This window comes from Streptomyces sp. NPDC048389, assembly GCF_040706335.1.
Classification (GTDB): Bacteria; Actinomycetota; Actinomycetes; order Streptomycetales; family Streptomycetaceae; genus Streptomyces.
Genome location: NZ_JBEZKP010000011.1, coordinates 36,353 through 93,297, shown reverse-complemented (window position 1 = coordinate 93,297; position 56,945 = coordinate 36,353). Strand labels below are relative to the sequence as shown.

The window sequence follows — 56,945 nt, the reverse complement described above, 5'->3', positions numbered from 1 at the left end:
GGGGAACAGGCAGTCGCCGGTGAAGACGTGCGGGTGGCCGTGCGGGTCGTCGTAGACGAGCACGATGGACCCCGGCGTGTGGCCCACGAGGTGACGGGCGGTCAGCTCGACCCGTCCCACCCGGATCGTGTCCCCGTCGTCGACCGGTACGTCGGTCGGGACGGGAATGCCCTCCGCGTCATGACGGCCGGCGTAGGTGCGGGCGCCGGTCGCCCTGACCACGTCCTCCAGGGCCTGCCAGTGGTCGCCGTGCCGGTGGGTCGTGACGACGCCGGCGACGGAGTCGTCGCCGATCAGCTGCAGCAGCGTGTCCGGGTCCGCCGCCGCGTCGATCAGGAGCTGCTCGCCGGTGGCCCGGCAGCGCAGCAGATAGGCGTTGTTGTCCATCGGTCCGACCGCGACCTTGGAGATCATCAGGTCGGCGAGCTCGTGTACGTCCGCCGGACCGCCGACCTTCACAGCTCCGCTGTATGTCATGGGTCTCAGCCTATAGCTGCCGGCCTACAGTGCCGGCAGCACGGGCAGCGGGCCCCCGGTGCACTCCAGGCCCGCGCCGGGGCGGCGGCCCGAGAGCCAGCCCAGCACCTCGGCGGGGGAGCCGGAGACGGTGACCGGAGCGCCGTCAGTGCCGCCGGTCCGCCACTCGCCGCCGCCGGCCAGGATCCGGGTCGGGGGCACGTCCGCGCGGCCGCTCCATCGATCCGCCAGGAAGGCGGTCTCACGCTCGGTGAACTCCTTGGGCAGGTCCTCGAGCTCGTAGCCCATGTCGAGGTCGACATGGTGCAGCTCGACCTCGACGAGACGGCGGAAGGGGAGCCTGGCCGCGCGGTCGGTCACACCGTTGCGCAGTTCCACGGTCCGCTGCCAGTCGCCCGGTGCGGCGCCGGTGTCCTGGAAGCGCGCGGCGGTGGCGCGCAGGTCGTCGAGCTGCTCGGAGAGGGGGCGGGGCGCGTCGCGCTCGATATCGGCGTCGCGGGCCTCACCTGTGACATACATCGGTCGGCCCTCGAGAACATTTACGAGCGCGTCGGCGTTACGGGAGATGTGGGCCAGTACATGGCCGCGGGTCCAGCCGGGGAGCCGTGACGGCCCGGCGACCGCGGCGTTGTCCAGTCCGGCGGCCGCGGCGAGGAGCCGGTCCGTCGCTTCACGTACAGAGTGGAGGTCGCTCACGGGATCGATCATGAGCTCGACCCTAGCTCCGCCCACTCGATCGGGTGAAGGTCTCGGCACACGTCCGTAAATCGAATGCGCGTGCTATAGGCTCGGTGGAGGCATCCTTGAAAGTAAGGCATTCATCTTCTGGCCGCCCCCGAAGACTGGGTCCCAGTCCGGGACGGGGGCTGTGCCTCCGCTTCTATGGAGAAAGGTGCGGACCGGCGTGGCCGACCGTCTCATCGTTCGCGGCGCTCGCGAGCACAATCTGAAGAACGTCTCGCTCGACCTTCCGCGTGACTCCCTCATCGTGTTCACCGGGCTCTCGGGATCGGGCAAGTCCTCCCTCGCGTTCGACACGATCTTCGCCGAGGGGCAGCGCCGGTACGTCGAGTCGCTCTCCTCGTACGCCCGGCAGTTCCTCGGACAGATGGACAAACCGGACGTGGACTTCATCGAGGGCCTCTCCCCGGCCGTCTCGATCGACCAGAAGTCGACCTCGCGCAACCCGCGCTCCACGGTCGGCACGATCACCGAGGTCTACGACTACCTGCGCCTGCTGTTCGCGCGGATCGGCAAGCCGCACTGCCCCGAGTGCCGCCGGCCCATCTCACGGCAGTCGCCGCAGGCCATCGTCGACAAGGTGCTCGAGCTGCCCGAGGGAAGCCGTTTCCAGGTGCTCTCGCCGCTGGTGCGCGAGCGCAAGGGCGAGTTCGTCGACCTCTTCTCCGACCTGCAGACCAAGGGCTACAGCCGGGCGCGGGTCGACGGGAAGACCGTCCAGCTCGCCGAGCCGCCCACGCTGAAGAAGCAGGAGAAGCACACCATCGAGGTGGTCGTCGACCGCCTCACGGTGAAGGACTCCGCCAAGCGCCGGCTCACCGACTCCGTCGAGACCGCGCTCGGGCTCTCCGGCGGCATGGTCGTGCTCGACTTCGTCGACCTCCCGGAGGACGACCCCGAGCGGGAGCGGATGTACTCGGAGCATCTGTACTGCCCGTACGACGACCTGTCGTTCGAGGAGCTCGAGCCCCGCTCTTTCTCGTTCAACTCGCCCTTCGGTGCCTGCCCCGACTGCACCGGCATCGGCACCCGCATGGAGGTCGACCCGGAGCTGATCGTCCCCGACGAGGAGAAGTCCCTCGACGAGGGCGCGATCCACCCCTGGTCCCACGGCCACACCAAGGAGTACTTCGGCCGCTTGATCGACGGGCTCGCGCAGGCACTCGGCTTCTCCACGGACATGCCCTGGGCCGGGCTGCCCGCCCGTGCCAAGAAGGCCCTCCTCCACGGCCACAAGACCCAGCTCGAGGTCCGCTACCGCAACCGCTACGGACGCGAGCGCGCCTGGACCACCCCGGCCTTCGAGGGGGCCGTGCAGTTCGTCAAGCGGCGGCACTCCGAGGCCGAGAGCGACTCCAGCAGGGAGCGCTTCGAGGGCTATATGCGCGAGGTGCCCTGCCCGACCTGTGAGGGCACCCGGCTCAAGCCGATCGTGCTCGCGGTCACCGTGATGGAGAAGTCCATCGCCGAGGTCTCCGCGATGTCGATCAGCGAGTGCGCCGAGTTCCTCGGACGTCTCAAGCTCAACGCCCGCGACAAGAAGATCGCCGAGCGGGTCCTCAAGGAGGTCAACGAGCGGCTGCGCTTCCTGGTCGACGTCGGTCTGGACTATCTGTCGCTCAACCGGGCCGCCGGCACCCTGTCCGGCGGCGAGGCCCAGCGCATCCGGCTCGCCACCCAGATCGGCTCCGGCCTGGTCGGCGTGCTCTACGTCCTCGACGAGCCCTCCATCGGCCTGCACCAGCGCGACAACCACCGGCTGATCGAGACCCTCGTCCGGCTCCGCGACATGGGCAACACCCTCATCGTCGTCGAGCACGACGAGGACACCATCAAGGTCGCCGACTGGGTCGTCGACATCGGCCCCGGCGCGGGCGAGCACGGCGGCAAGGTCGTGCACTCCGGTCCGTTGAGGCAACTGCTCGCCAACAAGGAGTCGATGACCGGGCAGTACCTGTCCGGCAAGCGGTCCATCGCGACACCGGAGCTGCGCCGCCCGGTCGACCCGGCGCGCCGGCTGACCGTGCACGGCGCCCGGGAGAACAACCTCCAGGACATCGACGTCGCGTTCCCGCTCGGGGTCCTGACAGCGGTCACCGGCGTCTCCGGCTCCGGAAAGTCGACCCTGGTCAACGACATCCTGTACACCCACCTCGCCCGCGAGCTGAACGGAGCGAAGTCGGTGCCGGGCCGTCACACCCGGGTCGACGGCGACGACCTCGTCGACAAGGTGGTCCATGTCGACCAGTCGCCCATCGGCCGCACCCCGCGGTCGAACCCGGCGACGTACACGGGCGTCTTCGACCACGTCCGCAAGCTCTTCGCCGAGACGATGGAGGCCAAGGTCCGCGGCTATCTGCCCGGCCGGTTCTCCTTCAACGTCAAGGGCGGCCGCTGCGAGAACTGCTCCGGCGACGGCACAATCAAGATCGAGATGAACTTCCTGCCGGACGTGTACGTTCCGTGCGAGGTCTGCCACGGAGCGCGGTACAACCGCGAGACGCTGGACGTCCACTACAAGGGCAAGTCCATCGCGGAGGTGCTGGACATGCCGATCGAGGAGGCGCTGGACTTCTTCGAGGCCGTCCCGACGATCTCCCGCCACCTGCGCACTCTCAACGAGGTCGGCCTCGGGTACGTCCGACTCGGCCAGCCCGCGCCGACGCTGTCCGGTGGTGAGGCACAGCGCGTGAAGCTGGCGTCCGAGCTCCAGAAGCGCTCGACGGGCCGGACGGTCTACGTCCTGGACGAGCCGACCACCGGTCTGCACTTCGAGGACATCAGCAAGCTGATCACCGTGTTGTCCGGACTGGTCGACAAGGGCAACTCGGTGATCGTCATCGAGCACAACCTCGATGTCATCAAGACGGCGGACTGGGTCATCGACATGGGTCCGGAGGGCGGCAGCGGTGGTGGTCTGGTGATCGCCGAGGGCACGCCGGAGCAGGTCGCGGGGGTGCCGGCCAGCCATACCGGCAAGTTCCTGCGGGACATCCTGGACGCGGAGCGGATCAGCGACGCGGCGGCCGGGGTGGCGGTGCCGGCGGCGGTGCGGTCGGCACGGGCCCGGAAGGTCTGACGCCCGGCGGGGCGGGGGCGCGCGTCTGCGGGTGTGGGGGCCACGCCTGCAGCAGGCGTGGCCCCCTCCCCGTAGTCGCAGTGCCGCCCGCCACACGAAGGCGCCGCCCCCTTGGACCCCGCCGCCGTCGGGGCGGTCTCCGCCGGTATCGTCGGGTCCGGCGGTACACGATCCGCCTCCCACCATGACGACCCGAACCGTGGAGTTCCGATGGCCCCGACCGCCCGCCGTACCGTCCTGAAGGGCGCTGCCCTCGCCGGGGCCGCCGGGCTGGGCGTCGCCGGGTGCTCCACCGAGTCCAAGCTCGGCCACGCGGAGAACCCCACCCCCACGGCACCGGTCGACCTGGGCGCCGCGGACGCCGTGCCCGTCGGCGGGGCCAGGCTGTACCGCGAGCAGCGCCTGATCGTGCACTGCCCGGCGGAGGGGGAGTACAAGGCGTTCAGCGCCCAGTGCACCCACGCGGGCTGTGTCCTCGACAAGGTGGAGGGCACCGAGGGCAACTGCCCCTGCCACGGCAGTCGCTTCGATGTGACGACCGGCAAGGCGCTGCGGGGGCCTGCCACGGTCCCGCTGCCGGAGGTGCCGGTCAGGGCGGACGGCGGCAGGCTCGTGGCGGGCCCGGACGCATAGAGGCTGCCCCGCCCGCACCGTCACTCCGGTCTTGCACCGTCACTCCGGTCCGGGACCGTCACTCAGGGTCCCGCACCGCCAATACCGGTCCCGGACGTCATGCCCAGTCCCAGCCGATTCCCAGTGTCCCCCGCCGCACTCCCTGCTCGACGAGGTGCACCGTGCGGTGCCGTCCGCTGAGTGTCAGCTCCGTGCGGGGACCGCGCGGCACTCCGGTGATGCTCCGGGAGAGGCGACGACAGCGCACGGGCAGCGGCGCCCCCTCGTCGAAGCGCACCTGCAGCATGTACTGCCCGCCCGCGGAGTCGAAGCCGCGCGCGTACTCCGTACTTGGGCCGCCTGTCCCGTCCTCGAAGCCGTAGCCGAAGACATACGTGTCGCCGACCCGCAGCCGGGTGTCGAAGAGCAGCTCGACGGCCACGATGCCGCTCGCCCGGTCCCGCCGCACCCGCCCTGTGCGGCAGTTCTCGCGGGCGGTGACCTCCACGGCCGAGGGGTCGCAGCCCGGATCGCCGTGATGGACGGCGAGGTAGCGGTCGACCCCGTCGCGGTGGACGCGTACGACATGCTGCGAGTCCCGTCCGAGCAGCTGTCCCCGCGCCCCGATCCGGACTCGTTCGTGGTGGCCGACGGTGTGCAGCCCGCCGTCCGCGGGTACCGCCGGGCCGAGGCCGGCGACGAGCCGTTCCACCGCTCTTGACCGGTCCGCGTGTCCGCAGGAGCGTTCGCGCTCGTCGCGGCCGTCCTCCCGGTCGTCCGTGCCCAGCAGCCGGACCAGCGAGTTCCCTGGCAGGCAGAGGACCTCTTCCAGGGCGCGGACCGCTCGCAGCGACTCGGGACGCTGCGGGCGGCGGGCACCCTGCTGCCAGTAGCTGAGGCTGGTGACGCCCACCTTGATCCCGCGGTGGGCGAGATGGTGCTGGACGCGCTGAAGCGGCAGACCGCGCACGGCAAGGGCGGCGCGCAGCGCCAGGTGGAACGGGCCGGTGTGCAGCGCCTGGGCCAGATCGGCCTCGGCGTGGCGCATGGATTCCTCCGGAAGGCGACGGAACGAGGGGCGAACGAAACGAGGGAGCGAGGGATGCGAGGGAACGACGGGGCGAAGGAACGGGGGCACGAAGATCGATGGAACAGAGGGCAAGCAACGAGGGGACGCCGGGCCGGCCGGTCGGAAAGGGGTGTATCCGGTGGGCTGTGCGCAGCGGCGTGTCTCCCGCGTCGAAGCGGGTCGGGGTCCCCCGCATTGAATCGGGTTGGTCTTGCGCCGACAAGGCTCGGCACGCATCCGTGTCCCTCGCCAGCCGTGAACGACCAGTGGTGGTCATGTACCTGGCGGTCTGTCTCCGTACTGTCACTGCCCGCCAGTAGGGTGGACGGCATGGCCGACCCCTCCAGCTACCGCCCCAAGCCGGGACAGATCCCCGACTCGCCGGGGGTCTACCGGTTCCGTGACGAGCATCGCCGGGTGATCTACGTCGGCAAGGCGAAGAGCCTGCGCTCCCGCCTCGCCAGCTACTTCCAGGATCTGGCGAATCTCCACCCGCGCACCCGGACCATGGTCACCACCGCGGCCTCCGTCGAGTGGACGGTCGTCTCGACCGAGGTGGAGGCGCTCCAGCTGGAGTACTCCTGGATCAAGGAGTACGACCCCCGGTTCAACGTCAAGTACCGCGACGACAAGAGTTATCCCTATCTCGCGGTAACGCTGAACGAGGAGTTCCCGAGGGTCCAGGTGATGCGCGGCGCCAAGAAGAAGGGCGTGCGCTACTTCGGTCCGTACGGTCACGCCTGGGCGATCCGCGAGACCGTCGATCTGATGCTGCGCGTCTTCCCCGTGCGCACCTGCTCCGCGGGCGTGTTCCGCAACCACGTGCAGAAGGGCCGCCCCTGTCTGCTCGGTTACATCGGCAAGTGCTCCGCGCCCTGCGTGGGCCGGGTCACCCCCGAGGAGCACCGCGAACTGGCCGAGGAGTTCTGCGACTTCATGGCCGGCCGCACCGGGACCTACATCCGCCGTCTCGAGAAGCAGATGCTGGCCGCGGCCGAGGAGATGGAGTACGAGAAGGCGGCCCGCCTCCGTGACGACATAGAGGCGCTGGAGCGGGCCCTCGAGAAGAACGCGGTGGTGCTGGCCGACGCCACCGACGCCGACCTGATCGCCCTCGCGGAGGACGAACTGGAGGCGGCCGTGCAGATCTTCCACGTCCGCGGCGGCCGTGTCCGCGGCCAGCGCGGCTGGGTCACCGACAAGGTGGAGAACGTGGACACCGCCGGCCTGGTCGAGCACGCGCTCCAGCAGCTGTACGGCGAGGAGAGCGGCGACGCGGTCCCCAAGGAGGTCCTCGTCCCGGCTCTGCCGGAGGACACCGGCGCGGTCACCCAGTGGCTGAGCGGGCGCCGTGGGGCGGGCGTCTCCCTGCGTGTCCCGCAGCGCGGCGACAAGAAGGCCCTGATGGAGACCGTCGAGCGCAACGCGCTGCAGGCTCTCGGGCTGCACAAGACCAAGCGCGCCAGCGATCTGACCACCCGCTCCCGTGCTCTGGAGGAGATCGCGGAGGCCCTGGGGCTCGACTCCGCGCCGCTGCGCATCGAGTGCTTCGACATCTCGCACCTCCAGGGTGAGGACGTGGTCGCGTCCATGGTCGTCTTCGAGGACGGGCTCGCCCGCAAGAGCGAGTACCGCCGCTTCCAGATCCGCGGCTTCGAGGGGCAGGACGACGTCCGGTCCATGCACGAGGTGATCAGCCGCCGCTTCAAGCGGTATCTCGCGGAGAAGGACCGGACGGGGGAATGGATCGGTGACGACGAGCCCGGCCACGAGGCCGCGGACGAGGAGGGCAGGCCGAAGAGGTTCGCCTACCCGCCGCAGCTCGTCGTCGTCGACGGCGGACAGCCGCAGGTCGCCGCGGCCAAGCGCGCCCTGGACGAGCTGGGCATCGACGACGTCGCGGTCTGTGGCCTGGCCAAGCGCCTGGAGGAGGTCTGGCTGCCGCACGAGGACGACCCCGTGGTGCTGCCGCGGTCGAGCGAGGGCCTGTACCTGCTCCAGCGGGTCCGTGACACGGCACACGACTTCGCGATCCGCTATCAGCGTTCCAAGCGTTCCAAGCGCATCAGGACCAGCCCGCTGGACGCGGTCCCGGGGCTCGGTGACACCAGGAAACAGGCTCTGATCAAGCATTTCGGCTCGGTGAAGCGGCTGCGGCAGGCGACAATCGAGCAGATCTGCGAGGTTCCCGGGATGGGCCGCAAGACGGCCGAGTCCGTGGTCGTGGCCCTGGCGGGGACGGCGCCGTCCCCGCCCGCCGTGAACACCGCCACAGGAGAGATCATTGAAGAGAACGACGGGGGCAGCACCGCATGACTGAGCACAACGGAGACGGAGCAGCAGACGTGACTACGGGCAACGGCACAGAGCCCGGCGGCGAGGCCACGGGTGACGCGGCCATCCCCGAGCTGGTGATCATTTCGGGTATGTCCGGCGCCGGTCGCAGTACGGCGGCCAAGTGTCTGGAGGACCTCGGGTGGTTCGTCGTCGACAACCTGCCGCCCGCGCTGATCCCCACGATGGTGGAGCTCGGCGCCCGCTCGCAGGGCAACGTCGCGCGCATCGCGGTCGTCGTCGATGTGCGCGGCCGGCGTTTCTTCGACAATCTGCGCGAGTCGCTGGCCGACCTGGACACCAAGCAGGTCACCCGCCGGATCGTCTTCCTCGAGTCGTCGGACGACGCGCTGGTGCGGCGCTTCGAGTCGGTCCGCCGCCCGCATCCGCTGCAGGGCGACGGCCGGATCGTCGACGGCATCGCCGCCGAGCGTGACCTGCTGCGTGAACTGCGTGGTGACGCCGACCTGGTGATCGACACCTCCGGTCTCAACGTCCACGAGCTGCGCGCCAAGATGGACGCCCGGTTCGCCGGCGACGAGGAGCCGGAGCTGCGGGCGACGGTGATGTCGTTCGGCTTCAAGTACGGCCTGCCGGTCGACGCGGACCTCGTGGTCGACATGCGCTTCCTGCCGAACCCGCACTGGGTGCCGGAGCTGCGCCCCTTCACCGGTCTCAACGACGAGGTGTCGAACTACGTCTTCAACCAGCCCGGCGCCAAGGAGTTCCTCGACCGCTACACGGAACTGCTTCAGCTGATCGCCGCCGGTTATCGCCGTGAGGGCAAGAGGTACGTGACCGTCGCGGTGGGCTGCACCGGCGGCAAGCACCGCTCCGTCGCCACCTCGGAAAGGCTGGCCGCCCGCCTGTCCTCCGCCGGTGTCGAGACTGTCGTCGTGCACCGGGACCTGGGGCGCGAGTGACCGGACGCAACATCCGTCTGCGGCGGCTGCGCAGGTCCACGCGCTCGCTGTCGTCACGGAAGCGCGGCGCACAGCCCAAGGTCGTCGCCCTGGGCGGCGGTATGGGTTTGTCGGCGTCGCTCGCGGCCCTGCGCCGTATCACCGGCGACCTCACCGCGGTCGTCACGGTCGCCGACGACGGCGGCTCCAGCGGGCGCCTCCGCGACGAGCTCGGCGTGCTGCCGCCCGGTGACCTGCGCAAAGCCCTGGCAGCACTGTGCGGCGACGACGACTGGGGGCAGACCTGGGCCCGGGTCATCCAGCACCGTTTCCAGTCCCGGGGCGAGCTGCACGAGCACGCGGTCGGCAATCTGCTGATCGTGGCCCTGTGGGAACAGTTCGGCGACCACGTCCAGGCCCTGGACCTGGTCGGCAAGCTGCTCGGCGCGCACGGCCGCGTGCTGCCCATGTCGGCCGTCCCGCTCCAGCTCCAGGCATTCGTACGGGGGCACGACCCGTCGCGTCCGGACGAGGTGGACACCGTGCGCGGTCAGGCGACCGTGGCGCTCACCCCCGGTGAGGTCCAGTCCGTGCACCTCGTACCGAACGACCCGCCGGCCGTCCCGGAGGCCGTGGCGGCCGTGCTGGACGCGGACTGGGTGGTCCTCGGCCCCGGCTCGTGGTTCTCCTCCGTCATCCCGCACCTGCTGGTGCCCGAGCTGCTGGAAGCCCTGGTCGAGACGAAGGCGCGCCGGGTGCTCTCGCTCAATCTCGCGCCGCAGCCCGGTGAAACAGATGGCTTTTCCCCGCAGCGTCATTTGGAGGTTTTGGGACGACACGCGCCTAAACTCACCCTGGACGTGGTGCTGGCCGACGAGGCCGCAGTGCCCGACCGCGAGTCCCTCGCCGATGCCGCCAAGCGGCTGGGCGCCGCGGTCGAGCTGGCTCCGGTGGCCTCTCCCGACAGCGTTTCGAAGCATGATCCGGAACTGTTGGCGGCCGCGTACGACCGTATTTTTCGGATGCATGGAAGGATCGGCCCATGGCGATGACGGCAGCGGTGAAGGACGAGATCTCCCGGCTCCCCGTCACCCGGACCTGCTGCAGAAAAGCGGAGGTCTCGGCCATCCTGCGGTTCGCGGGCGGTCTGCACCTGGTGAGCGGCCGCATCGTGATCGAGGCGGAGCTGGACACCGGTATCGCGGCACGCCGGCTGAAGCGCGACATTCTGGAGATCTTCGGTCACAGCTCGGAGCTGATGGTCATGGCTCCCGGTGGTCTGCGCCGCGGTTCGCGCTTCGTGGTGCGGGTGGTGGCGGGCGGTGACCAGCTGGCGCGGCAGACGGGGCTGGTCGACGGCCGGGGCCGCCCGATCCGCGGGCTGCCGCCCCAGGTCGTCTCGGGTGCGACGTGCGACGCGGAGGCCGCCTGGCGGGGGGCCTTCCTCGCGCACGGTTCGCTGACCGAGCCCGGCCGGTCCTCCTCCTTGGAGGTCACCTGCCCGGGGCCGGAGGCGGCCCTCGCGCTCGTCGGTGCGGCCCGCCGGCTCTCCATCGCGGCGAAGGCGCGCGAGGTGCGCGGCGTCGACCGGGTGGTCGTCCGGGACGGTGACGCGATCGGCGCCCTGCTGACCCGCCTCGGCGCGCACGAGTCGGTGCTGGCCTGGGAGGAGCGGCGGATGCGGCGCGAGGTGCGCGCCACCGCCAACCGCCTGGCCAACTTCGACGACGCGAACCTGCGCCGCTCCGCCCGTGCCGCGGTGGCGGCCGGCGCCCGGGTGCAGCGGGCCCTGGAGATCCTCGGCGAGGAAGTGCCGGAGCACCTCGCCGCCGCAGGCCGGCTGCGGATGGAGCACAAGCAGGCGTCGCTGGAGGAGCTGGGCGCCCTCGCCGACCCGCCGCTGACGAAGGACGCGGTCGCCGGCCGTATCCGCCGGCTGCTGGCGATGGCGGACAAGCGGGCGCAGGACCTGGGCATCCCGGGTACCGAGTCGAATCTGACGGAGGAGATGGCCGACGGTCTGGTCGGCTGACCGTCCCCGGCATGTAGCTCCAGAGCTTTACTGCCGACGCCCTTTCGGGGCGTCGGCAGTGTCGTTTCCGAACCGGTCCGGCCGATGGCCCTATTGACATGACCATGGAGAATCATGAGCCTGTCGCATGCCCGTCAACACGGCGGACACGAGCACTTTCCTGGCAGACAACAGCAAGGGGGGCTTATGAGACGCAGAGCGGGATCGATCCTCGCGGCGGCCTCACTCCTGATCGCGGGAGTGTCGGCGGCTCCGATCGCGCAGGCCGACTCCGGGGGCGGGAACGGCGAGGAACTCGCCGTATGGCACGCGGAAGTGAGCAAGGAACAGGTGCCGCTGGTCCTCGCGGCGGGCACCGACGGCCATGAGTTCGGCGAGCGGATCCCGGACGAGGGCACCGCCACCGTCGAGCTCCACCTCACCCGGCGGCAGGCCGGCGAACTGCGCGAGCAGGGCGTCGAGATCAGCAAGCACACCATCTCCGACCGGACGGAGCGGCGCCTCGCCGCCGCCGGAGACGGGGTCTTCCGCCCGTACAGCGGTGAAGGCGGCCTCAAGAGCGAGATCCTCGACACCGCGAAGGCCCACCCGGACCTCACCAAGGTGGTGAGCATCGGGAAGTCCGTGAAGGGGCAGGACATCCTCGCCCTCAAGGTCTCCAGGGGCGCCGACCGGCACCGCGACGGCTCCAGGCCGGCCACCCTGTACATGTCGAGCCAGCACGCCCGTGAGTGGATCACCCCGGAGATGACACGGCGGCTGATGCACCATTACCTCGACAACTACGGCAAGGACCCCCGGATCACCGAGGTCGTGGACACCACCGAGCTGTGGTTCGTGCTCTCCGCCAACCCGGACGGCTACGACTACACCTTCAACGGCCCTGAAGAGCGCCAGTGGCGCAAGAACCTCCGCGACAACAACGGCGACGGGAAGATCACCGCGGGCGACGGCGTCGACCTCAACCGCAACTTCCCCTACAAGTGGGGCTACGACGACGAGGGCTCCTCGCCCGACCCGTTCGACGAGACGTACCGCGGACCCGGTCCCGCCTCCGAACCGGAGACCCGGGCCATCGACCGCTTCCAGAAGCGCATCGGCTTCGAATACGGCATCAACTACCACTCCGCCGCCCAGCTGCTGCTGTACGGAGTGGGCTGGCAGGTCGCCACCCCGACCCCCGACGACGTGCTCTACGAGGCGCTGGCGGGCACGCCGGGCAACTCCGCGATCCCCGGCTACCGGCCGCAGGTCTCCTCGGAGCTCTACACCACCAACGGCGAGACCGACGGCCACGCGGCCAACGTCAACGGGACGATGATGTTCACCCCCGAGATGTCGACCTGCGCCGCGGCCTCCCGCGTCGACCCCGACGACGAGTGGCACCCCGCGGACTGCGCCTCCATCTTCACCTTCCCCGACGACGAGGAGCTGATCCGGCAGGAGTTCGCCAAGAACATCCCCTTCGCGCTCTCCGTCGCCGAGACCGCCGCCCACCCCGACCGCCCGTCGTCGGCGCTGGGGCTCGAGGCCGCGGACTTCACCCCGGACACCTTCACCACCTCCTACGCCCGCGGCGGCGACCAGGAGGTCTCCGTCACCGCCCGCAGATCGGTGCGCCACAAGGAACTCAACTACCGGATCAACGGCGGCCGTACGCACGACGAGAAGCTGCGACCCTGGAAGGGCGGCGAGCGCTACGGCGGCGAGGACAACCTCTACTTCGACGAGTACCGCGCAGAGGTCGAGGACGCCCGCCCCGGCGACCGGGTCGAGGTGTGGTTCACCGGCCGCACCAAGGACGGCGGGCGCACCGCCAGCGAGCACTTCACCTACACGGTCGCCGAGCGCCCGCGCGGCGACACACTGGTCGTCGCGGAGGAGGGCGGCACGGCCGCGGCACAGCACACCGCCGCCTACACCCGGGCTCTCGCGGACAACGGCAGGCGCAGCGCCGTCTGGGACGTCGCCACGCAGGGCACGCCGCACCCGCTCGGTGTGCTGAGCCACTTCAGGACCGTCCTGTGGTACTCGGGCGCCGCGGAACCTTCCTGGGCCACCACGCAGGCCGTGCGCTCCTACGTCAACGAAGGCGGGAAACTCATCACCGCGGGTGAACATGCCGGCGGTGACGCCGACCTCGGCGGGGCGCTCAGCGACGACTTCTCGCAGTACTACCTCGGCGCCTTCGGCCGCGCCTCACTCGTGGGAGTGAACGGCTTCCTCGGCACCGGGCGCCTCTCGGGCGCCTCCGGCGCGCTCGGCGACGCCGCAGGCAATCCCCTGGACGCGGCCGGCGCGTACACGATCACCTCCGACACGCTGCCGTCCGCCGAGTTCCCGCAGTTCCGCAGTGCGGCCGCGGGCGACTACCCGGGCGCGAGAATGCCGTTCTCGCCGTACGAGGGCGAGTGGTACGCGGCGGCCACCCACCACAACTCCTCCTGGACACGGCTGTCCCGCACCGTCGACCTGACCGGCACGGCCGCCGGCGAGCGGCCCAGGCTCGACATGCGGCTCAGCTTCAACACCGAGCCCGGCTACGACAACGCCGTCGTGGAGGTCCACACCGTAGGCCGGGACGACTGGACGACGCTCCCGGACACCAACGGCGGCACGTCCACCACCGTGCCCACCCAGTGCGACGCCGGTTTCTACGTCGACCGGCATCCGTTCCTGCGGCACTACCTCACGCTCGAGCAGGACGCGTGCACGGCCAGTGGCACCACCGGCAGCTGGAACTCCTTCACCGGAGCCTCCGACGGCTGGCGGGCCGCGTCGTTCGACCTGAGCGCCTACGCCGGCCGGCAGATCGAGGTCTCCGTCTCCTACATCACCGACCCGAGCGCCGGCGGCCGCGGGGTCTTCGTCGACCGGGCCGGTCTGGTCACCGACGGCGGGGCGCAGCCCCCGGAGGGCTTCGAGACATCCCTCGGCGCCTGGCAGGCCGGCGAGCCACCGGCGGGCAGCCCGGCCCCGCGGGGAAGCTGGGAGCGCAGCCGGGATCTCTATCCGTCGGGCTCCGCGGTGACCACGCGGGACACCGTGCTGCTCGGTTTCGGCCTGGAGCACCTGCGCAGCGCGGCGGACCGTGGGCGAATCACCGGTGCGGCACTGAGGGCCCTGCGCCGCTGACGGCGCAGATGACCGGGCGCGGGGCGGTGACACGTACGCCCCGCGCCCCGGTGTGCGAAACGGCGCCCCGTTCTTCCTACTGACGGGTACGGGCCACCGTCTCGCGAACCGGACATCTGGATGTCACTGCGGAGGCTTCAGAGGGGTAGGGTCGTAGGCGGTCGGGGACATCCCAAAAACAAATTCTCGCCGGCGTCGAAACCCGGCGTTCCTAACGAGGAGATCGGTTTCGTGACGATCCGCGTAGGCATCAACGGCTTTGGCCGCATCGGTCGTAACTACTTCCGCGCGCTGCTGGAGCAGGGTGCAGACATCGAGATCGTGGCTGTCAACGACCTGGGTGACACTGCGACCACGGCCCACCTGCTGAAGTACGACACCATCCTCGGCCGGCTCAAGGCCGAGGTGAGCAACACCGCCGACACGATCACGGTCGACGGCCACACCATCAAGGTGCTCTCCGAGCGCAACCCCGCGGACATCCCGTGGGGCGAGCTGGGTGTCGACATCGTCATCGAGTCGACCGGCATCTTCACCAAGAAGGCCGACGCCGAGAAGCACATCGCGGGCGGCGCCAAGAAGGTCCTCATCTCGGCTCCGGCCAAGGACGAGGACATCACCATCGTGATGGGCGTCAACCAGGACAAGTACGACGCCGCGAACCACCACGTCATCTCCAACGCCTCCTGCACCACCAACTGTGTGGCGCCGATGGCCAAGGTTCTGGACGAGAACTTCGGCATCGTCAAGGGCCTGATGACGACGGTCCACGCGTACACCAACGACCAGCGGATCCTGGACTTCCCGCACTCCGACCTGCGCCGCGCCCGCGCCGCCGCGGAGAACATCATCCCGACGACGACCGGTGCCGCCAAGGCCACCGCCCTGGTCCTGCCGCAGCTGAAGGGCAAGCTGGACGGCATCGCCATGCGCGTCCCGGTCCCGACCGGTTCGGCCACCGACCTGGTCGTCGAGGTGCAGCGCGAGGTCACCAAGGACGAGGTCAACGCCGCGTTCAAGAAGGCCGCCGACGACGGCGACCTGAAGGGCATCCTCTTCTACACGGAGGACCCGATCGTGTCCTCGGACATCGTCAGCGACCCGGCGTCCTGCACCTTCGACTCCTCCCTGACCATGGTCCAGGAGGGCAAGTCGGTGAAGATCCTCGGCTGGTACGACAATGAGTGGGGCTACTCCAACCGTCTCGTCGACCTCACGGTCTTCGTCGGCAGCCAGCTCTGACCCGCACCGCCTGATTCACCACGAGAGCACCACGATGTGAGCGGCAGGGCTCGGGCAGCGCAATGCGGCGCTGTCCGGGCCCTGCCGTGCGTCCAGTCCTCCGAGGAGCCGCAAGATATGAAGACCATCGACCAGCTGCTGGCCGACGGGGTCACCGGCAAGCGGGTATTCGTCCGCGCCGACCTCAATGTGCCGCTCGACGGCACCACCATCACCGACGACGGTCGGATCCGGGCCGTCGTGCCGACCGTCGCCAAGCTCGCGGAGGCCGGGGCGCGTGTCGTCGTCGCCTCGCACCTGGGCCGCCCCAAGGGCGCCCCGGACCCGGCGTTCTCGCTGGCCCCCGCCGCCAAGCGGCTGGGTGAACTGCTCGGCTCGCACGTGGAGTTCGCGACCGACACGGTCGGCGAGTCCGCCACGGTCGCCGTCGCGAACCTCGAGGACGGCCAGGTCGCCGTCCTGGAGAACCTCCGCTTCAACGCCGGGGAGACCTCCAAGGACGACGCCGAGCGCGGCACCTTCGCCGACCAGCTCGCCGCCCTCGCCGACGTGTACGTCGGTGACGGCTTCGGCGCCGTGCACCGGCGGCACGCCTCGGTGTACGACCTCCCGGCCCGGCTGCCGCACGCGGCCGGCTTCCTGATCGCCACCGAGGTCGGCGTGCTCAAGAAGCTCACCGAGGAGGCCCGGCGGCCCTACGCCGTCGTGCTCGGCGGTGCCAAGGTCTCCGACAAGCTCGGCGTCATCGGCCACCTGCTGGAGAAGGCCGACCGCATCCTCATCGGCGGCGGCATGGCGTACACCTTCCTCAAGGCCCAGGGCCACGAGGTCGGCACCTCCCTGCTCCAGGAGGACCAGGTCCCGGTGGTGCTCGAGTACCTGGAGCGCGCCAAGGCCAAGGGCGTGGAGTTCGTGCTCCCCGTCGACGTACTGGTCTCCACGGAATTCCCGGACCTCAAGACCAAGGCGCCGGCCAACCCGACCGTGGTCGCCGCGGACGCGATCCCGGCCGACCAGGAGGGTCTGGACATCGGTCCCGAGACCCGCAAGCTGTACGCCTCGAAGCTCGCCGACGCGGCCACCGTCTTCTGGAACGGCCCGATGGGCGTCTTCGAGCACCCCGACTACGCCGAGGGCACCAAGGCCGTTGCCCAGGCGCTCGTCGACTCCCCGGCCTTCACCGTGGTCGGCGGCGGGGACTCCGCCGCGGCCGTGCGGACCCTGGGCTTCGACGAGAAGGCATTCGGCCACATCTCGACCGGCGGTGGCGCGAGCCTCGAGTATCTCGAGGGCAAGACGCTCCCCGGCCTTGCCGCACTGGAGGACTGAACACCTTGACCACGCGTACCCCGCTGATGGCGGGCAACTGGAAGATGAACCTCAACCACCTCGAGGCCATCGCCCACGTCCAGAAGCTCGCCTTCGCACTGGCCGACAAGGACTACGACGCCGTGGAGGTCGCCGTCCTGGCGCCCTTCACCGACCTGCGGTCCGTCCAGACCCTGGTCGACGGCGACAAGCTGAAGATCAAGTACGGCGCCCAGGACATCTCGGCCCATGACTCCGGCGCCTACACCGGCGAGATCTCGGGTCCGATGCTGGCCAAGCTGAAGTGCACCTACGTGGCCGTGGGCCACTCCGAGCGCCGCCAGTACCACGCGGAGACCGACGAGGTCTGCAACGCCAAGGTGAAGGCCGCCTACAAGCACGGCCTGACCCCGATCCTCTGCGTCGGCGAGGGCCTGGAGATCCGCAAGGCCGGCAGCCAGGTCCAGTACACCCTGGACCAGCTCGACGGCGGCCTGAAGGACGTCCCGGCCGAGCAGGCCGAGTCCGTCGTGATCGCCTACGAGCCGGTGTGGGCCATCGGCACCGGCGAGGTCGCCACCCCCGAAGACGCACAGGAGGTCTGCGGTGCGATCCGCGGCCGTCTCGCGGAGCTGTACTCGCAGGAGCTGGCCGACAAGGTCCGGATCCAGTACGGCGGCTCGGTGAAGTCCGGCAACGTCGCCGCGATCATGGCGCAGTCCGATGTCGACGGTGCCCTGGTGGGCGGCGCGGCACTGGACGCCGACGAGTTCGTCAAGATCGTCCGCTTCCGTGACCAGTGAGTAACCGGTGAGTATGCGGTAGCGCCGATCCGGCGTACCCTTGCGGGGGCCTGGGGCTCGCACGTCGAGCCCGGGCCCCCGTCGTCCGTATTGAGTCCGAGAGAATTGCCAGGAAGTAGGGTCCAGCCGTGGTTATGGGATTCTCGATCGCCCTGATCATTTTCAGCGGGCTGCTGATGTTGCTCGTGCTGATGCACAAGGGGAAGGGCGGCGGTCTTTCCGACATGTTCGGCGGCGGTATGCAGTCGTCCGTCGGTGGCTCTTCGGTGGCCGAGCGCAACCTCGACCGCATCACCGTCGTGGTCGGTCTGCTGTGGTTCGCGTGCATTGTCGTGCTCGGTCTGCTGATGAAGCTGGAGAGCTGATTCTGCGACCCCGCCTCCGGAGCCGGTGTGTAACTCCAATCACTGGACGAGCGTTGGGCCTTACGTAGACTGGGGCACTCGCGGCGCAGCCGCTGTGAATCGCTGTGCAGCACCATCACGCAGGGAGTTACGACCGTGGCAAGTGGCAACGCGATCCGGGGAAGCCGGGTCGGAGCGGGGCCGATGGGCGAGGCAGAGCGAGGCGAGTCCGCGCCGCGCCTCCGCATCTCCTTCTGGTGCTCGAACGGGCACGAGACGCAGCCGAGCTTCGCCAGTGACGCACAGGTCCCCGATACCTGGGACTGCCCGCGGTGCGGGTTTCCGGCCGGTCAGGACCGGGACAATCCACCGGACCCGCCGCGCACCGAGCCGTACAAGACGCACCTCGCGTATGTACGGGAGCGGCGCAGCGACGCGGACGGCGAGGCGATCCTCGCGGAGGCACTCGCCAAACTGCGCGGCGAGATCTAGTTTTCCGGTCCGGCCGGCGCCCCTGATGAGGGCGCCGGCCGGACTTTCTCGTCACCGGGCCGCTTTCCGTGCGTCGCCCCACCGAGGCATTGCCGGCCGGCCTGATCAATTAGGTTGGGAACCGCAGCGGGGCATGCAGGCAGGTACGAGAAGAAGTGGGCTGATGTCCGAGATGAACGCAAGGCAGACCAGGCTCAACCAGATGCCCGAATGGACCGCTCTCGGCAAGCACCGCGAGCAGCTGGGCGACACGCATCTGCGGGAGCTGTTCGCGGCGGACGCCGAGCGCGGCAGCAGGTACACCCTCCAGGTCGGCGATCTGTACTTCGACTACTCCAAGCACCTGGTCACCGACGAGACGCTGGCGCTGCTGCGCGATCTGGCCGCCGCCACCGACGTCGCCGGGCTGCGGGATGCCATGTTCCGCGGCGAGAAGATCAACACCACCGAGGACCGCGCCGTTCTGCACACGGCCCTGCGTGCCCCGCGCGACGCCGTGATCGAGGTCGACGGCGAGAACGTGGTGCCCGCCGTCCACGCGGTACTCGACAGGATGGCCGCGTTCTCCGAGAGGATCCGCTCGGGCGAGTGGACCGGCCACACCGGCAAGCGCATCAGGAACATCGTCAACATCGGTATCGGTGGCTCCGACCTCGGGCCCGCGATGGCGTACGAAGTGCTTCGCTCCTGCACCCGGCGGGACCTGACGCTCCGTTTCGTCTCCAACGTGGACGGGGCCGACCTGCACGAGGCCGTACGGGACCTCGATCCGGCGGAGACCCTCTTCATCATCGCCTCGAAGACCTTCACCACCATCGAGACGATCACCAACGCCACCTCCGCCCGCGACTGGCTGCTCACCAACCTCCGGGTCGGCCCCGACGCCGTCGCCAAGCACTTCGTCGCCCTGTCGACCAACGCGGAGAAGGTCTCCGACTTCGGGATCGACACGGCCAACATGTTCGAGTTCTGGGACTGGGTCGGCGGCCGGTACTCGTACGACTCCGCGATCGGCCTCTCCCTGATGATCGCGATCGGCCCGGACCGGTTCCGGGAGATGCTCGACGGCTTCCACCTCGTCGACGAGCACTTCCGCACCGCGCCCGCCGAGGCCAACGCACCGTTGCTGCTCGGCCTGCTGGGCGTCTGGTACGGGGCGTTCTTCGACGCCCAGTCGCACGCCGTGCTGCCGTACTCGCACTACCTGTCCAAGTTCACCGCCTACCTCCAGCAGCTCGACATGGAGTCCAACGGCAAGTCCGTGGACCGTGACGGCAATCCGGTCGACTGGCAGACCGGCCCCGTCGTGTGGGGCACCCCCGGCACCAACGGACAGCATGCGTACTACCAGCTGATCCACCAGGGCACCAAGGTCATCCCGGCGGACTTCATCGGCTTCGCCAAGCCCGTCCCGTCCCTGCTCGCCGGCCTCGTCCCGCAGCACGACCTGCTGATGGCCAACTTCTTCGCACAGACGCAGGCCCTCGCCTTCGGCAAGACGCCGGAGGAGGTCAGGGCGGAAGGCGTCGCGGAGGAACTGGTGCCGCACAAGACGTTCAAGGGCAACCACCCCACGACGACCGTCCTCGCGGAGGACCTCACGCCCTCCGTGCTGGGCCAGTTGATCGCGCTCTACGAGCACAAGGTGTTCGTCCAGGGCGCCGTCTGGAACATCGACTCCTTCGACCAGTGGGGAGTCGAACTGGGCAAGGTGCTCGCGAAGAAGATCGAGCCGGTCCTGACCGAAGGCAAGGGCGGCGAGCGACTCGACAGCTCGACCGCGACCCTGGCCGGCAAGTACCGCACGCTGCGCGGTCGGTGAGCCGATGGCGGGGGAGAGCGCGGTGCGGCTGCGGCCGCCGAACAACCGGCTGAACGAGCGCGCCGTGAACTGGTGGCGCACCCAGTGCCTGCTGACGGCCGCCGTCCCGGCCGCCGTCCTGGCCGTGATGGGAGCCTTCATCGAACCGGCCAGGACCTGGCTGATGGTCCCGGCCGCCGTCATCGCCGGCGCCGGTCTCGCCGGCACCGCGTTCTTCCCCGCCTGGTGGTACCGGGTGCACCGCTGGGAGGTCACCGACGAGGCGGTGTACGTCCGCACCGGGGCACTGTGGCAGGAATGGCGGATCGCGCCCATGTCCCGCATCCAGACCGTCGACACGGTCAGGGGCCCGCTGGAGCAGGCGTTCCGGCTCGCCACCGTCACGGTGACCACCGCCTCCGCCAAGGGCGCCGTCAGAATCGAGGGCCTCGACCACGAGGTCGCGGCCGAACTCGCGCAGCGCCTGACCCGTATCACCCGGGCGACGCCCGGCGACGCGACATGAGCGCCCCGGAACCGGACTGGCGGCGGCTCGACGGGCGCACCGTCCTCGTCACGGCCCTGGTCATGACCGGCTTCACGGCCGGTGCCGGACTGCCCACGCTCGTCGGTCTCGCCGGCGGCATGCCCCTGTGGCAGGCCGCCTCCTGGGTGCTCGCCGGAGCCGGGCTGCTGATCGGAGCCGTCACCGGCGCCGACCTGGTGCGCTGGCAGCGCACCCGCTACCGCGTCGGGGCCGAGCGGGCCGAACTCCACACCGGACTCCTCCTGGTCAAGCGGCGCTCCCTGGCCCGCGAGCGGATCCGTACCGTCGACCTCACCGCCAATGTGCTGCTGCGCGTCCTCGGACTCGTCAAGGTCCGCATCGGTACGGGCGAGCACGCCGCCGGCGGCGAATCCACCCTGGAACTCGACGCGGTCACCCGAGCGGAGGGGGAGAGGCTGCGCCTCGAACTGCTGGCCAGGGCCGCCCCGCGCGAGCCCACCGACCACCCCGACGGGCCGCTGGCCCTCCTCGACCCGGCCTGGATCCGCTACGCCCCGGTCTCCTTCGTCGCCCCGCTGCTCGGCGGCGCCGCGGTGGGCGCGGTGATGCAGGTCAGTGAATGGTTCGGGGCACAAGGCGAGGTCATCGACTGGGTCCGGGACCGCTTCGAGGACACCTCGATCGCCACCATGATCGTGGTGCTCGCCGCTGCCGCGCTGCTCACCGGGGTCGTCGGTGCGCTCGGCCTGTGGATCGAGATGTGGTGGAACTACCGCCTCGAACGCGAACCCGGCGGCACACTGCGGGTCAGACGGGGCCTGTTCACGTCACGCTCGATATCGATCGAGGAGCGTCGCCTGCGCGGGGTCGACCTGGTCGAGCCGCTGGGCGTCAGACTCTTCGGCGCGGCCCGGCTGGACGCCGTCGCCACCGGCCTGGTCAACGACGAGAAGGACAGGAAGGCCGACGCCAACGTACTGCTGCCGGTGGTGCCGAGGGCGCGGGCCGACGAGGTCGCGGCGCACGTACTGCGGGAGGCCGTGTCGCCGACGACGGCGTCCCGGCTGACGGCCCACCCGCCGGCCGCCCGCGGCAGGCGGCTGCGCTGGGCGCTCGCCGGGGTACTGCTGCCGGTCGGTGTCCTCGTACTCCTCGGCGTGCTGCTCACGCCGGTGCTGCTGTGGACTGCGGCGGGGTGCGCGGCGGTCGGCGTCCCGGTGGCGGTACTCCTCGCGCTCGACGCGTACCGCTCCCTGGGGCACGGCATCACCGGGGACTATCTCCTCACCCGCTCCGGCGCGGTCCGCCGCAGCACGGTCGCCCTCCAGCGCACCGGCGTGATCGGCTGGACGGCCCGCCAGTCCCTCTTCCAGCGCCGCGCGGGCCTCATCACCCTGACGGCGACGACGGCGGCGGGCGGGGGAGCGTACGGCGTCTACGACGCGGAGGAGACCGAGGGCCTGATGTTCGCCTCGGACGCGGTGCCGGGCCTGCTGGAGCCGTTCCTGGAGCGGGACCAGCCGGCGCGGTGAGCCTGTCGCCCGCCCCGCGCACAGCGCGCGAGGCCCGGACCGCCGCAGGGGCGGGCCGGGCCTCGGGGGAGCGCCGCAGGCGTTACGCGGAGGCGGGCGGGTACAACGAGCGCGGCAGTTTCGACGCCGCCGCCACGTCCAGCAGCCACAGCGTCCGGGACCGCCCGTACGCACCGGCCGCCGGCGCCTGGATCTCGCCGGCGCCCGACAGGGCGATCTCCGCCGCTTGCGCCTTGTCCTCGCCGGCAGCGAGCAGCCACACCTCGCGGGCCGCACGGATGGCGGGCAGCGTGAGCGAGATGCGGGTCGGCGGCGGCTTGGGCGCGCCGTGGACGCCGACCACGGTCCGTTCCGTCTCCCGTACCGCCGGCAGCTCGGGGAACAGCGACGCCACATGCGTGTCGGGCCCGACGCCCAGCATCAGCACGTCGAACGTCGGCACGGGGCCGTGGTCCTCCGGTTTCGCCGCCGCGGCGAGTTCCGTCGCGTAGGCCGCGGCGGCCGCCTCGACGTCGGAGCCGTACGCGCCGTCCGACGCGGGCATGGCGTGCACCCGCGACGTGTCCAGCGGCACGGCGTCGAGCAGTGCGGCGCGAGCCTGGGTGACGTTGCGCTCCGGATCGCCCTCGGGCAGGAACCGCTCGTCGCCCCACCACAGGTCGAGCCGCGACCAGTCGATCGCGTCCCGGGCCGGGGACGAACCGAGCGCGGCGAGCAGGCCGTTGCCGTTGCGGCCGCCGGTGAGGACGACCGAGGCGGAGCCGCGGGCGGCCTGTGCGTCCACGATCTTCGTGATCAGCCGGGCCGCGGCCGCCTGTGCCATCAGCTCCTTGTCGCGGTGCACGACCAGCTGCGGTGCCGCGGTCACTTGGCCGCCGCCTTCTTCGCGGGGGCGGCCTTCTTCGCCGCGGGCGCCGCCTTCCCGGCAGCCGTCGCAGGTGCCTTCCCGGCAGCCGCCGCCGCAGGCTGCGCCTCACCGGCCGGCACGTCCGTGCCGAGACGCTCCACGCCGAACCGCAGCGCCGACGAGTACGTGTCGTCCGGGTCCAGCCGGCGCAGCTCCTCCGCGATCAGTTCGGCCGTCTCACGCCGCTTCAGCGCGACCGCCCGGTCCGGCTGGCCCTCGATGGAAAGCGTCGCGAGGGACCCGTCGGGCCGGTCGAGCACGATGGGGCCGCAGTTCGACTCCAGCCGCACCGAGGTGAGGCCGGGGCCGGCCGACGACATCCGTTTCACCGGTACGCCCAGCCGGTCGGCGAGCCACATCGCGAGCAGCTCGCAGCTCGGGTTGAACTCCTCACCCTCCACTTCGACGGAAGTGACCTCGCACGTGACCTGGTCCAGCGCCGCCGCGAGCATGGACCGCCACGGAGTGATCCGGGTCCAGGACAGGTCGGTGTCGCCGGGGGTGTACGCCTCCGCGCGGGCCGCGAGTTCGCGCACCGGCAGCTCGGCCGAGTAGGTGTCGGTCACCCGGCGCTGGGCCAGCGAGCCGAGCGGGTCGTTGGCCGGGTCGGTCGGCGCGTTGACCGGCCACCAGACGACGACGGGGGCGTCGGGCAGCAGGAGCGGGAGCACCACGGACTGGGCGTGGTCCACGACCTCGCCGTACAGCCGCAGGACGACCGTCTCGCCGGTGCCGGCGTCCGCGCCGACGCGGACTTCGGCGTCGAGCCGGGCCTTCGCCCGGTCGCGCGGGGAGCGCGAGACGCGCTTGATGACCACGAGGGTGCGCGAGGGGTGCTCGCGGGACGCCTCGTTGGCGGCCTTCAGCGCGTCGTAGGCGTTCTCCTCATCGGTCACGATGACCAGGGTGAGGACCATGCCGACGGCCGGGGTGCCGATCGCGCGGCGGCCCTTCACCAGCGCCTTGTTGATCTTGCTGGCCGTGGTGTCCGTAAGGTCGATCTTCATGGCCGGCGCCAGCTCCGTCCGTCTCGTGCGAGCATTTCGTCCGCCGCGTCCGGACCCCAGGTGCCGGCCGTGTACTGCGCCGGCTTCCCGTTCGCGTCCCAGAACTGCTCGATCGGGTCGAGGATCTTCCAGGACAGCTCGACCTCCTCCACCCGGGGGAAGAGGTTGGAGTCGCCGAGCAGCACGTCGAGGAGGAGGCGTTCGTACGCCTCGGGGCTGGACTCCGTGAACGACTCGCCGTAGGCGAAGTCCATCGACACGTCCCGGACCTCCATCGAGGTTCCGGGCACCTTGGAGCCGAACCGCATGGTCACACCCTCGTCCGGCTGGACGCGGATGACCAGGGCGTTCTGGCCCAGCTCCTCCGTGGCGGTGGAGTCGAACGGCGAGTGCGGGGCGCGCTGGAAGACGACGGCGATCTCGGTGACGCGGCGGCCGAGCCGCTTGCCGGTGCGCAGGTAGAACGGGACGCCCGCCCAGCGGCGGTTGTCGATCTCCAGCTTGATCGCGGCGTAGGTGTCGGTCTTCGACTTGGGGTCGATGCCGTCTTCCTGCAGATAGCCGACGGCCTTCTCGCCGCCCTGCCAGCCGGCCGTGTACTGCGCGCGGACCGTGCTCTGCGCCAGGTCCTTGGGGAGTTTCACCGCGCCGAGGACCTTGGTCTTCTCCGCCGCGAGGGCGTCCGCGTCGAAGGAGGCGGGCTCCTCCATCGCGGTCAGCGCGAGCAGTTGGAGGAGGTGGTTCTGGATCACGTCGCGGGCGGCGCCGATGCCGTCGTAGTAGCCGGCGCGGCCGCCGATGCCGATGTCCTCGGCCATCGTGATCTGCACGTGGTCGACGTACGACCGGTTCCATATGGGCTCGAAGAGCGTGTTGGCGAACCGCAGCGCCAGAATGTTCTGGACGGTCTCCTTGCCCAGGTAGTGGTCGATCCGGAAGACCTCGTTCGGCGGAAAGACCTCGTGCACCACCTGGTTGAGCTCCTTCGCGGAGACCAGGTCGTGGCCGAACGGCTTCTCGATGACCGCGCGCCGCCAGGAACCTTCCTTCTGATCCGCCAGCCCGTGCTTCTTCAGCTGCTGGACGACCTTGGGGAAGAACTTCGGCGGAACGGAGAGGTAGAACGCGAAGTTCCCGCCGGTGCCCTGCACCTTGTCGAGATCCTCGATGGTGGACTTCAGCTGCTCGAACGCGTCGTCGTCGTCGAAGGTGCCCTGGACGAAACGCATCCCCTGGATGAGCTGCTGCCAGACCTCCTCGCGGAACGGCGTACGCGCGTGCTGCTTGACCGCGTCGTGGACCTCCTGGGCGAAGTCCTCGTCGGCCCATTCGCGCCGGGCGAAGCCGATGAGCGAGAAGCCCGGCGGCAGCAGCCCCCGGTTCGCGAGGTCGTAGACGGCGGGCATCAGCTTCTTGCGCGACAGGTCGCCCGTGACGCCGAAGATGACCAGGCCCGACGGCCCCGCGATACGCGGGAGCCGTCGGTCGGCAGCATCACGGAGCGGGTTTGCTCCGCCAATACCGGACAAGTCGCTCAGCCCTCCGAGGGTGCGAGGCGCTTGAGCTCGGCCTCGGTCGACTTGAGCAGGTCGTTCCAGGACGCCTCGAACTTCTCGACGCCCTCGACCTCGAGCAGCTGGACGACCTCGTCGTAGGAGACGCCGAGCTTCGCGACGGCCTCGAGGTCGGCGCGGGCCTGATCGTAGGTGCCGCGCACGGTGTCACCGGTGATCTGCCCGTGGTCGCCGGTGGCCTCGAGGGTGGCCTCCGGCATGGTGTTCACCGTGCCGGGGGCGACCAGCTCGTCGACGTACAGGGTGTCCTTGTACGCCTTGTCCTTGACGCCGGTCGAGGCCCACAGCGGACGCTGCTTGTTGGCCTGAGCCTTGTCGAGCTCGGCCCAGCGGCCGGAGGACGGCGTCGATTCGTCGGCGGAGCCGAACACCTCCTCGAACGCCTCGTAGGCGAGGCGCGCGTTGGCCAGGGCGGCCTTGCCGCGGGCCTCCTTGGCCTCGGGGGTGCCCAGGGCGTCGAGGCGCTTGTCGATCTCGGTGTCCACGCGGGACACGAAGAACGAGGCCACCGAGCGGATCTTGGACAGGTCCAGGCCCGCGGCCTTCGCCTTCTCCAGACCGGCCAGGTAGGCGTCCATGACCTCGCGGTAGCGCTCCAGCGAGAAGATCAGCGTCACATTGACGCTGATACCGAGGCCGATGACCTCGGTGATCGCCGGCAGACCCGCCTTGGTGGCCGGGATCTTGATGAAGGTGTTCGGCCGGTCCACCAGCCAGGCCAGCTGCTTGGCCTCTGCGACGGTCGCCTTCGTGCTGTGCGCGAGACGCGGGTCGACCTCGATGGACACCCGGCCGTCCTGGCCGCCCGTCGCGTCGAAGACCGGACGGAGCACGTCCGCGGCGTCCCGCACGTCCGCGGTGGTGATCATGCGGATGGCTTCCTCGACGGTCACCTTGCGGGCCGCGAGGTCCTCCAGCTGCTGGTCGTAGCCGTGGCCCTCCGAGATCGCCTTCTGGAAGATCGACGGATTGGTCGTGACACCCACGACGTGCTGCTGGTCGATCAGCTCGGCGAGGTTGCCGGAGGTGATCCGCGTGCGCGAAAGGTCGTCCAGCCAGATCGCGACGCCTTCGTCGGAGAGGCGCTTGAGTGCGTCTGTCATGAGAAATGCATCTCCTACTAGTCGTATACCGGCGTCAGCGCGCGGCGGCTTCGATCGATTCCCGCGCTGCGGCGGCCACCGCCTCGGCCGTGAAACCGAACTCGCGGAAGAGAACCTTGCCGTCCGCCGAAGCGCCGAAGTGCTCCAGCGAGACGATGCGTCCCGCGTCGCCCACGTAGCGGTGCCAGGTCAGACCGATGCCGGCCTCGACCGCGACGCGTGCCTTGAGCGAGGGGGGAAGCACCGAGTCCCGGTACCCCTGGTCCTGCTCCTCGAACCACTCGACGGACGGCATCGACACGACTCGGGTCGGCACCCCCGCCGCCTGGAGCTGCTCGCGGGCCGCGACGGCCAGCTGGACCTCGGAGCCCGTGCCGATCAGCACGACCCGGGCGTCGCCGCCCTCCTCCTCGAAGAGGACGTAACCGCCCTTGGCCGCGTCCTCGTTGCACTCGTACGTCGGCACGCCCTGGCGGGTCAGCGCGAGGCCGTGCGGGGCACCCTTGCCGAACTCCTTGGTGTACCGCTTGAGGATCTCGCGCCAGGCGACCGCGGTCTCGTTGGCGTCGGCCGGGCGCACGATGTTCAGGCCCGGAATGGCGCGCAGCGAGGCCAGGTGCTCGACCGGCTGGTGGGTCGGGCCGTCCTCGCCGAGACCGATCGAGTCGTGCGTCCACACGTAGGTGACCGGCAGGTGCATCAGCGCGGACAGGCGCACGGCGTTGCGCATGTAGTCGGAGAACACCAGGAAGGTGCCGCCGTACACGCGGGTGTTGCCGTGCAGCGCGATGCCGTTCATCACCGCGGCCATCGCGTGCTCGCGGATGCCGAAGTGGATCGTGCGGCCGTACGGGTCGGCCTCCGGCAGCGGGTTGCCCGCGGGGAGGAACGACGACGTCTTCTCGATGGTCGTGTTGTTCGAGCCGGCCAGGTCGGCGGAGCCGCCCCACAGCTCGGGCACGACCGCGCCCAGCGCCTGCAGCACCTTGCCGGAGGCGGCACGGGTGGCGACGCCCTTGCCGGTCTCGAACTCCGGCAGTGCGTCCTCCCAGCCCTCGGGCAGCTCGCCGGAGCGGATCCGGTCGAACTCGGCGGCGCGCTGCGGGTTGGCCGTACGCCACGCGGCGAACGTCTTCTCCCACTCGCCACGGGCCTCACGGCCCCGGTCGAGGGCACCGCGGGTGTGCCCGAGGACCTCGTCGGAGACCTCGAAGTGCTTCTGAGGGTCGAAGCCCATGACCCGCTTGGTGGCCGCGACCTCCTCGTCGCCCAGCGCCGAGCCGTGCGCGGCCTCGGTGTTCTGCGCGTGCGGGGCGGGCCAGGCGATGATCGAGCGGGCCGCGATGAAGGAGGGGCGCTCGGTCTCGGCCTGCGCCGCCTTCAGCGCGTCGTACAGGCCGACCGGGTCGAGGTCGCCGTTCTCCAGCTGCGCGACGCGCTGGACGTGCCAGCCGTACGCCTCGTAGCGCTGGAGGGTGTCCTCGGAGACGGCCGTCTCGGTGTCGCCCTCGATCGAGATGTGGTTGTCGTCCCACAGCAGGACCAGGTTGCCGAGCTTCTGGTGGCCGGCCAGCGAGGACGCCTCGGCCGAGATGCCCTCCTGGAGGCAGCCGTCACCGGCGATGCACCAGACGGTGTGGTCGAACGGCGACGTGCCGGGTTCGGCGTCCGGGTCGAACAGGCCGCGCTCGTAGCGCGCGGCCATCGCCATGCCCACGGCGTTGGCGACACCCTGGCCGAGCGGGCCGGTCGTCGTCTCGACGCCCGTGGTGTGGCCGTACTCCGGGTGCCCCGGGGTCTTCGAACCCCAGGTGCGGAATGCCTTCAGATCGTCGAGCTCCAGGCCGTAACCGGCCAGGTAGAGCTGGATGTAAAGCGTGAGCGACGAGTGACCGGCGGACAGGACGAACCTGTCGCGGCCCGTCCAGTCGGCGTCAGCGGGGTCGTGCCGCATCAGCTTCTGGAAGAGCACGTAGGCGGCGGGGGCCAGGCTCATGGCCGTACCCGGATGGCCGTTGCCGACCTTCTGTACGGAATCCATGGCCAGGACGCGGACGGTGTCGACTGCCCGCTGGTCCAACGCGGTCCACTCGAGGTCTGTGGTGGTCGGCTTGGTGCTCACCCTGAGTCAGGGCTCCTCTCCACATGTCGAATCCCGGTGACGAGGGGTGTACCGGGCGCTGTCGAGCCTACCCTCGCAGCAACCCGCCTCTTTCGGCTGCGCGTCTTTCCCTTTGGACAATGTCAGGGTGCGGGGGCCGGGTGTTCCCCGCCCGTCGGGGAGGTATACGGCCGGTGTCCCGCGGCCGCTCAACACGAGCCGACCCCCGCGAAGATCGGCGTACAGGCAACGTCTAGAGTGGCGTGGTACGCGCGAGTCTGCCCGCTCTTGACTCCCCCACAGCCCTTCCGGCATGGGCGGGGCCCGGGCGGCTTGCTGGGATTTCTCTGTCAGGGGTGTGCGTGACGGCCGTCGAGTCCCGACCCGCAGGGGTCGTCTTGGCCACCGGCCCGGGGGGCCATCGGCCGTTCGGGGCCCGCGTCAAGGCGTTCGTGGCGCTGACCAAGCCGCGGATCATCGAACTGCTGCTGATCACCACGGTGCCGGTGATGTTCCTCGCCGAGCAGGGCGTTCCGGACCTGTGGCTGGTGCTGGCGACCTGCCTGGGCGGGTACCTCTCCGCGGGCGGCGCGAACGCGCTCAACATGTACATCGACCGCGACATCGACGCCCTGATGGACCGCACCTCGCAGCGTCCGCTCGTCACCGGTATGGTCTCGCCGCGCGAGGGCCTGGTCTTCGGCCTGACGCTGGCCGTCGTCTCCACCCTCTGGTTCGGCCTGCTCGTCAACTGGCTCTCCGCCGCGCTGTCGCTCGGCGCGCTGCTGTTCTACGTCGTCGTCTACACGATGCTTCTCAAGCGCCGCACCGCGCAGAACATCGTGTGGGGCGGCATCGCCGGCTGCATGCCGGTCCTGATCGGCTGGTCCTCGGTCACGAACTCGGTGTCGTGGGCCGCCGTCATCCTCTTCCTCGTCATCTTCTTCTGGACGCCGCCGCACTACTGGCCGCTGTCGATGAAGGTGAAGGACGACTACGAGCGCGTCGGTGTGCCGATGCTCCCGGTCGTCGCCGGCAACAGGGTCGTCGCCCGGCAGATCGTCGTCTACAGCTGGGTCATGGTCGCCGTCTCGCTGCTGCTGACCGTGCTCGGCTACACCGGCTGGTTCTACACGGCGGTCGCCCTGACCGCAGGCGGCTGGTGGCTGTGGGAGGCGCACGGGCTGCAGAGCAGGGCCAAGGCGGGGGAAACCGGCGGCAAGCTCAAGGAGATGCGGCTGTTCCACTGGTCCATCACCTATGTGTCGCTGCTGTTCGTGGCCGTCGCGGTGGACCCCTTCCTGCGCTGAGCGCGGAGCGGGTCGCGGCGTGGCCGAGGCCACGTCTCCCGGCCGTCGCCGAACGATCTACCCACGAGTAGCATGCGGTTCATGGCTGAAACCACGGTTGAAGAGACGACGCCCGGCGCCCGCGCGGAGCGCAGGGCGGCGAAGCTCGCCAAGCAGATCCAGGCGTTCTCCAAGGCGCACGGCGGCGCCGAGGGCCAGCTCGCCCACCTCGGCCGGACGGGCACCCGTATCGTGCTCGTCGGCGAGGACGGCGACTGGGGCGACCTGGTCGCCCCGAGTCACGCCGTAGCCGTCAGCGCCGCCGAGAAGTCGGGGATCACGCTGCACGAGTCCTTCGACGGCGACTTCGCCGCGAAGGTGCGCACCGGCCCGTACGAGTGGACCCGGATGGCGGGTATCCAGATCGGCGGCCCGTCCAACGGCTGAGCGGACCTCCGCGCAACACCTTGCACGGGGGTCGCCCGTTAGTCCTGTGGAAGCACGGTCCACAGGCAGGAGCTCCCGATGATCGACGCCGTGTCCTCTGTGCGTCTGGTCGACCAGTACTGCCACGGCGTGCTCCGCACGGAACTGGGCCTCGGCACCTTCGAGACGTACCTCGGTCCGGCCGCCGGAGCCCCGCCGGCCGCGGGCACCACCTTCTTCGACACCCAGACGGGTTTCGCGGTACGGCGCTGGTGCCCGCCGCTCCTCGGACTCGAACCGCACTGCCCGCCCGCCCGCTACCTGGCCCGCCGCCGCGAGCTCGGAGTGGTCGAGGCGGGCAGACGGCTGCTGCGGGGCACCGGGATCGCCACCTACCTCGTGGACACCGGCCCGCCCGGCGATCTGGCCGGACCCGCGGAGATCGCCGCCGCGGGCCAGGCGCAGGCGCGCGAGATCGTACGGCTCGAACTGCTCGCGGAGCAGGTGGCGGATACCTCGGGCACCGTCGAGTCGTTCCTCGGGAACCTCGAGGAAGCGGTGCACGCGGCAGCCGGCTCCGCCGCCGCCTTCACCACCGTCGCCGCCGGGTGGCAGCCGGAGCGGCCCGAGCCGCCGGGGCCGGGCGAGGTGCGCGGCGCGGCCGGACGCTGGCTGGCCGGCCGCCGCGTGGGCGGGCCGCTCAACGACCCCGTACTCCTGCGGCACCTGATGTGGGTCGCCGTCGCCACGGGGCTGCCGCTGCAACTCCACGTCGGCGCGGTCGACCCGATGCCGCTCGCGGACTTCGCCGCGGCGACGGCCGGGCTCGGTACGGACCTGGTCCTGCTGCACGGCTACCCGCACCATCGCAGCGCCGCGCACCTCTCGAGCGCGTTCCCGCACGTCTACGTCGACCTCGGCCCCGCCCTCGCCCGGACGGGCGCCCGGGCGGCGGCGGTGCTCGCGGAGATCCTCGAACTCGCGCCCTTCGGCAAGCTGCTGTTCTCGTCGGGAGCGCGCGGCCTGCCGGAACTCCACGTGGTGGCCGCGCGGACGTTCCGCGACGCGATGGGCCGGGTGCTGGGCGGGTGGGTCGCGGACGGCGCGTGGTCGCGGGCCGACGCGGAGCGGGTGGCCGGGCTGCTGGCGTGGGGCAACGCGGGACGGGTGTACGGCTTGCCGCGGGCCGCGTGACGGCTCCGGGCGCGTGCCGCCTGCGGCGGGCGTGTTCCCCTGCCCGCTCCTTCCCGGAACCGGGGCAGGCCCCGGACCCCGTACGGCCTTCGGCCGTGCACAAGCGCCGGGCGGGCCGACCGTGCCGGCCTCGCCGGCGTTGAGGCGCGAGGTCCCGGTGCGGAGCGCCCGGAACACCACGCGGGCGAGGTGCCGGGTCCGGGCGGAGCCCGGCCCGGGAGGGGCGGGGTGCGGTGGGGGACGGGCCCCGCGCGGCGGCCCCGTCCCGTCAGGCCCGTGTGAGGGCCTGGTCGCTCGCCGTCGGTGCCGCCGACGGCGACACCGACGCCCGCTCCCGCAGGCTCAGCGCCAGCCGCAGCACCGCGACCCACATCAGCGACGAACCGAGCATGTGCACCGCCACCAGCAGCTCCGGCACGCCGGTGAAGTACTGCACGTACCCGAGCGCCCCCTGCAGCAGCACCACCAGCAGCAGGTCACGGGCGCGCTCCCGGGTGTCCTCAGGGGCGTCGACCACCCGCAGGACGAGCCACATCGCGACGGCCAGCGCGCACACCACCCACGCGGCGATCGCGTGGACGTGCGCCGCCGCGACCCAGTCCCACGGCATGCGCGGGACATCGCTGCTGTCGCCCGCGTGCTTGCCGGAGCCGGTCACCGTCGTACCGAGGGTGATCAGCACCGCGGAGACCGCGACGATCGCCCACGACAGCCTGCGGACCGGCCGCGGGACCCGCGGCCGGGGTGCCGCGTCGCCCTCACCGGTGCGTACCCATGTCACCGTGGCGACCGTGAGCAGCGCGTTGGCGAGCAGGAAGTGACCGGCCACCGTCCACGGGTTGAGCCCCGCCCACACCGTGACGCCGCCGATCACGGCGTTGCCCATGACGATCCAGAACTGCGCCCAGGCGAGCCGGCCCAGGCCGCGCCGCCGCGGCTTCACGGCGCGCACCGCGACGATCGCCCAGCCGACGGCTGCCGACAGGACGTACGTCAGCATCCGGTTGCCGAACTCGATCGCGCCGTGGACGCCCTGCTCGGGTGTGGCGAAGAGGCTGTCGTCCGTGCACTTGGGCCAGGTGTCGCAGCCGAGGCCGGAGCCGGTCAGCCGCACGGCGCCGCCGGTGACGATGATGACGACGGTCATCAGGACGGCGGAGAACGCGGCGCGCCGCAGGATGTCGGGCGACGGAGTCCAGCGCTGGGCGATATGGGCGAGGGGGGTCTGCACGGCCACCATCGTAAGCGGGGGCTTGTGCACGGTTTCACGAGGGGTCGGCGGCCGGTTCACGAGGGGTCGGCGGCCGGCTCCTCGAACGCCTCCGACGTCATACGGACGCGGGAACCGTCCAGGTGTTCCTCCTCGTCCCACCACAGCGCGAAACGCCAGGGCGCCGGCGGCACGTCCGGCGACGTGCGGAAGGCGTCGATCAGGTCGGCGGCCGCCTCCTCCGCCGTGCAGTCGGTGACCGCGTCCATGCCGCGCCACGGGTGTGCCAGCGGCGCCCACGAACCATCGGCCGTCCGCATGTCGAACCGCCACACCGCCCGCCAGGACCGGGCGCGCAGCATCCGCCCCACCTCGGTCCGGCCGAGGCCGAGCCCTTCGGCGATCGCCCGCGGGTCCACGCCCTCGATCCGTGCCGCCAGGACCGCGAGCGGTACCAGGCGGTCCGGCAGCAGCCCGCGCTTGTGCAGCCGGGTGAGGCCGCCTTCGAACGGGCAGCGCCGCAGCCTGCGCTCCAGCTGGTCGCGGAGGTGGTCGAGGACGGCGGCATGGGCGCGATCGCCGGGGTCGGGCACCTGCCGGACGGCCTGGAAGCCGCGTTCCGCCCGTACGGCCCACTCCGCCGCGTCGACCGGCCTGCCGAGTTCCTCCAGCCGATCGCCGAGGAAGACGTACGCCTGGGCGAGGCCCTCGCCGTTGCGCGGGTCCGACCGGTCCAGTCGCTCCCAGACGGCGATCGCCCGGTGCGTGGCCTCCACGGCGGCCAGTCCCGCGAGGCGGTCCTCCGCGCACGGCTGCTCGCCGTTCGGAGGGAACGGGTAGCGGGGCAGGCCCAGCTCGTCGCTGAGCGGTTCGGCGAGGTACACGGCCTGGCTGAGCAGGGCTCGCGCGTACCAGCGGGCGTGCTCGGCGCCGTGCTCCGCGGGTCCGGCGCCGAGGCGCACGGCCTGGTCGACGGCGAGGAGCGCGTCGGTGCGCCTGCCGGTGTCGAAATGGTGCCGGGCGAGGTCCCCGTAGCGCAGGCTCAGCCGGGCGGCGAGGGAGGGGTCCCTCGCGGCGTGCGGGGCGAGGGCGGAGATCAGGTCGGTCAGCATCCGCTCACGTTGCGCGGGGGAGGCCGATGGCCGGCCGGCTCTGACCTTCCCCCACTCCGCGTCCAGTCGCAGTGCGGCAACGCGTTTCATCAGGGCCTCCCACCGTGCGGGTCTCGGCAGGGTCATCCTGGCGCGCGTGTCACTCCCAGCGGAAGGTCCGGGCGGCCGCGCCCAGTCCGAGCACCGCCCAGAGGGCGAGGATGCCCAGATTGCCCCACGGCATGCCGGCGCCGTGCTGGAGCACGTCCCGCAGCCCGTCGGAGAGCGCCGAGATGGGCAGCAGAGCGAGCACGGAGGCGACCGTGTCGGGGAACTTGTCCAGCGGCACGATCACCCCGCCGCCGACGAGGAGCAGCAGGAAGACGAGGTTGGCGGCGGCCAGTGTCGCCTCGGCCTTGAGCGTGCCCGCCATCAGCAGGCCGAGCCCGGAGAAGGCGGCGGTGCCGAGGACGAGCAGCAGTACGACGGACAGCGGGTTGCCGTGCGGCGACCAGCCGAGCGCGAAAGCGATCGCGGTCAGCAGGACGACCTGAAGGATCTCGGTCACGAGCACGGAGAGCGTCTTGGCGGCCATCAGGGCCCAGCGCGGTATCGGTGAGGCCCCGAGCCGTTTGAGGACGCCGTAGCGCCGCTCGAAGCCGGTCGCGATGGCCTGGCCGGTGAAGGCGGTTGACATGACGGCGAGCGCGAGGACGCCGGGGGTGAGGAAGTCGACCGCCTCGCCCTCTCCCGTGTCGACGACGTCGACGGTGGAGAACAGCACGAGCAGCAGCGACGGGATGATCACCGTGAGCAGCAGCTGCTCGCCGTTGCGCAGCAGCATCTTCGTCTCGAAGACGGCCTGTGCGGCGATCATGCGGGTCAGCGGCGCGGCGCCGGGCTTCGGCGTGTACGTACCGGCGCTCATGCGCGCAGCTCCTTGCCGGTCAGTTCCAGGAAGACGTCTTCGAGCGTGTGCCGCTCCACCGTGATGCCGTGCGGCAGGACGCCGTGCTGGGCGCACCAGGAGGTGACGGTCGCCAGCAGCTGCGGATCGACCGCGCCCGTGATCCGGTACGCGCCCGGCGTCAGCTCGGCGGCCGCCGACCCGTCGGGGAGGGCCTTCAGCAGCGAGCCGAGGTCGAGGCCGGGGCGTCCGGTGAAGCGCAGGGTGTTCTCCGCGCCGCCGCGGCACAGTTCCTCGGTGCTGCCGCGGGCGATGACCCGGCCGGCGTCGACGATGGCGACGTCGTCGGAGAGTTCCTCGGCCTCGTCCATGAAGTGCGTGCTCAGCACGGTCGTGACGCCGTCGGCGCGCAGTTCCCGTACGAGGTCCCAGGTGGCCCTGCGGGCCTGCGGGTCGAGGCCGGCCGTCGGCTCGTCGAGGAAGACCAGCTCGGGGCGGCCGACGACGGCCATCGCCAGGGCGAGCCGCTGCTGCTGGCCGCCGGAGAGGCGGCGGTACGGCGTACGCCCGCAGCTGCCCAGGCCGAGGCGCTCGATCAGGGCGTCCACGTCCAGGGGGTCGGCGTGCAGCCTGGCCATGTGGCGGAGCATCTCGTCGGCCCTGGCGCCGGAGTAGACGCCACCCGACTGGAGCATCACGCCGATCCGGGGGCGCAGGCGGTCGGCGTCGGCCACCGGGTCGAGGCCGAGGACCCGCACGCTGCCGGCGTCGGCGCGGCGGTAGCCCTCGCAGGTCTCGATCGTGGTGGTCTTGCCGGCGCCGTTGGGCCCCAGGACGGCGGTCACGGAACCGGTGGCGACATCGAGGTCGAGGCCGTCCACGGCGGCCTTGGGTCCGTATCGCTTGACCAGGCCCCGGATCCGGACGGCAGGCTCGCTCAGCATGCCGGGAAGTCTAGGCGGGCGCCCGGGGAGCACGGTCCGCGGGCTCCCCCGGCAGCTCCTGCGGGGGAGCGCGCGCCGGTCCGCCCGCCCGGGCCCGTCGAGCTCCGAGTGATCATTTCCGCAGGTCAGCTTAGGTTTGCCTAAGTGATGCACGGCACCACGCGGTGATCCGGACGCCGCTTGTCGTTCTCCGAGGAATTACGCAACAATGGCGTTGTGAAAAACGTTGGCGAGGCTCCCCAGGAGGAACTCGCGGCGGGTCTGCGGTCGGATCACTCCACCCGCAACCGCGTCGCGCGGTCCATCCTGGACCACGGTCCCTCCACCGTCGCCGACCTCGCGGGCCGGCTGGGACTCACCCAGGCGGCGGTCCGCCGCCACCTCGACACCCTGGTCTCCGAGAACGTCGTGGAACCGCGCGAGCAGCGCGTCTACGGCGCCCGCACCCGCGGCAGGCCCGCCAAGGTGTTCGCCCTGACCGACTGCGGCCGGGACGCCTTCGACCAGTCGTACGACACGCTGGCCGTCGAAGCCCTGCGCTGGATCGAGCGGCACGCCGGGGGAGAGGCGGGGGTCGCCGCGTTCGCCCGGGACCGGATCGAGGCCCAGGCGCAGGCGTACCGCGCGGCTGTCGAGTCCGCCGCGCCGGAAGCCCGCACGGAAGCGCTGGCCAAAGCGCTCAGCGCCGACGGGTACGCTGCAACGGCTCGCAGCGCCCCGGTCGGCGAGCAGCTCTGCCAGCACCACTGCCCGGTCGCCCACGCGGCCGAGAAGTACCCGCAGCTGTGCGAGGCCGAGACCGAGTTCTTCTCGAAGCTCCTCGGGACGCACGTCCAGCGGCTCGCCACCATCGCCCACGGCGACGGCGTCTGCACGACGTTCATCCCGCGCGGCGCGCCCCAGGACGGCACCTCGGCGCCGGGCGCCGTGCCCCGGGACGGCAGCACACAGACCACCAGCACCACACCATCAGCTTCTGCAAGCACGGCCGGGAGGAACCCCGCATGACTCTCCCCACGGAGACTGCCCACCCCGAACTCGAGGGCCTGGGTAAGTACGAATTCGGCTGGGCCGACTCCGACGCGGCCGGCGCAGCCGCGAAGCGCGGTCTGAACGAGGACGTCGTCCGCGACATCTCCGCGAAGAAGAACGAGCCGGAGTGGATGCTGAAGCTGCGGCTGAAGGGTCTGCGTCTCTTCGGCAAGAAGCCCATGCCGAGCTGGGGCTCCGACCTCTCCGGCATCGACTTCGACAACATCAAGTACTTCGTGCGCTCCACCGAGGCACAGGCTGCCTCGTGGGAGGACCTGCCCGAGGACATCAAGAACACCTACGACAAGCTCGGCATCCCGGAGGCGGAGAAGCAGCGCCTGGTCGCCGGTGTCGCCGCGCAGTACGAGTCGGAGGTCGTCTACCACCAGATCCGCGAGGACCTGGAGGAGCAGGGCGTCATCTTCCTCGACACCGACACCGCGCTGAAGGAGCACCCGGAGCTCTTCCAGGAGTACTTCGGCACCGTCATCCCGGTCGGTGACAACAAGTTCGCGTCGCTGAACACCGCCGTGTGGTCCGGCGGGTCGTTCATCTACGTCCCCAAGGGCGTCCACGTGGACATCCCGCTCCAGGCGTACTTCCGTATCAACACGGAGAACATGGGCCAGTTCGAGCGGACGCTGATCATCGTCGACGAGGACGCCTACGTCCACTACGTCGAGGGCTGCACCGCCCCGATCTACTCCTCGGACTCGCTGCACAGCGCCGTGGTGGAGATCATCGTCAAGAAGGGCGGCCGCTGCCGCTACACGACCATCCAGAACTGGTCGAACAACGTCTACAACCTGGTCACCAAGCGCGCCGTGGCGTACGAGGGCGCGACCATGGAGTGGGTCGACGGCAACATCGGCTCCAAGGTGACCATGAAGTACCCGGCCGTCTACCTGATGGGCGAGCACGCCAAGGGCGAGACCCTGTCCATCGCCTTCGCGGGCGAGGGCCAGCACCAGGACGCCGGCGCCAAGATGGTCCACATGGCTCCGAACACCTCGTCCAACATCGTCTCCAAGTCGGTGGCCCGAGGCGGCGGCCGCACGTCCTACCGTGGTCTGATCGAGATCGGCGAGGGCGCGCCGGGTGCGAAGTCCAACGTGCTCTGCGACGCTCTTCTGGTCGACACGATCTCCCGGTCGGACACCTACCCGTACGTCGACGTCCGCGAGGACGACGTCTCCATGGGCCACGAGGCAACCGTCTCCAAGGTCTCGGAGGACCAGCTCTTCTACCTGATGAGCCGCGGTATGACCGAGTTCGAGGCGATGGCCATGATCGTGCGCGGCTTCGTCGAGCCGATCGCCAAGGAGCTTCCCATGGAGTACGCGCTGGAGCTCAACCGGCTGATCGAGCTGCAGATGGAGGGCTCGGTGGGCTGACGCCCTCCGGGACCGCAAGCAGCGACTGACTTCTGACGTAGGAAGAGAGCAAGACGACAGCCATGGCTGAGGCTCAGAACTCCCCCAAGGACCTCCGTGAAACTCCGGTCCAGGGGGGACTCCCACCGGTGGGCTCCACCACTGCCGGTTCCATCGCGGTGGCCGCCGAGTCGACCGTCGCCACCCGCATGAGTGCGCCCCCGTCGTACGACGTGGCGGACTTCCCGGTACCGCACGGCCGCGAGGAGGAGTGGCGCTTCACTCCGCTCGAGCGCCTCGCCGGACTCCACGACGGCACCGCCGTCGCCACCGGCAACGCGCTCAAGGTCGCGATCGACGCCCCCGACGGAGTCACGGTCGAGACGGTCGGCCGTGACGACGCCCGCGTCGGCAGTGCCGGCACCCCGGTGGACCGGGTCGCCGCCCAGGCGTACTCCTCCTTCGAGCAGGCCACCGTGGTGAGCGTGCCGAAGGAGACCGTGCTCACCGAACCGATCCGCATCGCGGTGCACGGCGAGGGCGGCACCGCCTTCGGCCACCAGGTGGTCGAGCTCGGCGCGTTCGCGGAGGCGCTCGTGGTCATCGACCACACCGGCGACGCCGTGCTCGCCGTCAACGTGGACTACGTCCTCGGCGACGGGGCCAAGCTGACCGTCGTCTCCGTGCAGGACTGGGACGACAAGGCCGTGCACGTCGCCCAGCACAACGCGCTGGTCGGCCGGGACGCCTCCTTCAAGTCGGTCGTGGTCACCTTCGGCGGTGACGTCGTACGGCTCCATCCGCGGGTCGCCTACGCCGGCCCCGGCGGTGAGGCCGAGCTGCTGGGCCTGTACTTCACCGACAGGGGCCAGCACCAGGAGCACCGCCTCCTCGTCGACCACAACAAGCCGCACTGCAAGTCCAACGCCGTGTACAAGGGCGCCCTGCAGGGCGACGGCGCGCACGCGGTGTGGATCGGCGACGTGCTCATCCGGGCCGTGGCAGAGGGCACCGACACCTACGAGATGAACCGCAACCTGGTCCTCACGGACGGCGCGCGCGTCGACTCGGTGCCGAACCTCGAGATCGAGACCGGTGAGATCGCCGGCGCCGGTCACGCGTCGGCCACCGGCCGCTTCGACGACGAGCAGCTGTTCTACCTGATGGCCCGCGGCATCCCGGAGTCCGAGGCCCGGCGCCTGGTCGTCCGCGGCTTCTTCGCCGAGCTGGTCCAGCAGATCGGTCTGCCGGACGTCGAGGAGCGCCTGCTCGCCAAGATCGACGCCGAGCTGGAGGCGTCGGTTCTGGAGGCGTCCGCCTGATGGCCTTCGTCAAAGCCTGTGCGCTGAGCGAGCTGGAGGAGGACACCCCGAAGCGGGTGGAACTCGACGGCACGCCGGTGTCCGTGGTGCGGACCGAGGGCGAGGTGTTCGCCATCCACGACATCTGCTCGCACGCGAACGTCTCGCTGTCAGAGGGCGAGGTCGAGGACTGCCAGATCGAGTGCTGGCTCCACGGCAGCGCCTTCGACCTCCGCACCGGCAAGCCGTCCGGCCTTCCCGCGACGCGTCCCGTCCCCGTATACCCCGTCAAGATCGAAGGGGACGATGTGCTCGTCTCCGTCACCCAGGAGTCCTGAGTCACCCATGGCAACGCTTGAAATCCGCGACCTGCACGTTTCCGTCGAGGCCGACAACGCCACGAAGGAGATCCTCAAGGGCGTCGACCTGACCGTGAAGCAGGGTGAGACCCACGCCATCATGGGCCCCAACGGCTCCGGCAAGTCGACCCTCGCCTACTCGCTGGCCGGCCACCCCAAGTACACGATCACGAGCGGCACCGTCACCCTGGACGGCGAGGACGTCCTGCAGATGAGCGTCGACGAGCGCGCTCGCGCCGGCGTCTTCCTCGCCATGCAGTACCCGGTCGAGATCCCCGGTGTCTCGGTCTCCAACTTCCTGCGCACCTCCGCGACCGCCATCCGCGGCGAGGCCCCCAAGCTGCGTACCTGGGTGAAGGAGGTCAAGGAGGCCATGGAGCGCCTCAACATGGACCCCTCCTTCGCCGAGCGCAACGTCAACGAGGGCTTCTCCGGCGGTGAGAAGAAGCGCCACGAGATCCTCCAGCTCGAGCTGCTCAGGCCGAAGATCGCGGTCCTCGACGAGACCGACTCCGGCCTGGACGTCGACGCGCTGCGGATCGTCTCCGAGGGCGTCAACCGCGTCCGCGAGAGCGGCGACGTCGGCACGCTGCTGATCACGCACTACACGCGCATCCTGCGCTACATCAAGCCGGACCACGTGCACGTCTTCGCGAACGGCCGGATCGTCGAGTCGGGCGGCCCCGAGCTCGCCGACAAGCTGGAGAACGAGGGCTACGAGGCATACACCTCCAAGGGCGGCGTCTCCCTGTGAGCGACGCGCGCGAGGCCACCGGCCCGCGGACGACCTGCGAGTCGCAGGTGCGCCTCGCGGGCGGAGAAGCGAACGAAAGGGCAGGGGCGTGATCACACTGCCGGGCCTCCTGGACACAGAGGCGATCCGTAAGGACTTCCCGATCCTCGACCGGGTGCTCCACGACGGCAAGAAGCTCGTCTACCTGGACAACGCGGCGACCTCCCAGACGCCGCGCCAGGTGATCGACGTACTCAGCGAGTACTACGAGCAGCACAACGCCAACGTCCACCGCGGTGTGCATGTGCTCGCCGAGGAGGCCACGGCGCTGTACGAGGGTGCCCGGGACAAGGTCGCCGCGTTCATCAACGCGCCGAGCCGCAATGAGGTGATCTTCACCAAGAACGCCTCCGAGTCGCTCAACCTGGTCGCCAACATGCTCGGCTGGGCCGACGAGCCCTACCGGGTGGACAGCGACACCGAGGTCGTCATCACGGAGATGGAGCACCACTCCAACATCGTTCCGTGGCAGCTGCTGTCGCAGCGCACCGGCGCGAAGCTGAAGTGGTTCGGCCTCACCGACGACGGCAGGCTCGACCTGTCGAACATCGAAGAGGTCATCAACGAGAAGACGAAGATCGTCTCCTTCACACTGGTCTCCAACATCATGGGCACGGTCAACCCGGTCGAGGCGATCGTCCGCCGCGCCCAGGACGTCGGCGCGCTGGTGCTGATCGACGCCTCGCAGGCCGCGCCGCACATGGTGCTGGACGTGCAGGCGCTGCAGGCCGACTTCGTGGCCTTCACCGGCCACAAGATGTGCGGCCCGACCGGTATCGGCGTGCTGTGGGGCCGGCAGGAGCTCCTCGAGGACCTGCCGCCGTTCCTCGGCGGCGGCGAGATGATCGAGACCGTGTCGATGCACTCGTCGACGTACGCTCCCGCGCCGCACAAGTTCGAGGCCGGTACGCCCCCGATCGCGCAGGCCGTCGGCCTCGGCGCGGCCGTGGACTACCTCTCCTCGATCGGCATGGACAAGATCGCCCAGCACGAGCACGCGCTCACCGAGTACGCGGTGAAGCGGCTGCTGGAGGTACCGGACCTGCGGATCATCGGCCCGACCACGGCCGAGGACCGCGGCGCGGCGATCTCCTTCACGCTCGGCGACATCCACCCCCACGACGTGGGCCAGGTCCTCGACGAGCAGGGCATCGCGGTCCGCGTGGGTCACCACTGCGCACGCCCGGTCTGCCTGCGGTACGGAATTCCCGCGACCACGCGAGCGTCGTTCTATCTGTACTCCACGCCGGCAGAGGTCGATGCTCTGGTCGACGGCCTGGAGCACGTCCGGAACTTCTTCGGCTAGGGGACGATGTGAAGCTGGATTCGATGTACCAGGACGTCATCCTGGATCACTACAAGCACCCGCACGGTCGGGGCTTGCGGGACGGCGACGCCGAAGTGCACCACGTCAATCCGACGTGCGGCGACGAGATCACGCTCCGGGTGAAGTACGACGGATCGCGCGTCGAGGACGTGTCCTACGAGGGCCAGGGCTGCTCCATCAGCCAGGCCAGCGCGTCCGTGCTGAACGAACTGCTGGTCGGCAAGGAGCTCGCAGAGGCGCAGAAGATCCAGAGCACCTTCCTGGAACTGATGCAGTCCAAGGGCCAGATCGAGCCGGACGACGCGATGGAGGAGGTGCTGGAGGACGCGGTCGCGTTCGCCGGCGTCTCCAAGTACCCCGCCCGTGTGAAGTGCGCGCTGCTGAGCTGGATGGCGTGGAAGGACGCGACGGCCCAGGCGATGGGCGACGTCACGGAGAGGAAGACCGCATGAGCGAGAACGAGATGGTTGCCGTGAAGCCGGCGTCCGAGGAGGAGGTCCGCGAGGCGCTGTACGACGTCGTGGACCCCGAGCTGGGCATCGACGTCGTCAACCTCGGCCTCATCTACGGCATCCACATCGACGACTCCAACGTCGCGACGTTGGACATGACGCTGACGTCCGCGGCCTGTCCGCTGACCGACGTGATCGAGGACCAGGCGAAGTCCGCGACCGACGGCATCGTCAACGAGTTGAAGATCAACTGGGTCTGGATGCCGCCGTGGGGCCCGGACAAGATCACGGACGACGGCCGCGAGCAGCTGCGCGCGCTGGGCTTCAACGTCTGAGCGCCGGCTCGACGCCGGAGAAGCACATGAGACGGCCATGCCTCGCCAGGCATGGCCGTTTCTCTGTACCAGATCGTGATCGACTGCCACGACGCCCCGAAGCTCGCCCGGTTCCGGGCAGAGGTCCTCGACTGGCAGACCGTCTACGCGGACCACGAAGAGATCGTCATCGGAGCCGGTCCGGGCGCGCTGCCGGGCATCGTGTTCCTCATCGTGCCCGGGGACAAGACCGTCAAGAAGCGGCTGCACCTCGGCCTCAGCCCCGACGACCAGGACGCCGAGGTGGCGAGGATCGTCGGGCTGGGTAGGGGGTGGTCAGATCGGGAATCGCCATGTGTCGTCCGGAGACAGCAGGTGACTGCCCTCGGGCGAGAGTTCCGCGCGCATCGTGTGGAGAGAGAACCGGTTGTTCTCTTCCCACTTGCGGCGGACACGTTCCAGGTCATCCCAGAGCCGGCGGGGGCCGCCCTGGTGGATCAGGGGCGCCGTTCCGTCCTCGGCGCGTGCCCATGACCCGTCCGCGGCGAGCAGCCACACCACACGCCGACCGTCGTCCGGGTACCCAGCCGCTCGGGTCTCGACCCCAGGAGTATCCAGCTCGTACAGCCACCGGAGCGGCCATTCCTGCCACAGGTCGGGAACCGGACCGTCCGGGGGCCGCACGTCCTCGCCCTCCCGCACACGGGCGGACACGAACACGCTGTTCAGCTTGGTCGGGTAGTCCGCTTCCTGCCGGGTCTCCATGAACGTCGCCGGATCGGGCTGGACCGTCCCGCGTGCGATGCCGTCCGCTCCCATGTCCGCCGTGATCAGTAGGGCGGTGTGGGCAATCGTCGTGACCAGCCGTCCACCGGGACGGAGCGCGCGCAGCCACGACGGAGGGACGGGCCGTACGGAAACGGTCGCCATGATGCGGTCGTACTCCGTATCGGGGAGTTCCCCGGTGGCGTCGATGGCATCCACGCGCGGTGTGCGTCCGAACTCGGCAAGACGGGTCCGGGCTGCCTCCACCAGGTACGGGTCCACGTCCACGCTCGTCACGTTCTCGTCCCCGAAGCGACGGGCGAACAGAGCGGCGGAGTATCCGGAGCCCGTACCCACGTCCAACACCGTGTGGCCGGGCTTCACGTCGAGTCGGTGAGCCATGGACACGATGAGCCCCGGCAGGGTGCTGGACGACGTGGGGTCACCCTTCCCGTGTTCACCGGGGGTGGCGTGGTCGGCGTGCGTGGGACCGACGCGAGTCACTAGCGTCTCGTCCGAGTACGCGGCGTGCAGCCGCTCGGCGGAGTCCTCGGGGAGGTCCACCAACGCCCATTCCCGCGTCGGGCTGTCCGGGATGCGCTGCCACCAGCGCGGGACGAGCCGGTGACGGAGGGTGTTGCTTACGGCGTCATGCCACGCGGGGGCGTCGGCGGTCACCTTGTCGGCAAGGGCTTTGGCGGCTTCGGTCCACGGGCGCGCTTCGGTCATACGGTTTCTCCTTGCAGAGCATCGGCCATGACTTCAACGAGCGGCACACCAGCCCTGACAGCGAGCCAGTGCCATTGCCCGTTGGGGTTCACCTCGAAGAACACCCAACGTCCGTCCGGCGTGACGGCAAAGTCCAGCGCGCCGAAGAACAAGCCGAGTTCGTCCATGAGTTGGCGAACCCCCTTTTCAACCTCCGGGGGCACGTCCACTACTTCGTATCGGTGGGACTGGTAGTCCGTCCGCCAGTCGAGCCGTGCGGCTTCGCTGCCGGTATGGATGGCAACGGGGAACATGCGCTCCCCGATCACGGTCAAGCGCACTTCGTACGCCTTGTCCACGCGCTCTTGGAACAGGTGGGCGGTGCCGCTCACTCCGTCGTCCACCTCGTCCGCGGAGACGAGCGCCACGGGAAGGAACTGCCGCTTCCCCTCGGGGCCGAGCACGCCCCCGCCGAGCCCCTTGTAGACAACCGCGTCGTCCCCCATGAACGCACGGGCGTGCTCGGGGTCCGACGTGATCACGTGCCACGGGTTCCCCTCGGCGGAGACGTTGAGCTGAAGTCCCTCGCTGTAGGTGATGACCGGTTCTTCGCTGTTCGTCGGAGCCGGTGAGACCAGGTGCCGGACCCCGAGCGGTACGGGCGTAGCCGTTGCGGTGCTCATGCTGCGTTCCTCCTGTGTAGTCAGTTCATGCGGTGAGGGTGGTGCGCGTCGTGCTCCTACAGAACCGGTCGACTGTCAGACCGTCACGCAGACAGCCGACCGGGCTTGAGCCCCGCCCCCTGCCACAGAGAGAGTCGCGGACCCGTGCTGTCCTGGTCCGGGTCCTATGTGGCGAGGGCGGGAGTAATCAGGGCGCTACGTCCACGGTTTTGCAGCGAGGACGTACCGGGGGTGTGACAGTCCGCCGATGCGATGGGGTATCGGCTCGGGTGTCGGCTGGTCGGGCTCGTCGGCGGGAAGCCGGACCGGCCAGACGGACAGGGTGTACGTGCAGTCCGCATCCGGGACCGTGACGAACAGCGGGTGCCCGCCCTTGATGTGGTCGCGTGCGTCGCGTTGCTCGTCCGGGTCCGAAGCCCACACGCGGAGTTCCGCGGGGCAGTCCGGGACAGGCACGGTTGCCGCGCGCATGGTCGGCTGTACCCATGTCGAACGTCGCGGGTCGGGGTCGAGTCGGTCCGCGATACGCAGTGCCTCGCCGCGGAGCCACCGGAGTACCAGCACGGGGGAAATGCTCTGCGTGGTGCCTAAGACGTACTGCACGGTCTCGCCCGTGCCGTACACCGGCCCTTCCGCGCGGACCTCTGCCCAGTAGCCCGCCGGGTCCGGTCTGTCGCTCATGACGGACCGTCCATCCGCGTGGACCACGGGCGGGTGATCACCTCGGAGAACCGGGAGTGGCCGCGGTCCCCTTTCCAGTGGTCCCATGCCCACCGTTTCGCGGTGTCGGGGTCGGTGCTCGGTCCGGACTCTGCTCCGCATTCCTTGTCGTCGTCGTCCAGCGTCACGCATCGGAGCGTGTACGTGGGGTCCGGCGCGTCCGGCTCGTCATCGATGGGGACTGACGACCAGTTGATGAACCGTAAGCGGCGACGGGTCACAGCCGCTCACCCCGGCTTCGGGCGTTCGCGCGGGCGGTCTCTGCGCGCAGACGCTCTCTCGGGTCCGCAGGGCGCACTTGCTCGGGCTCGGCGTCCCACTCGGTTCCTCCACCAAGGGGGCGCAGTGACCAATACGGGCCGGCGACTCCGCGGAACTCCCCGACACGGCTACAGCTCGTGTCCATCATCAGCACTCCCACGGAGGGCGGTACCGGTTCTGCACTCACTCGCCCATCCCCTTCCGCTGCGTTCTCGGCTGCTCGCTCTAGGCAACCGTCTGATCACGCCCGGCGGTACTGTTGGGAAGTGCACAAGGATTAAGAGCGTTAAGCGATTAGCACAGTCGTGCAGGGGGAGTTGAACGACCGTGGGCACCAGCGGGCCGAACACAGCGTTAGAGCGTCTCTTCCGCGAGACCGGGTGGACGCTGCGGCAATGCGCGCAAGCGATCAACCGGATTGGAACCGAGCGCGGTACCCCGAAGCAGTACCGTGCACCTTCCGTTCACCAGTGGTTGAGCGGGGGTGTTCCGCGCGAGGATGCCCGGTCGCTGATCTTGGAAGCGTTCGCCCGACGACTTGGGTGACCTGTCACGTACGCGGAGGTTGACTTCCCGGCCCCCGACAGCGGGACGGAGGCGACACCATCCAGCACGGTAGACGGGATCATCGATCTTGGAAGGCTGGACATGGACCCTTCCCGTCGTAGCGTCCTGAGCGTCGCTCTCTTCTCCGTCGCACTGACCGTCCCCGAGTGGCCGGACGTGGTGGGGCGGATGGAGGCTGCACAGAAAGGCACACGAACCCGTATCGGCATGTCCGACGTGCACACGGTCTCTGCCATGACGGAACAGCTCTCTTCCATGGATGACCAGTTCGGGGGCCGCACCGCTCGTCCACTCGCCGCAACCTTTCTCGTCAACACGGTCGCCCCGTTCCTGCGGACGGACGGTCCTGAGGACGTGCGGAAAGCCATGATGTCCGCGGCGTCTGATCTCTGCTATCTCACCGGGTACATGGCTGTTGACGAGGGTTTGCACGGTCTCGCACAGCACTACTACCTCAAAGCGCTAGAGCTTGCGGGAGCGTCGGAAGACCACCTGACGTACTGCACCACGCTCCGTGGCATGAGCGTGCAAGCCGTAGACCTAGGCCAAGGGCCGATGGCTAAGCGACTCGCCGATGCTGCCGCTGCATCCTCGCCGCAGGCTGGTCCGCGGATGCGCGCCTTTCTCGCCGGTCAGCAAGCACACGCCGCCGCGCAGATCGGGGACCGGCGGTCCGCGCTCATGTACTTGCAGGAAGCCGAAGTGGCCATGGAAAAGGCAGAGTCTCGCGGGAAGGTGTTCGGCTCGTACGACCCCGCGTCTCTCAACTACCACACCAGCCAAGTGCGCTTCGAAATGGGAGACGTGCACGGAGCCGTTGCTGCCATGCAGGAATCAGACCGGCTTCGGTACAGCATCTATCGACGGACGCGCGTCAAAGAACGGGCGATCCTCGCCGAGCGGCAACTATCCGTAGGGCACCTCGAAGCCGCGTGCCAGACGTGGGGGCTCGCGCTGGACGATTACCCCCTAGTCAACTCGGGCCGTATCGACAAGCGTATGACGGACATGTTCAACCTGATCCGGCCGCACGTCCGCAACCATGACGCGCAAACTTTGTATGAGCGGGCCCGTACGGTTGTCCGTCCCGAGCTAGTCCCGGCATAGCGAAAGCCCCGCCACACCCCCGTTCGGGAAGCATGACGGGGCTATGGCTGCATGGTCCGCGATCGTAAGGAGGGTGCCGCAGATACGCTCTAATGAGCAATGCGAGTTTTTTCCTCCCTGCCGTTCTTTTGCGGCTCGGGGAGGGGGTCACCCCCTGGTCGGGGGCTCGGGCAAGCGAGGTCGGACGCGCTCGGCAGCCCAACCGCCCGGCTGGTGCTTCGCGGTCTCGCGGTTGTGACAGCAAAGGCAAGCATCATCATCATGAGTTCGGACGTGGGGTCCATGGGGTTGCGGAAGTCGAACGTAAGACGACCCCCGCCGATACCCTCGGCAAAGACGAGTATCTTCCGGTGAGCCTTAGCCCACTTGGCAAGGTCGTGCATGTCGCCCATGGACCGGATGGCACGGTCAAAGCGCCACCACACCAACACGTCAAACTCGTCCGGACGGGCGAGCCACGACCCGAGCGCGGGACGGTCGAACGGGGAAACCTTGCTCGCGGACACGTCAAGGTCCACGGCTTCTCGGAGCGCGTCACCCTCGCCAAAGTCGATGCCGAGTGCTGCTGCGGCTATGTCGTCTGCCTCGCGCTGCGCTCCGGACTGGTGGTCTCGTCAGTGAGCACAGAGAGCCGGACACATCGCACACCCCGAAGGGTCTCGGTGTAGACCGTGCCCCCGAGCGGGTTTCGTGGGGTGCTGGTCGCGGCACCGGTGCCCCTCCCGGCAAGCTGTGCCCTGTCGCTCAGACATCGCCGGTTGCGGCACCAGTACCTGACGACCGGTGCGTGATCGTCAGACAGCGGCAGGCGGTGCGGAGGCTGCATGCGCGAGGGCCGGGGCCAGGTTCTCCTTGCGGATGCGCTGGTCCACGTAGAGAAGGCTCACCACGAGTTGCGGGAACACGGCCGTGAGGGCTTGGCCGGTCAGCATCGCGAGCAGCGGGATCACCGCCGAGACGATCACGACGGCCAGAGCGACGCCGCTCGTGGCGGCGTCCCCTCCGAAGGCCGGTGCGAGGAGGCTGAGGAACAGGAACGGCAGCTGGATCACGTATCCCGCCGCCGCTGCCATGGCGTAAGCCAGCAGCGCGATACCGAAGACGCGCCACCAGTCGCCGCGCACCAGCCGCGCGGAGCGGGAGAGTGCCGCGATCGGGCCCTGCCCTTCGAAGACCGCCGCGGCCGGCGCGAACGCGAACTTCACCCAGAGCCAGATGGCCAGCGGGCCGGTGGCCAGCGCCCCGAGGAGACCGCCCAGGACCAGCCAGCCGAACTCCCCGGCGTTCGACGACATCGTGATCAGGGTGATGAAGAGCGTGCCGACCGCGGCCCCGATCAGCAGCACCGGGACCATCGCGATGAGCGCGGTCAGCACCACGGTGCCGAGCACCGACCAGACCCGGCGCAGGGCACGGCGCCATATCCGGCGGAAAGTGGTGGGGTGGCCCAGCACCGCGTCTTGGAGAACGGCGGGGCAGCTTGCGGAGATCATTGCGTTGGCGACGAGGATGACGAAGAACATCAGGAGATAGACAGCGCCGAAGGTGAGGACGAGCGGCAGTGCGTCGTCCACGCGGGGGGCTGAGTCCGAGTCGAAGACCCGGTCGAGGCGGTCGGAGTGCACCGCGAAGGCGATGCCGACCGCAGCGCCGATGACCGCCAGGGCCAGTCCGTACGTGGTGAGCACGATACCGGCGAGTTGTTTCCAGTGACGGCCGATCACCGCGAGAGCACCGCCCAGGACGTCACCGAGGCGCAGCGGCGCAAGCGGTACCACCCCCGGCTTGGGCGGTGGCGGCATCCAGCCGCCCCAGCCGGGCGCCGGGCCGGATACGGACCGGCCGGGCCTGCGTGCGGCGGTATGTGTCCGTGGGTCATCGTTCGTCCCCCGAGTGTGTTTCTGCTGTTCGAACGGCACACCGTAGCGCCCGGCACCTGAGACCGGTTGGCCCGGGTACCGCATCGCCGGTTAGGTTTCCTGTCATGACCGACACGTCTTCCGCACCCCGTACCACCGGCGCCGTCGCCGCCGGGCTCGCCACCGTCACCGACGACGGCGTTGTTCTCGACACCTGGTTCCCCGCGCCGGAGCTTGCCGCCGAACCCGGCCCGGCCGGCACCGAGCGGCTGACCGCGGAGCGGGCCGCAGAGCTTCTCGGCGCTGCCGCCGCGAAGGCCGTCGGACCCGACGCGCGCCGCGGTGTCGAGATCGTCGCCGTGCGCACCGTGATCGCCTCGCTCGACGACAAGCCGCTGGACGCCCACGACGCCTATCTGCGTCTGCACCTGCTCTCCCACCGGCTCGTGAAGCCGCACGGGCAGAGCCTGGACGGCCTCTTCGGTCTCCTCGCCAACGTCGCCTGGACCAGCCTCGGCCCCGTCGCCGTCGACCAGGTCGAGACCGTGCGGCTGAACGCCCGCGCCGAGGGCCTGCACCTCCAGGTGACCTCGATCGACAAGTTCCCGCGGATGACCGACTACGTCGCTCCCAAGGGCGTGCGTATCGCCGACGCCGACCGCGTCCGGCTCGGTGCGCACCTCGCCGAGGGCACCACCGTCATGCACGAGGGCTTCGTCAACTTCAACGCAGGCACGCTGGGCACGTCGATGGTCGAGGGCCGCATCTCCGCCGGCGTCGTCGTCGGCGACGGTTCCGACATCGGCGGCGGCGCCTCCACCATGGGCACCCTGTCCGGTGGCGGCAACGTGATCATCGCCATCGGCGAGCGCTGCCTGATCGGTGCCGAGGCGGGCGTCGGTATCGCGCTCGGCGACGAGTGCGTCGTCGAGGCCGGCCTGTACGTCACGGCCGGCACCCGCGTCACGATGCCCGACGGCCAGATCGTCAAGGCCCGTGAGCTGTCCGGCGCGAGCAACATCCTCTTCCGCCGCAACTCGGTCACCGGCACCGTCGAGGCCCGTCCGAACAACGCGGTGTGGGGCGGGCTCAACGACGTACTGCACAGCCACAACTGAGCCGCGGCTCTTTCCCCCGTTCCCCCTTCCTTCGTGTGACTCTGCGTAACCTCTGTCGGCGTCAAGACGATAAACATGCCGGACGCAGGGTCACACCAAGGTGAGGAACCGTCATGAGGACCAAGCTGACCGCTCTCGGCCTGTGCGCGCTGTTCGCGGCGGTGATGTCGCACGGGGCCGCACACGCCGACGAGACGCATACCGACGCGCACAACGGGCACCGCGTCACGCTGATCTCGACCGGGCAGATCGACGACCCGCTCGAAGACGTCCTGGAGCACGTCGCGATCCTCGGCAGCACCTACGTGCGCGACTGAGGCGTCTCGCCGGGCCCGCGGCCGGTCAGCTCGGTGTACGCGCGAAGCAGCCCGTCGGTCGCCTCGCGTCCGGCGGGCTGCAGCGGTTCGCGCACCGGGCCGGCCGGCAGGCCCAGCGCCGCGAGCAGCGCCTTGGCGGTCACGGTCCCCGGCAGGCCGGACGCCATCATCAGCTCGGCGAGCGGCAGGGTGTGCTGGTGCAGCACCGTCGCGCGGGCGTTGTCGCCCGCGTCGTACGCGTCCAGCACCGCCCGCAGCTGCGGGCCCGCGACATTGGCCACGGTCGACACGAAGCCCGCGCCGCCCACCGCGTACAGCGGCAGATTCAGCTCCTCGCAGCCCGAGTAGTAGGCCAGCGGGCTGCGGGCGATCACCTTCGAGCTGCCCAGCAGGTCGTACGCGCAGTCCTTCACCGCGACGATACGCGGATGCTCCGCGAGCCGCAGCATCGTCTCCGGCTCGACGCGGGTGCCGGTGCGGCCCGGGATGTCGTACAGCATCAGCGGGATGCCGACCGAGTCGGCCACCCGGCGGAAGTGCGCCTCCACGGCGGCCTGCGGAGGGCGGCTGTAGTACGGGGTGACCACCAGCACGCCGTCCGCCCCCGCCGCCTCCGCGGCCTGCGCCAGCTCGACCGTGTGCCGGGTGTCCGCCGTCCCGACGCCGGCGACGACGGCGGCTCTGCTGCCGACGGCCTGCACCACCGCCCGCACGAGCGTGGCCTTCTCCTCGTCCGACGTGGTCGGCGACTCGCCGGTGGTGCCGGAGAGCACCAGACCGCCGCAGCCGGCGTCGACGAGACGCGTCGCCAGCTCCTGAGCGCCGTCGGGATCCAGGGAACCGTCGGCGGCGAAGGGCGTGACCATGGCACACACGGCGCGGCCGAAGGGAGCGGAGGAGGTCATGCTCGCAGTGTGAGCGCCCGCAGGGCATAGCTCCAGTTAAATCTGCTTCACCCGATCATGAAGTAGCGCTGACTGGTCCGCCGGGCCTGGCATGATCGGCGCGGGGGCGGGGCGATCGTGAGGGGGCCGGGATGGCGGAAACGATACGGCGGGCGGCGCTGGTGGCGGCGGCCGGACTGATCGCGGCGGGGGCGCTCAGCGGCTGCGGCGGCGACAGCGGCACCGTGGGCGAGAGGGCCGCTGCGAGCGGCTCCGCCTCTGCGTCGCCCGGTGAGGGCCGCGACCGCGACTTCGTCGTCGAGCCCGACAAGCTGGGCCCCTCGGACTTCGCCCGGCACGGCGAGACACCCTCACCCCGGGCGACACCCGTGGCGCCCACCCCGGCCGCGTGCCCGGAATCCGGAGCCGCGGTGAGCACCGGCCTGGTGGACGCGGCCATGGGGCGGCGGGCCGTCGTGGTCGAGCTGGTGAACTGCGGCACCGGGCCGTACAAGGTCAACGGCTATCCCGGCATCGGCGCCCTGGACAAGGACGGCGACCCGCTGCGGCTGACCGTCACCCACGACCGCCCCTACACCGACGCGGGACGCGACCAGGGGCCGAAGCCGCTGACCCTCGCGCCGGGCGAGAGCGTGAAGTCGGTGCTCAACTGGAACAACCGGGTGACGACCTTCGACGCCGTCACCGAAGGCGCCTACCTGGTGGTCACGCCGAAGGAGGGAGAGCCCCCGCAGACCCTGCCGTTCCGGCTGGACATCGGCACGTCCGGGGAGCTGGACGTCACCGCGTGGGCACGGGACCTGCTGCGCTGAAGGCCCCGTGCCCACGCGGACCGCCCTAGGGGCGGAAGCGCAGCACCTGGGGGTCGTGGTCGCTGTTCTGGTCCGCGAACTCAGCGTTGATGTGCACACTGTCGTAGCTGAAGCGGCGGATCGACGGGCTGGTGAGGATCTGGTCCAGCACCTGGCTGTTGCCCTGGTACACGTACGAGTAACGCTCGGACCGCGGCAGGGACTTGACGGCCGGGTACAGGACGCCGCCGTCCGTCAGCGTCTGCGTCGTCCGCGAGAACTCGAAGTCGTTGATGTCACCGACCACCAGCACGTCGGCCTTGCGGTCGACCGCCAGGATGTCCTTGACGAACGCGTTCACCACCTGCGCCTGCTCCAGGCGCTGCACTTCGGAGGAACGGTTCGGCGGCTGGTGGTGCGAGAGCAGCGACTCGTCGCCGCCCTTCGAGCCGAAGTGGTTGGCGATCACGAAGACCGTACGGCCACGGAAGGTGAACTCACCGGCCAGCGGCTTGCGGCTGTCCTCCCAGGCCGCGCTCGTCGGCTCGATCCGGCCCGGGGACAGGGACAGCGCGGCCCCGCGGTGCTCCCGCACGACACCGGTCGCCGTCGTCGCGTCACCGCCCGCGCGGTCCGTGAAGGAGACCCGCTCCGGGTTGAAGAGGAACACCTGGCGGATGTTGCCGCCGGGCTGGCCGCCGTCCTGGTTGTTCTCCGGGTCGATGCCGCGCCACTCGTATGCGGGGCCACCCGCGCGGGTGATCGCGTCCGTGAACTTCTTGAGCGTCCCCGCTGCCGATACGGTGCCGTCGTTCTTGGCGCCCGTGTCGTCCTGGATCTCCTCCAGGGCGAGGATGTCGGGCGAGGCCAGGTTCTCGACGACGCCCTTCGCCAGCGCGTCGAACTTCTCCTGGGGGTCGGACGGGTCCAGGTTCTCCACGTTGTACGTGGCCACGGCCAGTTCGCCGTTCCGCTGCGGACGGGTCCGCTCGCGCTCGAGGCCGCGGTCGTGGACCGTGCCGAGGGTGCGGGCGACGAGCGTGTAGCCGCCGTACTGGTTGAAGTCCATCGGGCCCTGGGTGACGCCCGCGAGCACGTCACCGACGTTCGCCTTCGGGAAGGGCTGCTCGGCGCGCGGGGTCAAGGACTCGATCTTCAGACGGCCGGTGTTCTGCGACTCGTACGAGCCGTAGACCGCACCGCCGCGCCGGTTGTCGTTCTCCCACGGCTTGACCGTCACCCACAGCGCCGCGTACGGGTCGGTGGCGCCGACCACCCGTGAGGTGCCGATGCGGATGTTGGTGCCCTCGAGCGACTCGTAGTAGTCCAGGGCGTACGCGTGCGGGTCGAGCGGGAGGCCGTTGATGCTGCCGCCGGCCGCCGGGTCGCCCTCCGGGGCGTACGCGCAGGGCACCGACCAGGCGGAGACGGTGACCGGTTCCGGCACCTCGTTTCCGGAGGAGACGACGGCGACGGTCGGCCGCGTGATCTCCGTCAACGACTGGTTGCCGGAGGACGTGCCGCCGGGGACGTACTCCGTCACCGTGCCGGACACGGTGACCTGGTCACCGACCGCGACGCCCGGCGCCGAGCCGGTGTAGACGAAGACACCCTCGCTGGTGGCCGGGTCGCCATCGCCCCGGGGGTCCTGGAACCAGAAACCGCGGGAGCCGTAGGTCCGTACGCCCGTGACGATGCCCGGCACATCGGCGACCTGACGGCCCACCAGCGGGGATATACGGGTGCTGCCCTGGATGTCGTGGATCCGTACCGGCGACGCGGCGGTCTGGTCGGCGGAGTCCGCAGCGGAGGCGTTCGCGGAGCCGGCGAGCAGGCCCGCGGCAATCGCGGCGGCGACGACGGCCGCCACGGCGGAGGTTCTCGGTACGACGGAGGAAGGCATCAAGGTTCTCCGGAGGTGAGGGATGAGGGGTCGCGGGCCCGGTCGCACGGCCCGCAGGTTCTACGCGCGTCAATCTCTTGGCTGAGCAGGCCAGTTGTCAAGAGTCGAAGGGTGTACGGCGACGAAAGCCCCGATGAACCCGTGGGGCGCGCCCCAGGCCGAAAGGCCGTACCGGGCAGGCGCGGCGAAGCGGCACGAATTGCGTCTACGCTGGGCCCCGTCCAGTCACCCACAAGGCCGCCGGAGCCGGTACGCCGCGGAGGAGACCCACCAGATGCCCGAAGACCGCCCCACCCTGCCACCGGTACGGCTGCGTTCGGACGCGGAGCTGGCGCGGGCCGCGCTGGCCACCCCGCTGCTGGCCCGTGCCGTACGGCTCGCCCGCTGGGCGGACTCGCGGACGAGGGTCGGCGTCGGTGGCGAACTCGTCGACGAGCAACTGGAGTCCGCGGCGGAGGCGCTCGGCCTGGGCGGGGACGACGATGGTCCCGCCTACGCGAGCGAGGCGTGGCGCGTCGCCGTCGACACCGGACTGGTGGACATCGACGACGCCGGTTCCGACGGTGAGGTGGACGCCGGTCCGGTCACCGGGCCCGACGGCGGCTCCGCTGCCGAACCGGAGTCCGGCAGCGGCCCGGGCGGTGTCGTCGCAGGGGCCAACCTCGCGCGCGTCACCGGCGGTTCGCCGCAGGACGTGCTCGGCCTCTGGCTCGACGCCCTGGACGTCGCCTTCGCCGACGCCATCGCCCCCTTGCTCGACGACATCACCGACGTCATCGGCGACGACGGGGAGATCGACGTCGAGGCGCTGGACTGGGACCCCGATGCGGAGGCCGCGTTCCTCGACGGCGTGCTCGGCAACCTCTACCTGCTGACGGTCACCGACGACGGCCCCGGCGAGGACTTCGTCCCGCTGCCGGTGCTCGCCGCGTCGATGATCGTCCCCGAGGACATGGGTGAGCCGACCGACGACGTCCTGGAGCAGGTCTCGGAGGCGATGATGCACCTCGACGACCAGTTCCGGCTGCTGGAGTCCGTCGGCGTCGTCGAGTACCGGCCGGTCGACGAGGCGTTGATGACCGACGACGGTGCCGCCGGCCCCCTCGTCGACGAAGAGGACATCACCCGCTACGGCATGGTCCGGCCTACCCCGCTCGGGCTCTACGGCATCAGGTCCCGCCTGCGGGACGCCGGAGTCGACGTGCCGGCGGTCGGCGACCTCGCCGACAAGGGCGCGGAGGTGCTGCTCGACGGGCTCGCCCGGTACCCCGAGATCTCCGCCCGTGCCGAGACGGAGCAGTGGCTGGCCCGGCGCGCACCCGCCGAAGCCGCCCGCGAACTCCTCGCCGCGGCGCGCGGCGACGACCCGGGCGCGCCGCTGCGCCGGCTCCACTGCCAGCAGGCGCTCACCCTCGTCGGCCTCCCCGCGGAGCCCGCCGTACGCGACGCCCTCGACGACCCCCGGCTCGGCGGCCTCGCCCGGGTCTGGCTCGCCGAACGGGGCGCGACGGACGTGCCCGCGCCGCCGGAGTCGATGATCTTCTGGCTGGCCATCGACACGATCGCCGCGCAGCTCGCGGCGGGCGGCGAGGCCGCCGAACTCCAGGACCTGGTGGAGGGGCTGGTCGGGCAGCACAGCGGGTTCTTCGACGCGGCGTGGCGGGTGGACCACCCGGCGACGGCGGACGTGCTGGAGGCGATGGGTCGGCTGCACCGGGACAAGGCCACGGCGAAGGAGGCCCGCAAGGCGGCCTTCAAGTCCCGCTCGGCGCACTGACGCTCACGTTGCCTCCCGGGCCCTGCCCGTTCCGTGGGCGCGGCGTCCCGGGGTGGGTGGCCTGGGTCCTGCCTGATCCGTGCGCGGCGGTCTCGTGGGGGTCCTGTCCGGTGGGCGGGTGCGTGGCGCCCCTGGTGGGCGTGACCGCGGGGCTGTGCCGGTGGGTGGGTGCGTGGCGCCCCTGGTGGGCGTGGCTGCGGGGCTGTGCCGGTGGCGGGGGGCGGCTTGTGGGCCCGGGCCGGGGGTGGTGGCTGTGTTGGTGGTGGGTGGCGGGGGGCGGGGTCTCCGGAGGGGGGTGTCCTGCTGGGCCTGGGCACCCGCAACGAGAAGATCGTCCTGGACTTCGAGG

50 protein-coding genes and 3 pseudogenes (1 of these 53 cut by a window edge) are annotated in these 56,945 nt (G+C 70.2%); 32 read left to right on the top strand and 21 right to left on the bottom strand.

What is annotated here, in order from left to right:
* Together AB0903_RS11240 and AB0903_RS11235 are read right to left on the bottom strand one after the other, a co-directional pair.
* Positions 1–477: the 5' portion of an MBL fold metallo-hydrolase gene (locus tag AB0903_RS11240; RefSeq protein ID WP_366701333.1), read on the bottom strand. Its footprint begins 177 nt before the window's first position; the window shows 477 of its 654 coding nt (coding positions 1–477); its start codon is at positions 475–477; its stop codon lies beyond the left edge, outside the window.
* Positions 478–501: 24 nt separating this feature from the next.
* Positions 502–1,185 (bottom strand): maleylpyruvate isomerase family mycothiol-dependent enzyme, encoded by a 684-nt coding sequence (locus tag AB0903_RS11235; protein ID WP_366701331.1) that lies wholly within the window; start codon positions 1,183–1,185, stop codon positions 502–504.
* 196 nt (positions 1,186–1,381) lie between these two features.
* Here AB0903_RS11235 and uvrA point away from each other — a divergent pair.
* Positions 1,382–4,285: pseudogene (gene uvrA / locus AB0903_RS11230) on the top strand (excinuclease ABC subunit UvrA); the annotation flags it as partial.
* 222 nt (positions 4,286–4,507) lie between these two features.
* Positions 4,508–4,930, top strand: a complete 423-nt coding sequence (locus AB0903_RS11225) for a Rieske (2Fe-2S) protein (protein WP_366701329.1) — start codon at positions 4,508–4,510, stop codon at positions 4,928–4,930.
* Positions 4,931–5,027: 97 nt separating this feature from the next.
* On the opposite strand, the gene AB0903_RS11220 is transcribed toward AB0903_RS11225, so the two are convergent.
* Positions 5,028–5,957, bottom strand: a complete 930-nt coding sequence (locus AB0903_RS11220) for a hypothetical protein (protein ID WP_366701327.1) — start codon at positions 5,955–5,957, stop codon at positions 5,028–5,030.
* Between the two features lie 351 nt (positions 5,958–6,308).
* Between AB0903_RS11220 and uvrC the strand changes: the two genes are divergently transcribed.
* The 13 genes from uvrC to AB0903_RS11155 all read left to right on the top strand — a co-directional run bounded on the left by uvrC (position 6,309) and on the right by AB0903_RS11155 (position 22,411).
* Positions 6,309–8,294, top strand: a complete 1,986-nt coding sequence (gene uvrC / locus AB0903_RS11215) for an excinuclease ABC subunit UvrC (protein WP_366701325.1) — start codon at positions 6,309–6,311, stop codon at positions 8,292–8,294.
* Positions 8,291–9,235 (top strand): RNase adapter RapZ, encoded by a 945-nt coding sequence (gene rapZ / locus AB0903_RS11210; RefSeq protein WP_366701323.1) that lies wholly within the window; start codon positions 8,291–8,293, stop codon positions 9,233–9,235. The genes uvrC and rapZ overlap by 4 nt, the downstream gene beginning before the upstream one ends.
* Positions 9,232–10,266, top strand: a complete 1,035-nt coding sequence (yvcK, locus tag AB0903_RS11205; protein WP_366701321.1) for a uridine diphosphate-N-acetylglucosamine-binding protein YvcK — start codon at positions 9,232–9,234, stop codon at positions 10,264–10,266. Before rapZ ends, yvcK begins: the two co-directional genes overlap by 4 nt.
* A complete protein-coding gene (gene whiA / locus AB0903_RS11200; RefSeq protein WP_005318962.1) occupies positions 10,257–11,246 on the top strand; it encodes a DNA-binding protein WhiA in 990 nt (329 codons plus the stop codon). Before yvcK ends, whiA begins: the two co-directional genes overlap by 10 nt.
* 186 nt (positions 11,247–11,432) lie before the next feature.
* Positions 11,433–14,381, top strand: a complete 2,949-nt coding sequence (locus tag AB0903_RS11195) for a M14 family zinc carboxypeptidase (RefSeq protein WP_366701319.1) — start codon at positions 11,433–11,435, stop codon at positions 14,379–14,381.
* A 231-nt stretch (positions 14,382–14,612) separates the two neighbouring features.
* Positions 14,613–15,623 carry a type I glyceraldehyde-3-phosphate dehydrogenase gene (gene gap, locus AB0903_RS11190; RefSeq protein ID WP_366701317.1) on the top strand — a complete coding sequence of 337 codons (1,011 nt, stop codon included), beginning with the start codon at positions 14,613–14,615 and terminating at the stop codon, positions 15,621–15,623.
* A 117-nt stretch (positions 15,624–15,740) separates the two neighbouring features.
* Positions 15,741–16,952: a phosphoglycerate kinase gene (locus AB0903_RS11185; RefSeq protein ID WP_366701315.1), complete on the top strand. Its 1,212-nt coding sequence runs from the start codon at positions 15,741–15,743 to the stop codon at positions 16,950–16,952.
* A 5-nt stretch (positions 16,953–16,957) separates the two neighbouring features.
* A complete protein-coding gene (gene tpiA / locus AB0903_RS11180; protein ID WP_366701313.1) occupies positions 16,958–17,734 on the top strand; it encodes a triose-phosphate isomerase in 777 nt (258 codons plus the stop codon).
* Positions 17,735–17,868: 134 nt separating this feature from the next.
* Positions 17,869–18,099, top strand: a complete 231-nt coding sequence (secG, locus tag AB0903_RS11175) for a preprotein translocase subunit SecG (protein ID WP_366701441.1) — start codon at positions 17,869–17,871, stop codon at positions 18,097–18,099.
* Between the two features lie 135 nt (positions 18,100–18,234).
* Positions 18,235–18,570, top strand: a complete 336-nt coding sequence (locus tag AB0903_RS11170) for an RNA polymerase-binding protein RbpA (RefSeq protein ID WP_003957010.1) — start codon at positions 18,235–18,237, stop codon at positions 18,568–18,570.
* A 172-nt stretch (positions 18,571–18,742) separates the two neighbouring features.
* Positions 18,743–20,392: a glucose-6-phosphate isomerase gene (gene pgi / locus AB0903_RS11165; protein WP_366701439.1), complete on the top strand. Its 1,650-nt coding sequence runs from the start codon at positions 18,743–18,745 to the stop codon at positions 20,390–20,392.
* A 4-nt stretch (positions 20,393–20,396) separates the two neighbouring features.
* Positions 20,397–20,897 (top strand): PH domain-containing protein, encoded by a 501-nt coding sequence (locus tag AB0903_RS11160; protein ID WP_366701311.1) that lies wholly within the window; start codon positions 20,397–20,399, stop codon positions 20,895–20,897.
* Positions 20,894–22,411 carry a PH domain-containing protein gene (locus AB0903_RS11155; protein ID WP_366701309.1) on the top strand — a complete coding sequence of 506 codons (1,518 nt, stop codon included), beginning with the start codon at positions 20,894–20,896 and terminating at the stop codon, positions 22,409–22,411. Before AB0903_RS11160 ends, AB0903_RS11155 begins: the two co-directional genes overlap by 4 nt.
* A gap of 82 nt (positions 22,412–22,493) precedes the next feature.
* On the opposite strand, the gene pgl is transcribed toward AB0903_RS11155, so the two are convergent.
* From pgl to tkt, 5 genes are read right to left on the bottom strand one after another with little or no spacing between them, the layout of a single operon-like run.
* A complete protein-coding gene (pgl, locus tag AB0903_RS11150) occupies positions 22,494–23,279 on the bottom strand; it encodes a 6-phosphogluconolactonase (RefSeq protein ID WP_366701307.1) in 786 nt (261 codons plus the stop codon).
* Positions 23,276–24,325, bottom strand: a complete 1,050-nt coding sequence (gene opcA, locus AB0903_RS11145; RefSeq protein ID WP_366701305.1) for a glucose-6-phosphate dehydrogenase assembly protein OpcA — start codon at positions 24,323–24,325, stop codon at positions 23,276–23,278. Before opcA ends, pgl begins: the two co-directional genes overlap by 4 nt.
* On the bottom strand, positions 24,322–25,854 hold the full coding sequence (gene zwf, locus AB0903_RS11140) for a glucose-6-phosphate dehydrogenase (protein WP_366701303.1): 1,533 nt from the start codon (positions 25,852–25,854) through the stop codon (positions 24,322–24,324). The genes opcA and zwf overlap by 4 nt, the downstream gene beginning before the upstream one ends.
* A 5-nt stretch (positions 25,855–25,859) precedes the next feature.
* Positions 25,860–27,002: a transaldolase gene (tal, locus tag AB0903_RS11135; protein ID WP_366701301.1), complete on the bottom strand. Its 1,143-nt coding sequence runs from the start codon at positions 27,000–27,002 to the stop codon at positions 25,860–25,862.
* A 34-nt stretch (positions 27,003–27,036) separates the two neighbouring features.
* Positions 27,037–29,124: a transketolase gene (tkt, locus tag AB0903_RS11130; protein ID WP_366701299.1), complete on the bottom strand. Its 2,088-nt coding sequence runs from the start codon at positions 29,122–29,124 to the stop codon at positions 27,037–27,039.
* A gap of 335 nt (positions 29,125–29,459) precedes the next feature.
* Between tkt and AB0903_RS11125 the strand changes: the two genes are divergently transcribed.
* From AB0903_RS11125 to AB0903_RS11115, 3 genes are all read left to right on the top strand, one after another.
* Entirely contained in the window at positions 29,460–30,413 is a 954-nt protein-coding gene (locus AB0903_RS11125; RefSeq protein ID WP_366701297.1) for a heme o synthase, read from the top strand.
* An 81-nt stretch (positions 30,414–30,494) separates the two neighbouring features.
* Positions 30,495–30,839 carry a hypothetical protein gene (locus AB0903_RS11120; RefSeq protein WP_366701295.1) on the top strand — a complete coding sequence of 115 codons (345 nt, stop codon included), beginning with the start codon at positions 30,495–30,497 and terminating at the stop codon, positions 30,837–30,839.
* Between the two features lie 78 nt (positions 30,840–30,917).
* On the top strand, positions 30,918–32,012 hold the full coding sequence (locus AB0903_RS11115) for an amidohydrolase family protein (RefSeq protein ID WP_366701293.1): 1,095 nt from the start codon (positions 30,918–30,920) through the stop codon (positions 32,010–32,012).
* A 268-nt stretch (positions 32,013–32,280) separates the two neighbouring features.
* On the opposite strand, the gene AB0903_RS11110 is transcribed toward AB0903_RS11115, so the two are convergent.
* From AB0903_RS11110 to AB0903_RS11095, 4 genes are read right to left on the bottom strand one after another with little or no spacing between them, the layout of a single operon-like run.
* On the bottom strand, positions 32,281–33,252 hold the full coding sequence (locus AB0903_RS11110) for a COX15/CtaA family protein (protein ID WP_366701437.1): 972 nt from the start codon (positions 33,250–33,252) through the stop codon (positions 32,281–32,283).
* A gap of 47 nt (positions 33,253–33,299) precedes the next feature.
* On the bottom strand, positions 33,300–34,424 hold the full coding sequence (locus AB0903_RS11105; protein WP_366701291.1) for a hypothetical protein: 1,125 nt from the start codon (positions 34,422–34,424) through the stop codon (positions 33,300–33,302).
* 49 nt (positions 34,425–34,473) lie between these two features.
* A complete protein-coding gene (locus AB0903_RS11100) occupies positions 34,474–35,241 on the bottom strand; it encodes an ABC transporter permease (RefSeq protein ID WP_366701289.1) in 768 nt (255 codons plus the stop codon).
* Positions 35,238–36,164 (bottom strand): ABC transporter ATP-binding protein, encoded by a 927-nt coding sequence (locus AB0903_RS11095; protein ID WP_366701287.1) that lies wholly within the window; start codon positions 36,162–36,164, stop codon positions 35,238–35,240. The genes AB0903_RS11100 and AB0903_RS11095 overlap by 4 nt, the downstream gene beginning before the upstream one ends.
* Positions 36,165–36,380: 216 nt before the next feature.
* Between AB0903_RS11095 and AB0903_RS11090 the strand changes: the two genes are divergently transcribed.
* The 9 genes and pseudogenes from AB0903_RS11090 to AB0903_RS11050 all read left to right on the top strand — a co-directional run.
* Positions 36,381–37,172, top strand: coding sequence for a metalloregulator ArsR/SmtB family transcription factor (locus AB0903_RS11090; RefSeq protein ID WP_366701285.1), 792 nt, complete (start codon positions 36,381–36,383; stop codon positions 37,170–37,172).
* Complete coding sequence (gene sufB / locus AB0903_RS11085; RefSeq protein WP_366701283.1) at positions 37,169–38,590, top strand: Fe-S cluster assembly protein SufB; 1,422 nt, start codon at positions 37,169–37,171, stop codon at positions 38,588–38,590. Before AB0903_RS11090 ends, sufB begins: the two co-directional genes overlap by 4 nt.
* Before the next feature lie 188 nt (positions 38,591–38,778).
* The gene (gene sufD, locus AB0903_RS11080) at positions 38,779–39,891 is read left to right on the top strand and encodes a Fe-S cluster assembly protein SufD (protein WP_366701435.1); all 1,113 of its coding nucleotides are present in this window, start codon (positions 38,779–38,781) and stop codon (positions 39,889–39,891) included.
* Positions 39,891–40,208: a non-heme iron oxygenase ferredoxin subunit gene (locus AB0903_RS11075; RefSeq protein ID WP_005319006.1), complete on the top strand. Its 318-nt coding sequence runs from the start codon at positions 39,891–39,893 to the stop codon at positions 40,206–40,208. Before sufD ends, AB0903_RS11075 begins: the two co-directional genes overlap by 1 nt.
* Positions 40,209–40,215: 7 nt before the next feature.
* Positions 40,216–40,983 (top strand): Fe-S cluster assembly ATPase SufC, encoded by a 768-nt coding sequence (gene sufC, locus AB0903_RS11070; RefSeq protein WP_366701281.1) that lies wholly within the window; start codon positions 40,216–40,218, stop codon positions 40,981–40,983.
* A gap of 88 nt (positions 40,984–41,071) precedes the next feature.
* Positions 41,072–42,328 carry a cysteine desulfurase gene (locus AB0903_RS11065; protein WP_366701279.1) on the top strand — a complete coding sequence of 419 codons (1,257 nt, stop codon included), beginning with the start codon at positions 41,072–41,074 and terminating at the stop codon, positions 42,326–42,328.
* Positions 42,329–42,336: 8 nt separating this feature from the next.
* Entirely contained in the window at positions 42,337–42,801 is a 465-nt protein-coding gene (gene sufU, locus AB0903_RS11060; RefSeq protein ID WP_366701277.1) for a Fe-S cluster assembly sulfur transfer protein SufU, read from the top strand.
* Positions 42,798–43,136: a metal-sulfur cluster assembly factor gene (locus AB0903_RS11055; protein WP_366701275.1), complete on the top strand. Its 339-nt coding sequence runs from the start codon at positions 42,798–42,800 to the stop codon at positions 43,134–43,136. Before sufU ends, AB0903_RS11055 begins: the two co-directional genes overlap by 4 nt.
* A 51-nt stretch (positions 43,137–43,187) precedes the next feature.
* Positions 43,188–43,430, top strand: a pseudogene (locus AB0903_RS11050) (VOC family protein); the annotation flags it as partial.
* 21 nt (positions 43,431–43,451) lie between these two features.
* Here AB0903_RS11050 and AB0903_RS11045 read toward each other — a convergent pair.
* From AB0903_RS11045 to AB0903_RS11025, 5 genes are all read right to left on the bottom strand, one after another.
* Positions 43,452–44,609, bottom strand: coding sequence for a methyltransferase domain-containing protein (locus AB0903_RS11045; protein ID WP_366701273.1), 1,158 nt, complete (start codon positions 44,607–44,609; stop codon positions 43,452–43,454).
* Positions 44,606–45,271 carry a hypothetical protein gene (locus tag AB0903_RS11040; RefSeq protein WP_366701271.1) on the bottom strand — a complete coding sequence of 222 codons (666 nt, stop codon included), beginning with the start codon at positions 45,269–45,271 and terminating at the stop codon, positions 44,606–44,608. Before AB0903_RS11040 ends, AB0903_RS11045 begins: the two co-directional genes overlap by 4 nt.
* A gap of 195 nt (positions 45,272–45,466) precedes the next feature.
* Positions 45,467–45,952: a hypothetical protein gene (locus tag AB0903_RS11035; protein ID WP_366701269.1), complete on the bottom strand. Its 486-nt coding sequence runs from the start codon at positions 45,950–45,952 to the stop codon at positions 45,467–45,469.
* Positions 45,949–46,119 (bottom strand): hypothetical protein, encoded by a 171-nt coding sequence (locus AB0903_RS11030; protein ID WP_366701267.1) that lies wholly within the window; start codon positions 46,117–46,119, stop codon positions 45,949–45,951. The genes AB0903_RS11035 and AB0903_RS11030 overlap by 4 nt, the downstream gene beginning before the upstream one ends.
* A gap of 89 nt (positions 46,120–46,208) precedes the next feature.
* The gene (locus AB0903_RS11025) at positions 46,209–46,400 is read right to left on the bottom strand and encodes a hypothetical protein (RefSeq protein ID WP_366701265.1); all 192 of its coding nucleotides are present in this window, start codon (positions 46,398–46,400) and stop codon (positions 46,209–46,211) included.
* A 500-nt stretch (positions 46,401–46,900) separates the two neighbouring features.
* Between AB0903_RS11025 and AB0903_RS11020 the strand changes: the two genes are divergently transcribed.
* A complete protein-coding gene (locus AB0903_RS11020; RefSeq protein WP_366701263.1) occupies positions 46,901–47,926 on the top strand; it encodes a transcriptional regulator in 1,026 nt (341 codons plus the stop codon).
* A 239-nt stretch (positions 47,927–48,165) separates the two neighbouring features.
* On the opposite strand, the pseudogene AB0903_RS11015 reads toward AB0903_RS11020, so the two are convergent.
* Both AB0903_RS11015 and AB0903_RS11010 read right to left on the bottom strand, forming a co-directional pair.
* Positions 48,166–48,572: pseudogene (locus AB0903_RS11015) on the bottom strand (recombinase family protein); the annotation flags it as partial.
* Positions 48,573–48,720: 148 nt separating this feature from the next.
* Positions 48,721–49,728, bottom strand: coding sequence for a hypothetical protein (locus tag AB0903_RS11010; protein ID WP_366701261.1), 1,008 nt, complete (start codon positions 49,726–49,728; stop codon positions 48,721–48,723).
* A 182-nt stretch (positions 49,729–49,910) separates the two neighbouring features.
* On the opposite strand from AB0903_RS11010, the gene dapD reads away from it, so the two are divergent.
* The gene (gene dapD, locus AB0903_RS11005; protein ID WP_366701259.1) at positions 49,911–50,903 is read left to right on the top strand and encodes a 2,3,4,5-tetrahydropyridine-2,6-dicarboxylate N-succinyltransferase; all 993 of its coding nucleotides are present in this window, start codon (positions 49,911–49,913) and stop codon (positions 50,901–50,903) included.
* Positions 50,904–51,016: 113 nt separating this feature from the next.
* A complete protein-coding gene (locus AB0903_RS11000) occupies positions 51,017–51,220 on the top strand; it encodes a hypothetical protein (protein ID WP_366701257.1) in 204 nt (67 codons plus the stop codon).
* On the opposite strand, the gene dapA is transcribed toward AB0903_RS11000, so the two are convergent.
* A complete protein-coding gene (gene dapA / locus AB0903_RS10995; protein WP_366701255.1) occupies positions 51,205–52,125 on the bottom strand; it encodes a 4-hydroxy-tetrahydrodipicolinate synthase in 921 nt (306 codons plus the stop codon). The two genes, AB0903_RS11000 and dapA, sit on opposite strands and share 16 nt — an antisense overlap.
* Before the next feature lie 131 nt (positions 52,126–52,256).
* Here dapA and AB0903_RS10990 point away from each other — a divergent pair, with 131 nt between their 5' ends.
* Positions 52,257–52,937, top strand: a complete 681-nt coding sequence (locus AB0903_RS10990) for a DUF4232 domain-containing protein (protein WP_366701253.1) — start codon at positions 52,257–52,259, stop codon at positions 52,935–52,937.
* Between the two features lie 25 nt (positions 52,938–52,962).
* On the opposite strand, the gene AB0903_RS10985 is transcribed toward AB0903_RS10990, so the two are convergent.
* A complete protein-coding gene (locus AB0903_RS10985; RefSeq protein ID WP_366701251.1) occupies positions 52,963–54,819 on the bottom strand; it encodes an endonuclease/exonuclease/phosphatase family protein in 1,857 nt (618 codons plus the stop codon).
* A gap of 274 nt (positions 54,820–55,093) precedes the next feature.
* Between AB0903_RS10985 and AB0903_RS10980 the strand changes: the two genes are divergently transcribed.
* Entirely contained in the window at positions 55,094–56,596 is a 1,503-nt protein-coding gene (locus AB0903_RS10980; protein ID WP_366701249.1) for a hypothetical protein, read from the top strand.
* Positions 56,597–56,945: the final 349 nt, after the last annotated feature.

What these genes read in the sequence shown, in the direction of transcription:
- AB0903_RS11235 (WP_366701331.1), bottom strand. Translation starts at nt 1,185, where the DNA reads ATGATCGATCCCGTGAGCGACCTCCACTCTGTACGTGAAGCGACGGAC.
- AB0903_RS11225 (WP_366701329.1), top strand. Translation starts at nt 4,508, where the DNA reads ATGGCCCCGACCGCCCGCCGTACCGTCCTGAAGGGCGCTGCCCTCGCC.
- AB0903_RS11220 (WP_366701327.1), bottom strand. Translation starts at nt 5,957, where the DNA reads ATGCGCCACGCCGAGGCCGATCTGGCCCAGGCGCTGCACACCGGCCCG.
- uvrC (WP_366701325.1), top strand. Translation starts at nt 6,309, where the DNA reads ATGGCCGACCCCTCCAGCTACCGCCCCAAGCCGGGACAGATCCCCGAC.
- rapZ (WP_366701323.1), top strand. Translation starts at nt 8,291, where the DNA reads ATGACTGAGCACAACGGAGACGGAGCAGCAGACGTGACTACGGGCAAC.
- whiA (WP_005318962.1), top strand. Translation starts at nt 10,257, where the DNA reads ATGGCGATGACGGCAGCGGTGAAGGACGAGATCTCCCGGCTCCCCGTC.
- AB0903_RS11195 (WP_366701319.1), top strand. Translation starts at nt 11,433, where the DNA reads ATGAGACGCAGAGCGGGATCGATCCTCGCGGCGGCCTCACTCCTGATC.
- AB0903_RS11185 (WP_366701315.1), top strand. Translation starts at nt 15,741, where the DNA reads ATGAAGACCATCGACCAGCTGCTGGCCGACGGGGTCACCGGCAAGCGG.
- secG (WP_366701441.1), top strand. Translation starts at nt 17,869, where the DNA reads ATGGGATTCTCGATCGCCCTGATCATTTTCAGCGGGCTGCTGATGTTG.
- pgi (WP_366701439.1), top strand. Translation starts at nt 18,743, where the DNA reads ATGAACGCAAGGCAGACCAGGCTCAACCAGATGCCCGAATGGACCGCT.
- AB0903_RS11160 (WP_366701311.1), top strand. Translation starts at nt 20,397, where the DNA reads ATGGCGGGGGAGAGCGCGGTGCGGCTGCGGCCGCCGAACAACCGGCTG.
- AB0903_RS11155 (WP_366701309.1), top strand. Translation starts at nt 20,894, where the DNA reads ATGAGCGCCCCGGAACCGGACTGGCGGCGGCTCGACGGGCGCACCGTC.
- opcA (WP_366701305.1), bottom strand. Translation starts at nt 24,325, where the DNA reads ATGAAGATCGACCTTACGGACACCACGGCCAGCAAGATCAACAAGGCG.
- tal (WP_366701301.1), bottom strand. Translation starts at nt 27,002, where the DNA reads ATGACAGACGCACTCAAGCGCCTCTCCGACGAAGGCGTCGCGATCTGG.
- AB0903_RS11120 (WP_366701295.1), top strand. Translation starts at nt 30,495, where the DNA reads ATGGCTGAAACCACGGTTGAAGAGACGACGCCCGGCGCCCGCGCGGAG.
- AB0903_RS11115 (WP_366701293.1), top strand. Translation starts at nt 30,918, where the DNA reads ATGATCGACGCCGTGTCCTCTGTGCGTCTGGTCGACCAGTACTGCCAC.
- AB0903_RS11110 (WP_366701437.1), bottom strand. Translation starts at nt 33,252, where the DNA reads ATGGTGGCCGTGCAGACCCCCCTCGCCCATATCGCCCAGCGCTGGACT.
- AB0903_RS11105 (WP_366701291.1), bottom strand. Translation starts at nt 34,424, where the DNA reads ATGAAACGCGTTGCCGCACTGCGACTGGACGCGGAGTGGGGGAAGGTC.
- AB0903_RS11100 (WP_366701289.1), bottom strand. Translation starts at nt 35,241, where the DNA reads ATGAGCGCCGGTACGTACACGCCGAAGCCCGGCGCCGCGCCGCTGACC.
- AB0903_RS11095 (WP_366701287.1), bottom strand. Translation starts at nt 36,164, where the DNA reads ATGCTGAGCGAGCCTGCCGTCCGGATCCGGGGCCTGGTCAAGCGATAC.
- sufB (WP_366701283.1), top strand. Translation starts at nt 37,169, where the DNA reads ATGACTCTCCCCACGGAGACTGCCCACCCCGAACTCGAGGGCCTGGGT.
- sufD (WP_366701435.1), top strand. Translation starts at nt 38,779, where the DNA reads ATGAGTGCGCCCCCGTCGTACGACGTGGCGGACTTCCCGGTACCGCAC.
- AB0903_RS11075 (WP_005319006.1), top strand. Translation starts at nt 39,891, where the DNA reads ATGGCCTTCGTCAAAGCCTGTGCGCTGAGCGAGCTGGAGGAGGACACC.
- sufC (WP_366701281.1), top strand. Translation starts at nt 40,216, where the DNA reads ATGGCAACGCTTGAAATCCGCGACCTGCACGTTTCCGTCGAGGCCGAC.
- AB0903_RS11055 (WP_366701275.1), top strand. Translation starts at nt 42,798, where the DNA reads ATGAGCGAGAACGAGATGGTTGCCGTGAAGCCGGCGTCCGAGGAGGAG.
- AB0903_RS11045 (WP_366701273.1), bottom strand. Translation starts at nt 44,609, where the DNA reads ATGACCGAAGCGCGCCCGTGGACCGAAGCCGCCAAAGCCCTTGCCGAC.
- AB0903_RS11040 (WP_366701271.1), bottom strand. Translation starts at nt 45,271, where the DNA reads ATGAGCACCGCAACGGCTACGCCCGTACCGCTCGGGGTCCGGCACCTG.
- AB0903_RS11035 (WP_366701269.1), bottom strand. Translation starts at nt 45,952, where the DNA reads ATGAGCGACAGACCGGACCCGGCGGGCTACTGGGCAGAGGTCCGCGCG.
- AB0903_RS11025 (WP_366701265.1), bottom strand. Translation starts at nt 46,400, where the DNA reads ATGATGGACACGAGCTGTAGCCGTGTCGGGGAGTTCCGCGGAGTCGCC.
- AB0903_RS11020 (WP_366701263.1), top strand. Translation starts at nt 46,901, where the DNA reads ATGGACCCTTCCCGTCGTAGCGTCCTGAGCGTCGCTCTCTTCTCCGTC.
- AB0903_RS11010 (WP_366701261.1), bottom strand. Translation starts at nt 49,728, where the DNA reads ATGCCGCCACCGCCCAAGCCGGGGGTGGTACCGCTTGCGCCGCTGCGC.
- dapD (WP_366701259.1), top strand. Translation starts at nt 49,911, where the DNA reads ATGACCGACACGTCTTCCGCACCCCGTACCACCGGCGCCGTCGCCGCC.
- AB0903_RS11000 (WP_366701257.1), top strand. Translation starts at nt 51,017, where the DNA reads ATGAGGACCAAGCTGACCGCTCTCGGCCTGTGCGCGCTGTTCGCGGCG.
- dapA (WP_366701255.1), bottom strand. Translation starts at nt 52,125, where the DNA reads ATGACCTCCTCCGCTCCCTTCGGCCGCGCCGTGTGTGCCATGGTCACG.
- AB0903_RS10990 (WP_366701253.1), top strand. Translation starts at nt 52,257, where the DNA reads ATGGCGGAAACGATACGGCGGGCGGCGCTGGTGGCGGCGGCCGGACTG.
- AB0903_RS10985 (WP_366701251.1), bottom strand. Translation starts at nt 54,819, where the DNA reads ATGCCTTCCTCCGTCGTACCGAGAACCTCCGCCGTGGCGGCCGTCGTC.
- AB0903_RS10980 (WP_366701249.1), top strand. Translation starts at nt 55,094, where the DNA reads ATGCCCGAAGACCGCCCCACCCTGCCACCGGTACGGCTGCGTTCGGAC.